This is a genomic window from Providencia sp. PROV073 (assembly GCF_033688125.1).
Lineage (GTDB): Bacteria > Pseudomonadota > Gammaproteobacteria > Enterobacterales > Enterobacteriaceae > Providencia > Providencia hangzhouensis.
In genome coordinates, this window is the sequence record NZ_CP096353.1 from 4152343 (window position 1) to 4210013 (window position 57671).

The following is a 57671-nucleotide window of genomic DNA, read 5'->3' on the forward strand; positions in this document are numbered from 1 at the left end:
TTCTAACTCGTCCCGATTATTATGATGGCTTAAAACCGATTGCCGCTAACATTGACCAAATTGTTGTGGTTTCAGCTATTTTACCTGAGCTTTCGCTGAATATTATTGACCGCTATTTAGTTGCCTGCGAAACCACCGGGATTAAGCCTGTTATCGTTCTCAATAAAGTCGACCTACTCGACGACGAAAACCGTGAGTGGGTAAGCGATTTAATGACAATTTATCGTGATATTGGCTATCAAGTTCTCGAAGTTTCAAGCCATACCAATGAAGGCATGGAAGCGCTTACTAACGCGCTAGCAGGTAAAGTATCTGTATTTGTTGGTCAGTCTGGTGTGGGCAAATCCAGTTTATTAAATGCATTACTCCCACATAACGAAGAAGCGATTTTAGTTAATGAGGTTTCAGACAACTCAGGGCTAGGACAACATACAACAACAACAGCTCGTTTATATCACTTCCCATTGGGCGGCGATGTGATTGACTCCCCTGGTGTCCGTGAGTTTGGTTTATGGCATCTAACAACGGAACAAGTGACCAAAGGATTTGTCGAATTTAAAGATTACCTTGGCGGCTGTAAATTCCGTGACTGTAAACATTTAGATGACCCTGGTTGCCTGTTACGTGAAGCCGTAGAAGCAAATAAAATTGCTGAATCACGCTTTGAAAACTACCATCGCATTTTAGAAAGCATGGAACAAATCAAACCTCGTGGTAATTTTACGGCGAAAGATAAATAATGTTAGTGAGTGCTTACAAATAACTCACTAACGCTAAACCCGCTCTAAATAATTTAATGATGGTTAGCCAATGATGCGGCCGTTTGAAATATGACGAGTAAACTGTGTACAATAGCCGCCCTTTTGCTAACATACCTTTAAAAATCAGAGGTTAACGTGCTAGATAAAATTAAAATTCGCTTGCAATATATGCTTCCAAAACAATGTCTTACTGAATTTGCAGGCTGGTTCGCAAGTCGCAATGCGGGTTTCATGACGCAATGGGCAATTAAACTGTTCGCAAAAGTCTATAAAGTGAACATGAATGAAGCGCAAAAAAGTGAGCTTACTGCTTATGCCACTTTTAATGATTTCTTTATCCGTCAGCTAAAAGAAGGCGCTCGCCCAATTGTGGAGAAAGAACACCAACTTGCTCAACCTGCTGACGGTACAGTTAGTCAATTAGGCCCAATAAATGATGACCTTATCTTCCAAGCTAAAGGCCATAATTACACAGTTGAAGCGTTACTTGCTGGCCAATACCAATTAGCAGAGCATTTTCGTGGTGGTGACTTTATTACCACTTACCTCTCCCCAAGTGACTATCACCGTGTACACATGCCATGTGATGGTTTACTCAAAGAGATGATTTATGTGCCAGGCGATTTATTCTCTGTAAATCCATTAACGGCACAAAATGTTCCCAACCTGTTTGCACGAAATGAACGCTTGATTTGTGTTTTTGACACCCCTGTTGGCTTAATGGTACAAATCCTTGTAGGTGCAACCATCGTTGGTAGTATTGAGACGGTTTGGAGCGGTTGCGTCAATTCCAGTCGTGAAGGCGTCATTAAGCGCTGGGTTTACCCTGAGTTGGACTCTGAAGGTGCCGTTTTCTTGAAAAAAGGTGAGGAAATGGGGCTGTTTAAACTGGGCTCAACGGTGATTAATTTATTTGAACCTAACAAAGTGATATTTAATTCATCACTGATCCCCGGTTATGCAACTCGTATGGGCGAATTACTCGCTGAAACTGTTGCAAATACAGTAACAGAAGAACCTGCTGACGCTTAATTAAATTATTATCCCTTGAAGGAGCTCCTCACTGTGCGTGTGATTATCAGTTTTTTTCTTAGCCTGTTAATCGTTTTTTCTTCCGTTGCAGCACCGACTGCAGCGCAGGATGAAGCACAGATTAAGCAGGAGCTCAAACAACTTGAGTCAAGTACCAACCCCAAAGATGCAGAGATAGCACAAGCATTACAGGGTGCTTTGAATTGGATGAGTGAAACACGTGATTCCGATGCAAAGGCCAAGTCTTATCAAGAAGCCATTGATAACTTTCCTAGAATTATCAAAGAAATAAGACAAAAAATCCTCAATGAAAGTGATGAACCAGCACCTATACCTGTGGGTATCAGCTTAGGTGAACTTGAACAACGTATTATTCAGCTTAGCAGCCAATTACTCGATCAAAGCCGCTTAACTCAGCAAGAGCAAGATAAAGGCCGCGAAATCAGTGAATCACTAAGTATTCTGCCACAACAACTTTCTGAAGCTAGACGCTTACTCACTGAAGCCTCTTCGCGCTTTCAGTCTCTGAGTACACCCTCAACGCCATTAGCCGATGCCCAGTACACGTTAGCTCAAGCCGAAGTAAGTGCTCGCAAATCAACAGTTAATGAACTGGAAATGGCGCAGCTTTCTGCCAATAACCGCCAAGAAATCTCACGCCTTACGTTGGAGTTATACAAAAAACGCTATCAACGTATGGAACTTGAGTTACAAAACCTGCGTGATTTCCAAAATACCCAACGCCAACAAAAAGCAATTTTAGCGTTAGAACATACCGAGATGTTGGCTGCGCAAGGTGAACTGACCCCATTTTTAACTGAGCAGCTTGATATTAACCGTAAAATGTCTCAGGAATTAACCGCTCAGGCACAGCGCATGAGCGCAATCACCAATAGCCAAGCTGAAATTTCAACGAGTATCCGCGATGCTCGACAAGCGCTCACAACTATTCGCGAGCAAGCTCAGTGGATCAGCAGCTCAAGTACATTAGGGGAAGCGCTCAGAACACAACTCTCCCGTTTGCCTGATATTCCAAAGAGCCAACAGCTTGATCGGGAAATGGCTGATTTACGCGTTCAACGCTTAAATTATGAAGATAGCCTCGATAGGCTAAGTAAAATAGATACAACCGAGCAAGAAAGCGAGCATGAGCTCAATACAGCTCAAGTACAAGTTTATCAGTCATTGATTAAAACCCGCCGTGAGCTACTAACCTCTTTAATTTCAGGTCTCGATGCTGAAATGTTAGAGCTAACAAAGCTCAATGTCGCCACTGGGCAATTGACCGATGCATTAAAAGAAGTCAAAGATGCTTCAAACCGTTATCTTTTCTGGGTCGCAGATGTTCCGCCAATAAGCATCAGCTATCCTGTCATGTTAGTAACGGATATTACTCAATTACTTTCTCTGGATACCTTGTCCCAACTGGCTGGTGCTCTACGTGTTATGCTGACAACACAAGATACATTTTTGTATCTTTTAGGTTCGATAGCATTAGTCATTTTCAGTATTAGCACTCGCAAGCACTACCAAGCATTTCTTGACCGCTCCAGTTTACGGATTGGTAAGGTGACACAAGACCGGTTTTACTTAACCATTCGAACTATTTTTTGGTCAATAATTGTTGCTCTTCCTCTCCCTATGATGTGGTCAGCCATCGGTTATGGCTTACAAAGTGCATGGCAATATCCCATGGCCGCGGCGATAGGTTATGGTGTCAGTGCGACGACACCTTTACTATGGCTGTTTATGATCAGCGAAACCTTTTCTCGCCCTACTGGGTTATTTATTTCTCACTTCGGTTGGGACAAAGATTCTGTTAAACGTGCGATGCGTTATTACCGAATGGCGATTTTTGTCATCGTTCCACTCGTGATGGCAATTATTACCTTTGAACATTATAGCGATAGGGAATTTGCAGCTAGTATTGGCCGCTTATGCTTTATCTTTTTATGTGTCGCACTTAGCTTAATTACCAACAACTTACGCCGCTCACAAATCCCTCTCTACTTAGATAGACATGGCTCCGGTGAGAATATTGTTAATAAAGCATTGTGGTGGATGATATTACTCGCACCTATCGTTGCTGGGTTCTTCTCCATTTTAGGTTATTTTTCAACTTCACAGGCCTTGCTTGCTCGTTTAGAAACCTCTGTCGCCATTTGGTTTGTTATCCTTATCGTTTATCATACGATCCGTCGTTGGATGTCAATGCAGCGCCGTAAATTAGCCTTCGAGCGTGCGAAACAACGCCGTGCTGAGATATTAGCTCAACGTGCTAAAGGTGAAGATGATAGCCAGCAAGCAAACGCCAGTAGCGAAGGAAATATTGATATCGAAGAACAGGTTATCGACTTAGATACCATCAGTACCCAATCCGTTGGGTTAGTTCGTTCGATTTTAACCATGATTGCCTTGGTCTCATTGATTTGGCTGTGGTCCGAGCTACATACCGCATTCTCTTTTCTTGAAAATATTCGCTTATGGGATGTGACATCAACGGTTAATGGCGTTGATACCGTACAACCTATCACCATGGGGTCTATTTTCATTGCCATTTTGACTATTATCGTTACCGCACAATTGGTTCGTAACTTACCGGCTTTGCTTGAGCTGGCCGTACTCCAACATTTGGATTTAACACCAGGTACTGGTTACGCCATTAGCACATTAACAAAGTATACGATAACTATTATAGGGACCATTGTTGGTTTCTCTATGTTAGGAATTGAGTGGTCAAAACTGCAATGGCTTGTTGCGGCAATGGGGGTCGGGCTTGGTTTTGGTTTACAAGAAATTTTCGCCAATATTATCTCAGGGTTAATGATCTTATTTGAGAAACCGATCCGGATTGGAGACACAGTAACTATCCGTAACTTGACGGGGAGTATTACCAAGATCAACACCCGTGCTACTACGCTGACAGACTGGGATAGAAAAGAAATTATTGTGCCAAATAAGGCATTTATTACTGAACAATTTATTAACTGGTCACTGTCTGACACGATCACACGTATTGTCATGACTATTCCTGCACCTTCTGATGCCAATAGTGAATTAGTAACAGATACCATTTTACGTGCAGCCAAACGCTCTACGATGATTTTAGATAACCCAGCACCTGAAGTATATCTTGTTGATTTACAACAAGGTATTCAGATTTTTGAATTACGTGTCTATGCCGCTGAAATGGGCCATCGGTTACCTGCGCGTCATGAAATTCACCAAAACATCTTAGTTTCCTTTGCTGAACAAGGAATTACCTTGCCATTCCCACCATTCCAAGCAAGGGTGGATGTCCGTGATAATTCTCTGCAAAGTGCGACAAACAATCTTTCAGGGCGTAATCCTAGTCGTAAGTCAGGGGAATTGTAAGCCGTATTATGCCATTACAATTAAATGAAAAAGACGAATTAGTGATGTTGAGGATCGCCCAACTTGAACGTGTTGGGTCGATTTTATTCTTTTTAATTCCATTAATTATCTTATTAATTGTTGGGAAAGCTTTTGCATTTAATACACTGTACCTTTGGCAAGTGTATTGTGCGGTTTATATCGTTGGGTTTCGTGTACTTTGTAGCAAGCTATCATCACAACAGCAACAGCTAGCTATTCGTCGAGGCTGGGGAAACAATCGTTTTTATCGGCTTTCTTGGTGCTATCTTGTATTATCTGTTGTCATACTGGTGGGATACAAAATCGTATCCCACACATCTGCTTAATCATTAGCTGGCTTTAAAACCATACGATTTAATATAACCTTCCGCTAATTTTTGTGCTTGCTGTAATTCTTCAGGGCTTAACTGAGCCGCAATCTTATTTTGTAGACGATGACTTTCTGCGTTGCCGCTGTACACCGCAGTTGCAAGCCATGCGTAGGCTTGCTGCAAGTTTTTCTTCACACCACGTCCTTCAGAATACATGACACCTAAGCGGTCTTGAGACTTGGCATCTTTTTGTTTCGCGGCTTTTCTAAACCAAAACACTGCTTTCTCGTCATCTAAATCAACGCCACTCCCAATCGAGTACATTTGGCCTATTTGGAATTGAGCAAGTATATTTCCGCCTTGCGCTGCTTTTCTAAACCAAAATGCCGCTTTTTCTAGGTTTTGACTGACACCTAAGCCTTGTGCATACATCATAGCCATGTTGGTTTCAGCTCGGGTATCACCTTGAGCCGCTGCTTGTTCATACCATAGCATCGCTTTGTCATAATCACGACGCACACCAAAACCATTTACAAACATCGTACCTAAGCGAAACTGTGCATCTGAATTCCCTTGGTTCCCCGCCTTAATAAACCACTCAGCCGCTGCTTTAGAATCTTGAGAAACACCTAACCCTTTAAAATAACGCTCTCCTAGCTGAAATTGAGCTTTAGGGTCACCTTTTTGTGCTAACTGCGTAATTTGTTCAATCGAGGGTTCTTGTGCTGCTGTCGCCGGTGCCGGCGCAGTGGTAGGTTTAGCGGTTAAAACAGAACTATAACAAATCGAGCCTAACAACAGTGCTAACGCAATTTTTTTCATCCTAAGGAACCCTCAACAGTGCAATATGCAACCTGTGAAAACAGTGCTATCCATTAATATCGACCGAAACACTCATCCCCCTAGTTTAAATTTACTTTTTGTCAGAAAAAATAGGAAAAGTGGCCTAAATTTCACAAAAAGCACGTTTCGCTGTATTTTCGCTATGGGAACTTACGTTTTTCATCTAATTGAGATAATAAAAAACCAGATAAACATATTGCCTATCTGGTTCCTCTATTTCAAATAACAAAATACATTATGCGTTATTAAGGTATTTATTTCTCAGATAACGAGCAACAGCATCATCACTATTCGAACCAATGACTTCCATGTGTGGTAACGCATCTTTTAGCAATTGATGAGCATTTTGCATGATGCAGCCTTTTCCAGCCATAGTCAGCATTTCTTTGTCATTCATGCCATCGCCAAAAGCAATACTATCACTCGGTGTATAGCCATGTAGTGCCGCAACTTGCTTCAGAGCCTCACCTTTAGAAACATCACCAGCCATAACTTCTAAACAGCTACGCAATGAAAACGTTACATTCACTTTATCTTGCCAGCGTGCTTGAATGCGCTGCTGTAAATCCACCAGCAGGTCATGATCTTCACTGGTGTAGTAAACTTTACAGACTTCAGAAGTGACAAAATTATGGCGGTCAAACAGCTGGTAGTTAAATACCGATTCTTTAAAAAATTCTTTTTGTTCAGGGCTTTCCCTGTTGATAAACCAATCATCACCATGGTAGTAATTAGTGATAAGTTCAGGGTTATCAAATTCCATCAAACACAGTTCATGAGCTATTTGAGGGTCAACATTGTGCTCAAAAATTAAGTCACCGCGGGTATTATGGATCCGTGCACCGTTAGATGTGATCATATACGCGTCGATGCCTAAACCATCACGGATTTGAGCAACATCCACATGGTGACGGCCTGTTGCAAACACAAAATGCACATCTTGGGAAGTCACTAGCTGTTTCAAGGTGTCTTTTGTATAAGACGTTAAATCATGATTGGGAGATAACAGTGTCCCATCCAAATCGGAAGCAACTACAGGATATTTCATATTCAAACCCTAACTAATACTGATCAAAAAAATCACAGATAGCATTAAGCGCCATCGCTCTTAATGCATCCACTTCAAATAGGATTTCATGGTGTGCCCCTTCAATGATGAGAGGTAATTTTTCTTCTCGTCCTATTTGCGCTTTTTGTCGGCTTTGACAAAAAGCTTGTAGCTCTTTATTGCTGACCACTTTTTCTTCGCTGGCTTCCAACACCATCAGTGGTACATCAATTTCTCCCGCTTTCGCAATTAGCTCATCGCCAATCACAAAACTTTCACGTAACCAATGGTAAGTCGGCCCACCTAAGCGCAATTCAGGATAATCGGCATAATAACGTAAGTAGCGCCGATAACGCTCTGGGCTGTGTGTTAATACATTGATTAAATAAGGTAATGGCTGCCATTTCCCAGTAGAAGCCGCATAATCATTGCGGACACTTTCGCGAGATTCGGCTCTATCAACAATAAAGCTCGCCATCCAACGAGGCATTGGTAAATTAATACCAATCATCGGCGCACATAAGGTTGCAGCATCAAAAGTGACGTTATCTCGCAACAAATACCCGGCTAAGATAGCACTCCCCATTGAGTGAGCTAATGCATAACATTTTGGATAATGCCGATATTTAACCTCAAGCTCAATGAACTTTTCAAAATCGTCAATGTAATCAGTGAATTTTTCAACATGGCCTTTTTGAGGATCGGCTAACATGCGCCCTGATCGCCCTTGCCCACGGTGATCAATAATAAACACATCATAGCCTAAATGATAAAAATCATAAGCCACTTCAGGGTACTTCACATAACTTTCACTGCGCCCCGGTGAAATGACAATCGCTTTATGATGCTTTGGATGAATAAAACGGACATAGTGAATGGGGATATCATCAACCCCCACGAATTGAGATTCTTCACGGTGTTGCCAGAAATCTAAAAGCGGGCCATTTGTAAAAGCAGAAAATTGAGTTTCTCGATTCAGCCAACTCTCTTTTAGGTTTTCAGGCGTCATCCTGCAGTTTCCTTATCTATTCATTCATAACCTTCAAGATGGTCTTGGATAAGCGCCATAAATGCTACTCCAAAACGTTCGAGCTTGCGTTCGCCAACACCATTGATTAACAGTAATTCGGCAGGTGAAGTCGGGGTGTGCTCAGCCATTTCTATTAATGTTGCATCATTAAACACCACAAATGGCGGAATATTTTCTTCATCTGCAATGGATTTACGCAATTTACGCAGTTTAGCAAAGAGCTTTTTATCATAATTGCCATGATAAATTTTGTTTTGTTGATTACGGCTTTTTACCACTAAAACACGAGGAACTGCGAGTTTTAGTACAGCTTCACCACGTAATACTGGCCGTGCTGCCTCCGTTAATTGAAGCGCTGAAAAATGCGTAATATTCTGTGTGATCATACCTAAATGGATCAGTTGGCGAATCACACTGACCCAATGTTCATTACTTTGTTCTTTACCAATGCCATAGACGGGCAGTTTATCATGGCCTAAGTCACGAATACGCTGATTATTAGCGCCACGCAGAACCTCAACAATATAGCCGATACCAAAGCGCTGACCAACACGATAAATACAGGACAGCGCTTTTTGCGCATCCACTAACCCATCGTACTGTTTTGGTGGGTCTAAGCAAATATCACAATTGCCACAAGGCTGCTGGCGATTTTCACCAAAATAATTGAGTAGCACCAAACGGCGGCAAGTTTGTGCTTCAGCAAAAGCCGCGATGGCATTCAGCTTATGCCGTTCTATATCTTGCTGCATACCCGCAGGCTTTTCTTCAAGACAGCGACGTAACCATGCCATATCTGCAGGGTCATAAAATAAAATGGCTTCGGCTTCAACACCGTCACGACCTGCCCGCCCTGTTTCTTGATAATATGCTTCGATATTACGCGGAATATCAAAATGAGCGACAAACCGAACGTTTGATTTGTTAATTCCCATCCCAAAAGCCACTGTCGCCACGACAACTTGTAGGTTATCTTTTAGAAATGCATCTTGTACCCACTCCCGTTGGGCAGCGTCTAACCCTGCATGGTATGCCGCAACACTTAAGCCTCGCTTTTGCAAGCGCTCTGTCGTTTCTTCAACCTTACTGCGACTATTACAATAAACAATACCCGCTTTTCCTTTTTGCCCTTTAATAAAAAACCAAAGTTGATCTAAAGGCTTATATTTTTCGACTAAGGTATAACGAATATTTGGCCTATCAAAGCTACTCACATGGACTAATGGCTCATGTAGCTCTAATAAACGAATAATGTCTGCACGTGTGGTTTCATCCGCAGTTGCGGTTAACGCCATCACGGGTACATTAGGTAATGATTGCCGTAATTGGCCTAGTGCGCGGTATTCAGGGCGAAAATCATGTCCCCATTGGGAAATACAGTGGGCTTCATCCACTGCTAGCAAGGTGATGTTCCATCCTGCTAATTGGCTTAAGAAATAATCAGTTAACAACCGTTCAGGAGCAACATACAGTAATTTTATTTCCCCCTGACTGCACAATTCCATGATTTGACGTTGTTCTTGTGACGTTTGTGATGAATTTAAACACGCAGCATTAACCCCATGTAACCTTAATTGGTCAACTTGGTCTTTCATTAATGATATTAATGGCGAAACGACCAGTGTGACACCTTCTTTAACTAAAGCAGGAACTTGGTAGCAAAGGGATTTACCACCCCCTGTTGGCATTAACACTAAGCAATCACGGTTATCCAAAATAGCCCCAATGACAGCATCTTGCCCAGGGCGAAATGACTGATAGCCGAATGTACTATTGAGCACATGTTCAGCCAATGAAAGTTGGTTAATGACGCAAGCAGTGGACACAAACTTCCTCAATCGATAAAACAAGCCGCTGCCCAATTGAGCAGCGAAGTTGTTGATTCATGACTTGGTATTCAACTCAGAACAAAATAGAGAGCTGAGTTTTTCTTCCATTACAGCATATCGTTTAGCATAACACCGATACCAAAACGTGTTTGGCGATAATTGTAGTCTATCATCGACTCACCATATCCGCTAAACAACTGGGTATAAAAACGCACATGTTTACTAATTGGATAGCTCCACCCCAATTCTGCACCACCATACCCTGTATTCCAGTTATAGCGCCCAGTCGTAGTAAACACGCTGTCTCCCAACGCATACCCTACTTTTAAGCGATAGTAACCCATATATTTGGTAATATCAGAATTATCATCACGCCCTTCACTTTCATGAATGCGGTACCAAGGTTTGAGATCAACTTGCCAGTTACCATTTTGCGCCATTGCCCTTGCATATACTCGGTTCCAGCTGCGAGAAGTAGGCTCTGAACGACCATTTGACTCGTGGTTAAAACCTGTTTCAATCTCACGCAACGTCCAACCCGCAAATTGGTAGTCGGTTAACCAGCCAACAAACACTTGAGGCTCATAGTTAGTTTCTCTAAATGGTGAAGACTCTTTTTTATTACTTAGTTGCCACCAAGAACGCTGAGTATAAGAAACAGCTAAAATTGAGTCATCACCCGCAATACCCGCCCATAATGGAAACGCTAAACTTAATTGAAATTTAACTTCGTCCTTTAACGCATCATCACCCCAATTGTAGCTAGAAATGGCTTCTTTATTCATCGAGGATGTATAGGTATAAAGGATGTAATTCGATTCATACGGATACAGCACAAATGGGTTATCATGGTGTTGCAGTAATCCTGAAATGATGCTTCCACGTATTGGCAAGGTATTTTTGACATCTTCTACAGGCTGAACACCTGTATTTTCAGTCGCAAACAATGAAGCAGACCAAAAGCAGAGCACTGCACTTAACAAAATCGGTAAAGCGCGCATTAGTCATTCCTATTTTCAACATCGTCCAAAAAAAGTTTGTCCTATTTTACACACAAAACTGAATAACTGTTGAAAGATTATTCATTCGTTTGTTAGAGACATAATTTACACATAATGTTAACTTATCATTCACATATTTTTAAAGGATGAAAACGATGAATGACCGTACTTATACTTTAGAAGAAGCCAGTGACTTAATGAGCCATGCATTTATTTATAAAATGCCATTTAACCAGCTACTTGGTATTAAATTAATGAGTTTAAATGATGATTTTGTTCAGCTTACTGTTGAAAATCGTCAACAATTAATTGGTAATTTTACTCAGAACATTTTACATGGCGGTGTGATCGCTTCGGTTTTAGATGTTGCAGGGGGGATGGTATGCATCAATCGTATTTTGCAGCGTATTAATCCATTAACCCACACCGAGATTGTCGATAAAATGTCCCGAATGGGGACAATCGACTTACGAGTTGATTATTTACGCCCCGGTCGAGGGCAAATTTTTACTGCTAGTGCTAGCTTATTAAGAGACGGCAATAAAATAGCCGTGACCCGCTGCGAGCTTCATAATGAAAACAACCAGCATATTGCAACAGCAACGGCAACTTATCTGGTTGGATAGAAATAAAATATAAATAATTAGTCACCTACTAAACTAATAACTTGTAAAAAAACCTGAGCAATGTCACATTAGTGGTATCAAAAATCGAGCCGCTTAAATCGGCTCGGTCTCTCTGTATAAGTATCTTTTTAGTCTTTAATTCAATTTCAGAGCCAACAATGAGCCAGCAAAATACTACCAAAGGCGTGTTATGTGCCTTAGGCGCCTATTTTATTTGGGGTGTCGCACCTATTTATTTTAAAAGCATCCAAGAAGTGCCCGCAGAAGAAATCCTGACTCATCGTATTATTTGGTCATTTTTCTTTATGATTTTATTATTAACAGTTTCACGGCATTGGAGTTATGTTCGCCAAGTACTAAAGCAACCAAAGAAAATATTAGTTCTTGGTGTAACGGCAACGACAATTGCTTGTAACTGGTTAATTTATATTTGGGCAGTTAATAATGGTTATATGCTACAAGCTAGCTTAGGTTACTTTATTAACCCACTAGTTAACGTACTGTTTGGAATGCTATTCTTACAAGAACGTTTTCGCCGCATGCAGTGGATTGCTGTTGGTCTTGCACTAACGGGTGTATTGATCCAGCTTTGGCAATTTGGCTCAGTGCCTGTGATTGGGCTAAGTTTAGCTGTTACATTTGCCACCTATGGATTATTACGTAAAAAATTAGGGGTCGACGCACAAACAGGAATGACATTCGAAACACTTTGGCTGCTTCCTGTCGGGATTATCTTCTTATTATTTTTTGCAGATAGTCCAACGAGTGATATGGCAATGAATGATTGGCATTTGAATGCACTTCTGATTGCTGCCGGGGTAATTACTACAGTGCCACTGTTACTATTTACAGAAGCAGCTAACCATTTAAGGCTTTCAACGCTAGGCTTTTTCCAATATATGGGGCCAAGTATTATGTTCTTACTCGCCGTCTTTGTGTACGGTGAAGTTATGACACCTGAATTGTTAGTCACTTTTGGGTTTATCTGGGTTGCATTAATTTTATTTACATTAGATGCATTATATACCCAGCAGAAACTGAGAAAAAAATAATGGGTAACTGTTTACAGAAAGTCAGATAGCCGGTAAATAGCGTTAATATTAAATACCGACTCTCGTTTTATATTCCAAACGAAGTCGGTGTTTCATTATATGGAACTCAAATAGTTAATTTAATTAATGCAAATAGGCTATTTAATTAAGTAGTAAATTCTTTATCTACCACATGATAAATCAAAATTAATTTAAATCTTTTTGTTCTTATCTATATATACGCAATTGTAACAAAATAAATTTAACCACATAAAATCAATAAGTTAAACACAAAAAATTCATCTTGATTTTCTATACATAATAGCTATCATTTAACTTATCTTAAATCCACTTCAATTAATAAACACATCCATCAAACAACTCTTTGAAATAAAAGTAGTTGTTTATTTTTTTCAATTAATGATTGCTTAATAGGAACTTGGTAATTATATTGTACGCCGCTTGTATTCACCCCAGCGGATGGTGATGGTCCGATTCATCACTGACGTTTCATTAAAGTGCGCACGATGACATTTCATTTTAAAAATGTCCTGGTGCGAGGTTTTCTGAAATTGAATGCAGACGGTTCTAAGATTTAATTTAATACAACCATGTAGCGTTAAGACTCTAAATAATTCGAAAACATAACTAGGCGGCGAGCGAAGCCAACAACGTTGTGATTCGAAGTATGACGAGTACGACTCTAAATAATTCGAAAACACAACTAGGCGGCAAGCAAGAGAGTCGCTAGGAGCATACAAAAGTATGTGACTAGTGCGAACGAGTGAAGCCAACAACGTTGTGATTCGAAGTATGACGAGTACGGCTGCATTTTAGGTTCACTCGGCCTGTGCATTCAGACAGAGTTAACGTTGTTAAGGGCTTTTGGGAAGGGCTTAAAAATGCAACAGAATACCGTTCAAATGAAACGCGTACTGACCACTCCTGCGTTAGTTTTTTTCGGGCTGGCTTATATGGTGCCACTCGGAATTTTCACCACCTATGGACAAGTAACTGTATTGAGTGAGGGCCATCTGCCTATCGCTTATTTAATTACATTAGCTGCCGTCTTTTTTACCGCCATGAGCTATTGCCGCATGACAAGCGCACTTCCTCTTTCAGGATCTGCTTATTCATACGTGCAAAAAACCTTTGGCGGCACACTCGGGTTTTTAGTGGGTTGGGCACAATTGCTCGACTATCTCTTTCTGCCAATTATTAACTACATTGCAATTGGGATCTTTGTTCATGAAGCGTTCCCCGATATCCCAATGTATGTGATTATTTGCAGTACCATCACAATTGTTAGCATTATGAATATTTTGGGAATTAAATTAGTTTCCTCAATGAATATGCTAATCATTTTAATGCAATTTGTATTTATCACAGTGTTCCTATACTTGAGTTTTAAAACTTCATTTGTATTGGATACTGATGCTTTATTGGCACCTATTACGGTAATGTCAGAACAAGTATCAGGGTTATTTGCTGGTGCTGCGGTACTCTGCTTAGCCTTCCTTGGCTTTGATGCGATCTCCACCATGGCAGAAGAAACCAAAGATGCACGTAGTGCGTTACCAAAAGCGATTCTATACACCGTGTTTATCGCAGGTACGCTATTTGTCATCATTTCCTATGGTGCGCACTTGGTTTACCCGATGTGGCAAGATTTCATTCCTAACACAGATATTGCTAGCCTTGCGGTAATGAAACAAGTTGGTGGTGCGATGATGGCTTCTAGCTTTATCACCGCTTATGTTATTGGTGTATTTGCCTCGGCAATGACCTCACAAGCCAGTATTGTGCGTATTTTCTATGCGATGGGCCGTGAAGGCGTGTTACCACGTTCGCTGTTTGCTTATCTGCATCCAAGACTCAATACACCGGTTTACTCAATTATCTTTGTTGCGTTAGCATCACTGCTTTCATTAGTGCTTTCACTCAGCATGGTCGCCTCAATGATCAGTTTTGGTGCCTTAATTGCATTCACTTTTGTGAATTTATCGGTCATTAAACATTTTTACATTGACCGTAAAGCACCGCTGGATAATACAAAAATTATCACTTGCCTGATTATGCCTTCTATTGGTGTTATCCTAACATTATGGTTATGGACAAGCCTTGATAGCGAAGCCTTTAAAGTGGGTTTATGGTGGCTAGCCGCAGGGGCAATTTACTTAGCACTGCTGACCCATGGTTTTACTCGTCGTCCACCTGCAATCTCTGATGATGAAACTGAAATGATTATTAACTAAGCATTTCAAGTCTTATAAATGATTACGGGGGAGCACTTGCCTTCCCCGTTGTTTTTTTAGCTCTGGTGCCACCAAAGCACCACTGATACAGACGGTTTACAATGAATAATCAATTAGCTGACGTTATTTATTTTAACGGTTATATATATACTGCGGATGATAAAAATCGCGTTGTCGATGCGGTTGCTGTTCGTGATGGTTACATTCTTGCCACAGGCACTTCTGATGAACTTCATCAGTATGTTGGCCCTGAAACAGAGAGTATCGATCTCGAAGGCAAAATGATGATGCCTGGTATCATTGATGGTCATATGCACCCTTTTTGGGGCGGTATTCAACTCTTCGGTTGTCATTTAAATTATGAATCGTTAACTATCGAGCAAATTTTAGAGCGTGTACAAGATCACCTCGATAAAGACCCTCGTACCGGGGAAAATGATTGGCTCAAAGTCACTGCATGGCTACGTCAAGGAATGATCCCGGCGGGTGTTGATATGTATCGTGAAGATATGGACAAGCTCAATACAAAACGCCCTGTCGTATTATTTTCAAATGACTGCCATACATTGCTAGCCAATAGCCGTGCTCTCGAACTATTTGGTATCACTAAAGACACGCCTGAGCCACCTGATGGTAAAATTGGCAAATACGAGAACGGTGAGTTGAATGGCATCCTTGAAGATGCACCCGCTATGCGTGCTGCCGATAGCATTCCTTCAATTCGTGACGACCAAGCAATTGAAGTTGCTGAATTAGTACAGAAAGTACTTAACCAGCAAGGTGTGACTATGGTGATGGACGCCCGCGTTTCAGAACAACAGCTTGAAGCCTTTTCTCAATTACAGCAACGTGGTGACCTTACGATCCGTTTCCAAGCTGCTCGTGAAATCACCCCCGATGAAACACCAGATGTTGCTTCAGTAGCGGCAGCCGTGGATAAAGCCGTTGCATTTGCCAAAAAATGGCACCAAGCTGATTGGACACCAACCCCAGGTATTGGCTTGAATAATATTAAAATGTTTGTTGATGGTGTCATGCAATTTCCAACAATGACAGCGTCGTTATTGCAGCCATACCGCATTAATCAAGGCACAGATGACACGCCTAATTGGGTAGAAACGGATAACTATGGTGATCTGTATTTCACAGCTGAAATTCTTGATGAATTAATGGAAAAAATTGCCGCAGCAGGCTATGACCCTCACTTGCATACTGTTGGTGAAGGTGCCGTTTCCATCGTATTAGATGCGATTGAAAAAATGCGAGCAGCGCACCCAGAAAAAGATATTCGCCCAGGACTCGCTCACAATGAACTAGTCCATGCGGATGATTACGCCCGTTTTGCGCGCTTAAAAACCATCGCTTGTTTATCTTTCCAGTGGGCAGCCCCAACTCCAGAGCTAGCGGCTTTTGAGAAAAAAATGCTCGGTGATGAACGTTTTGAGCAACTTGAACCCATCGCTAAATTTGTCGATGCTGGCGCGGTTGTTGCATTTGGTAGTGACTGGCCAATCGATGATTTCGATGAATGGTATGATTTAAAAGTCGCAGCGACACGCCGTGGCCGCGATATTAATGGCCAAAAAGCACCGAGACTCGATAATGACCGAGATTTGACGGTAATTGAAGTTTTGCGCTCTGCAACCATTGACTCTGCTTATGCACAGCACCGTGAAGATGTACTCGGCTCATTAGAGGCTGGAAAATTTGCTGATATGATCGTGCTAGATCGCAATGTATTTGAGATCCCCGCTGATGATATTGAAAATGTAAAAGTATTACGTACAATTATTGGTGGAAAAACTGTACATATTGCTTAATTATTTATTTAGATAACTAATTAAATAAACACCCCAAAGATTCAATAATATTTTGGGGTGTTTTTAATTGGGCACTTAATTCCAAACCTGAATACTAACAATTAAATCGGGAAATTACGAGGGAATAAACTCCCTCGTAAAGCAACATTATTCTTCGTAAGAAAACGTTGTTTGAACAACTGTATTTCCATGACTAATGACAATTAGGCAAAGCCTATCCCGCATTAATAGTGAAATACCGAACACGGTAATACACGCCGAAACAAACGCAATCACTGCGCACTTGCTCATTTCCCTTGATCTCTTAATAGTTAAGAGGCACAATCCTAATTGTTCGGTTAGGTTTGGGCCTCGTTGGTTAATAATAACTAACGGGGCTTTTCCATTTCTAATCCAAACATTTTATCCAACATAATAAGCTTGAACCAGAAAGGCTCAAGCACCCGCCCAAATGATAGCAAATTTTTATATTTCACTCACGCTCAATTCCATTGGAATAAATAAAAATATAAATTTAATTATCTAATTATTAGTTTGTATAATATTAATTAATTTATATATTGATTTTATATATTGGTTTCAGAAAAAGGCTAAAAATCGGCTATCTTTAAAATAGCCCTTGCAAAAGAAAAAAGTTACCGTTAGTATCCGCAGCGTTTTATATTCATCTACTAACTGCAAGGAGGTTTACCATGACAACAATTAATCAAACTCTTTGCGGGCACACTCAGAAATAGCCACTCTCGTTAGTTAATCTATTTTCTTAATTTTGCCTGCTAATTCACCTTATTTTTCAATTAAAAATGAGTTAATAGCTTATGGGCAATACCTTACATACTGTGGATCAGCAAGTCAGCTATATCGCCACAGAATCAACATGGATTGAAAGTAAAGCAATCCAACAGTTACAAACAACCGCAAACTTACCTAATATGGTCTCTGTTGTTGGCATGCCTGACCTACATCCAGGCCGTGGATACCCAATTGGTGCGGCATTTTTCTCAACCAAGCGCTTTTATCCTGCGCTAGTTGGTAATGACATCGGTTGTGGAATGGCGCTGTTCCAAACTGATATTAAAAAATCGAAAGTTAACCTCGATAAACTCGAAAAACAACTTTCTGAAATGTCAGATCATGCGCCTTTGTCATGGCTTGAAGAGCATGTTCCAAATAACATGCAATCACATGACTTTATGTCATCATTAAGTTCTATTGGTGGCGGAAATCATTTTGCTGAATTTCAGGGCGTTGATGAAATATTAAATCCAGAATTGTTCAGCATATGTGGATTAAATAAACAACAATTACTGTTATTAGTGCATAGTGGCTCTCGTGGCTTAGGCCAATCAATCCTTCGCCAACATGTAGAAAAATATAGCCATGATGGACTTATAGACAATACTCAAGATGCAAAAGATTATCTGGAAGCTCATCAGAATGCATTAGATTTTGCCCAACTAAATCGGCAAATGATCGGTTTACGTATGCTGCAACAAGTAAAATCAAAGGGAAAACTCGTACTCGACCTTAATCATAACCTAGTTGAATACTGTAAAATCAATGGTATTGAAGGGTGGATACATCGAAAAGGAGCGACACCATCAGATCGCGGGCTAGTCGTTATCCCTGGTTCTCGAGGTGATTACAGTTATCTCGTTTCTCCACAACCAAGTCAAGTTTGTCTGAATTCTCTTGCTCATGGAGCTGGACGGAAGTGGATGCGGGCTGAGTGTAAAGGGCGTTTATCACATAAATATACACCGACTCAATTATCAAGGACGGTATTAGGTAGCCGTGTTATCTGCGCAAACAAACAATTGATTTACGAAGAAGCCCCTCAATCTTATAAATCTATTGATACTGTAATTGAAAGCATGGTGAATATTGGCATCGTCCAAGTTGTTGCACGCCTTAAACCTGTTATAACCTATAAAACCAGTGGAGATTGCTAATGATATTATTACAGTTTTCCTCTGCGCAGGGGCCTGAAGAATGTTGCATAGCGGTGGAAAAAGCACTTGCTTGTTTTTTCCAAGAGGCTAAAAAGCTTTCAGTCATTGCCGATACACTTGAGTTTTTTCCATCACGCTATGGACTAAAATCTGCCTTAATTTCATTGGAAGGCGAGAATGCAGAAATACTATCCCAAAAATGGACTGGCACTATTCAATGGCAGTGCCAAAGCCAAATTAGGCCACGACATAAACGTAAAAATTGGTTTTTGAGTGTCACCCGTTTCTCTCCCATTAAACCAATTGAAGAGAGTGAAATTGAGTTTGAATTTACTAAAGCACAGGGGGCTGGAGGGCAGCACGTTAATAAAACCTCGTCTGCGGTTAGAGCAAAACATGTCGCTACGGATATCACTGTCAAAGTGCAATCTGAACGCAGCCAGCACGCTAACAAAAAGCTTGCGAAACAGTTAATTCAATGGAAATTGAATGAACATCAATCGCAGCAACTTAATGAACTGGATAAACAACGTCATCATTCCCATTATCAAATTGAAAGAGGAAACGCTGTAATTACTTTTTCAGGAAATGAATTTAAACGTTTAAAATAAAACAATGCCACCTCAGATAAGAGGTGGTATATAATTTAAGATATCTACCTTACTGTTTTGTGCTTTACTACCCAGACAATGCTTAATTCACTAAATAACACATTGAATTATTAAATTGACATTCAGCAATATAATGATTTGGCTCAATGATAAAACTATATTCTTTTTGTGAAGAAAAACAATTTGTTGTTTGTATTAGTGACGAATGATCAATATCATAATTAATAGGTACAATATCGCCTTTATTTTTATTCATTAAGCTATTAAATGCTGTTTCTAATTGTTTTTCATATTCCATGATACTCATTCCTTGTTGAATCTGCTTATCACCATAACCAAATTTATCAACGCTGTTCATCTATAAACTCCTTTTATGTGTACATTGAAAAATAAAAAATTAAAATGACTGATATAACCGATTAAAACAAGATAAATTGAATAAAGTTAATCTTAAATTTTAAAGAAAATAATATAGTATTAATTAGATATTATAAATATGGAAGAATATCTATCAGCCACCTCAATAAGAGGTGGTAATAGCCTGAACGGATTAGAGTATTTTTTCTGTTAAAAACCAGCCAGCAATACTTTCTCTTTTTTGTTGAGTCGGTAATACTTCATGTGGAAATTCTTCAGACATAAAAAAAATCATTCGACCTGCAAGCGGTTCTAATTCAAACAATTGATTGTTTTCTTTATCATAGACAACAAGTTCACCTCCATCTCCAGCTTGCCATGCTTCATTCATATATAAAACAGTGGTTACCTTGCGACGCCCTTGTCCTCTTGGGTTATCAAGATGCTTTTTATAAAACCCACCATTAGGATAACGGCAGAAATGCGTTTCAAAATCACGCAGACCAAGATAAAGCTGGCAGTTAAGCTCTTGCCTAACCAGCTCCATTTTACCGAGATAATGAATGATAGGCTCCCCCATTTCAGGTTCTAGCCAAACAGTTTGATCAGCACGAATACTTTTATTTCCTTGTAAGGTATCACCGCGCCCAATACGTGCATCCTGTAGGGTATCTGGAATACTATTTTTGATGGCTTGTATATGTTGCAGGCTCATGAAATCGTCCCACACATACCAACCTTGTGAGGAAAGTGAATCAATAAGTTTATCCATTGACATGATGAGTCTTAGAAAAGTTAATTAGGTAATATTTTATACTTCATTGAGATGAAACTTTAAAATTAAAAACTCAAATCCTGAGGATTAATACGGCATATCAAAGTCAATCACTAAAAAGATAGTGATAGTTATCATAGAGTAAACTAGAAAAGAGATTCAAAATTACATAAATAACATACTCATTCCATAGTAAAAAAGCACTCCATCCATATTGAGTGCTTACTATAAAATCAAATTAAACGATTGATTGACTTAGCAGAATGCAGTTCTTCCAATACCACCACAAGAACAACGTGCCACTGGGTTAAGAAGACTTACCTGCCCTAGGTTTTTATTTACTTCACTATTCCCCTCCTCCGCCGATTGGAAAGCCGTAATTCGTTCTGAAATTAATTCGCTTTGAATTACGGGTTGAACTAATGTATTACCATCTTGATTTTCAATCATTTTTTGAGAACGAATTGACCAGTGAAGTTCAACATCTTTGATAGTTTCTTTAATGCTATGCATTTCTTCATTATATCTTTTAATATTTAAAGATAGATGATTTTTAAAAGGCCCTGAATTCACTTCTAATTCGCCTTGTTTTTCCATTTCAATATTTAGCTTATCAATATATTGATTTAATTCGTCTAATACTTTTAGTAAATTTGATTCCTGTAGTTCACTTATCCTACTTAACTCATTTAATACATGCTTATCTTTTGCTATGCTAGGGCTTTCTACTCTATACAATGAAATATTTCTACGTAATGACCTTATTTCTTCTATTTCTGAATTAGTTTTATGTTCGTTCAACTCACTTAGGCCTTTAAACACATTTAATTGTTCATCAAATACTTTTACATTTTTATGAACTTTTTCCTCTAACATTCTCATCGAATCATCTATCTGTTTTTGGCTATATTTATCAGTAACAACCGAACTGGAGCCCCAAGCTCTTCCTTTATTTAATAGCTGTACTGAACGAGATTTCAAATCATTTATAGACGAAACAAATTTTTCAATTTCATCATCTATCTCTTTTTTATTTTTTATTGTCTCAATTTCTATGTTATCTAACTGTAAATCAATTTTTCGTTCATCTTCTAATAACTTAGATGCTCTGTTTTTCAATGATTTTAGCTTAGCGTTATGATAATTTATTGAGATAGATACAATACCTGTTTTAACTTTATTAAACGAAGTATTTAGATGGGTTATTTCATTATTTATCTTTACTAAAGTAGATTTTTCATTATTTAACATACCCTCTTTTGTCTCATGAGGGATTTTTTTGATTACAAAAATACTTTCTAGTAGTTTATGGTCACCACCAATATTTTTATTTTGCTTATTTATTTCCAACTCTATTTTATACTTAGAAAACTTACTAGCCTCAAAATATAAAATCTCATTACCGATATTTTCCTTGTTATATTTACTAGCAAGATTTTTCATTGCTAGTAAATTACCTTCAAAAAATCTAATAGCTTTATTTACCTCATCTATTTTAGCGGTCACTTCACTATTTATATTTGTTTTTTCAGATAAATATTCATAGCCATATTCATCTTGAATTTTCATTACTAATGAAGACTTCAGTTTCTTAATTTTATTTAAACGATTTTCAGCAGAAAAAATTAACGAGTCTATTTTTTTAAAATCATAACTATTTAAATTAAAATCAATTTCCATATTAATCCCTTTGATTTTCATATAATTAAAAACATAATTTGATATCTATATTGCGTTTTTATATTATATTAAAGACAAAGGAGTGACTAATTTATTATTTGTATAATAAAAACAAATTATAATTATTTTAAACCTATATTTCATTTAAATAAATAAAGTAGAAATATTATTCAGATTTCTACTTTATTTATACTTGTCTATTACAGTTTCTCAAGCTTCGCATATGAAGCCACCAGCCACTTAATTCCTTGGCCTTGGAAAGCGATTTGTAAACGACAGTGTTCACCACTACCTTCAAGGTTAATAATCGTGCCTTCTCCAAATTTAGGATGAACTACACGCTGCCCTAATGCATAACCCGAATCATTTTGGCTAATTGGGGTACCAAGGCGTTGATGGCTAACTGGTCTTGAAACCTGCGCTCGCAAACGAACTTCTTCAACACACTCGGTTGGTAGCTCACCGATAAAACGAGAAGGCCTGTGATAAACTTCTTTGCCATATAAACGACGACTTTCAGCGTAGGTGATAGTCAGTTTTTCCATTGCTCGGGTAATACCGACATAAGCAAGGCGACGTTCTTCTTCAAGACGACCACTTTCATCCATCGACATTTGGCTTGGGAACATACCTTCTTCCATTCCCACAATGAATACAACTGGAAACTCCAGGCCTTTAGCCGAATGCAAAGTCATCAATTGAACGGCATCTTGACTAACATCCGCTTGTCCATCTCCTGCTTCCAATGCTGCATGAGAAAGAAAAGCCTGCAATGGCATTAAGTCTTGGTCTTCGTCTTGATAGCTGAAATCACGGGTTGCATTGACTAACTCTTCCAAGTTTTCAATTCGAGCCTGTGCTTTTTCGCCTTTTTCTTGCTCATACATCGCTCGTAGGCCTGAGTCGTTAATGACTCGATCAGCTTGGACGTGTAATGGCATGTCTTGGGTTTCTTTAGCTAATGCATCGACTAATTCTAAGAAACGCTCGATTGCAGCGGCTGCCCTACCTCCCAACACCTGCTCGCGAAGTAAGTACTCACAACTTTCCCATAATGTTAGTTGTTGATCCCGTGCAGTTTGGCGAACAGTATCTAATGTTCTATCTCCGATGCCACGTGTTGGTGTATTGACCACCCGCTCGAAGGAAGCATCATCATTACGATTTGCTATTAATCTTAAATAAGAAAGTGCATCTTTAATCTCTTGACGTTCAAAGAAACGTTGCCCACCATAAATACGATATGGCATAGCACCTTGGATGAGCGCCTCTTCTAATACACGAGACTGTGCATTACTCCGGTACAGCATGGCACAATCTTGTAGGGCTCCACCATTTTCATGCCATTGTTTAATGCGCCCAACCACATAACGTGCTTCATCTAACTCATTAAAAGCGCAGTAGAGGGAAATGGGTTCACCATCTCCGCCTTCTGTCCATAAATTTTTCCCTAAGCGGTCACTGTTATTCGCGATCAATGCGTTCGCCGCTTTTAATATATTATTCGTTGAACGGTAGTTTTGCTCAAGGCGGATAGTTTCTGCACCAGGAAAATCATTGAGAAAGCGCTGGATATTTTCTACTTGAGCCCCACGCCAGCCATAGATTGATTGGTCATCATCACCAACAATCATGACTTTGCCAGTTTCCCCTGCGAGTACACGGATCCATGCATATTGGATATTATTGGTATCTTGGAATTCATCGACGAGAATATTCGTAAAGCGCTCACGATAATGCTGTAGTACATGGGGCTTGTTTAACCACAGTTCATGGGCACGTAATAATAGCTCAGCAAAATCCACCAGTCCGGCTCTATCACAGGCTTCTTGGTAAGCTTGGTATACTTTTAGCCATGTCGCTTCGACTGGGTTTCCGTAAGCTTCAATGTGCTGAGGACGCAAACCCTCATCTTTTTTACCGTTTATGTACCACATACCCTGACGTGGTGGCCATTGTTTTTCATCTAAATTCATCGCCTTAAGTAAGCGACGAATTAAACGGTATTGGTCATCACTATCGAGAATTTGAAAATCCTGCGGTAAATTGGCATCCATATAATGTTGGCGTAATAAACGATGCGCTAAGCCATGGAATGTTCCTATCCACATACCGCCTTCACTAGTACCAATCAATTGATTGATTCTATGGCGCATTTCTGCTGCCGCTTTGTTCGTGAACGTCACTGCCATAATTGAAAATGGGGAAGCATTTTCCACAGACATCAGCCATGCAATTCGATGCACTAGCACCCGAGTTTTACCACTACCTGCCCCCGCAAGGACAAGTAAATTGGTACGCGGGGCGGCAACCGCTTCGCGCTGTTTGTCATTAAGGCCTTCAAGCAGATAAGAGACGTCCATAGTTACCATCAAAGCAAAACAGTGGTTAATACCACTGTGAGGTTATTAACAATGGCCATTGCCACTGTATTTTTATACAGGAAATAATTATACCAATGATAAGAGAGAATCCAACCGCGAAATTTCTACATGCGGTAATAAACGACCCTCTTTCTCTTCCATCAGTGTTTTTTGTTCTGTGTTTATCCAGCAAGCTTGCATACCGCTGTTAATTGCACCTTCAACATCCGTTAACAGGTTGTCCCCGACATGAAGAATAAATTGTGGCTCAATTTCAAGTCGCTTTGCTGCTAAACGATACATATCACAAAATGGCTTTGAGCGCCCATCAGGCCCCGCTTTCAATACAAATTGAAAATATTGGCCTAACCCACATGCTTCCGGCTCTGCGTTACCATTAGTAATAGCCACCAACGGAACTTTTTCTGCAAGTTGGCACAATGTTTCATGGGTGGATTTCGGGACATCGATTCTATTTCGCCAATATGTGAAATGCGCCATGATGTCATCCGCCCCTTTTTGTGCCGCTTCTTTCGAATAACCATAATGGCAAAGCATCATTTTGGAAGAGAGCCAACGCCAACGTGATATATCATGATAAATATCAGGCTCTTGTTCTTCAACAAGACGGCGAAAAGCATAAAGATCTTCATTACTAAAATGATTAAAGCGCGGATCATATTCACGAACAAAACGTAAAACTTCTTCTTCCGTTTTATCAATAACTGGGTGGTTATCGTAAAGCGTGTCATCCAAATCAAACGTGATCGCCAGAATGGGTGATAACGGACGGTAAAAATGCATTAAGGTTTCTCCCTCTTTGCTCTCGGATGAGCCACATCATACACGTTTGCTAAGTGCTGAAAATCAAGGTGCGTATAGATTTGTGTTGTTGATAAATTTGCATGCCCAAGAAGTTCTTGCACTCCACGTAAATTCCCACTTGATTCAAGGATATGCGTCGCAAAAGAGTGGCGTAATTTATGGGGATTAATGTGGCTATTAACCCCTTGTTTTATTCCCCATTGCTCAAAACGTTTCTGTACGTTCCGATTCGAAATACGTTTACCGCTTTGGGTTGAAATAAAAACGGCGTCATCTTCAGGGTCATAGAGCTCTCGCATCTCAAGCCAACGTTGTAGCCAACTCACCGCAGTTTTACCCATTGGCACTCTGCGCTCTTTACTCCCTTTCCCCATTACCCACACTTCGCCCGTATTTAAATCAAGATGGCGAACATCTAGCCCGACTAGTTCAGATAAGCGTAACCCCGCGCCATACATCACTTCAAGCATCGTTCGGTCACGCACAACAAGAGGGTCGCCGCTATCCATATTCAAAAGTTGGGAGACTTCATCCACATCCATATTCTTAGGAAGTCGCTTTTTGGATTTAGGGGCATGGATTGCTTTTGCGGGGTTTGCGGGTAATTCCCCCTGGTGTACCATCCAATCAAAAAAACTACGCAGCGATGATAACCGCAACGCCATACTTGCTGCTTGTAAACCCGATTTACGACTTTTAGCAGCAATATTGCGCACAATCGTCGCATCCACTTTTTGCCATTCGTGGATATTTAATGAGACTAACATTTCCACAATAACGCTCAGTTGGCGACGATAGTTAGTAATAGTAACCGGGCTTAGCCGGCGTTCAACACGCAGATAATACAGAAAGGCCTCAATTTGGCTCATCAGCCCTTCCGGCTGGTTTTTTACAGGCGTTCTATCCATTGGCATAATAACCTCGGTAGAATTTGAGCGACTTTCTCCAACATGACCGTTCCCATACCATGTTGATAATGTTCACGATCACGGCTAGTAAAGATGACCATACCTGATTCACCATGATGACCAAACAATGAAATGGCGACTGAGCCGACATTTAACGCATCAGGTAAAAGTAGTTGGATTTCAGGGCCATTTAACCGGCCGAGGTAGTTACGCTTATCACCAAAGCGTTGAATCCTCACGGGTTCAAAAACACGACGCGAGATAACTAATTGATGTGCATCCAAAGGTGCAGACAAATGCCAACTGTCACTAAACAAGCGTACCTGAGCACCGGATAAACCCAGTTTTTTTGCCCAACGGTTTAGCGCTAACAGCATTTGCTGTAAACTTTCTGCTGATGACATTTCAATCACCAACACTAACAACTCATCAAAAAGCTCTACATTTTCATGAGCTTGCTCAACCATAAACCGAATATCTTGTTCGAGCTCTTTGATTTTCAACCGTTGACGGCTCATGACTAACTCAGGCAATGAAATCGCTTCCCGCACAACATGTGGGACTTTTAGTTGCTCCAACAGCTGTACATTACGAAGAAAAAAATAAGGGTTTTCCGTTAAATAGCGCACGACATCAAGCTCATCAATTTGATGAACCATTTCCTGTGCTTTTTTGGTTTTATCCATTTTTTCCTCTTCGGCTATTCAAAATTAGAGTTGAATGACTCCATCATAAACATGCGTTGCAGGACCTGTCATATAAAGAGGCGACCCAGGACCTTCCCAAGAAATATCTAATGAGCCCCCCGGCAAATCGACTTTAACCCGCTTCGCTAGTAGCCCTTGAGTAATCCCAACCGCGACAGCTGCGCATGCTCCGCTACCACAAGCTTGAGTTTCCCCTGCTCCACGTTCATAAACGCGCAAGCGAATATGGTCAGCACTGATAATTTCCATAAAGCCAATATTGGCACGTTCTGGAAAACGCTCATGATTTTCTAAAGCGGGGCCTAAAACTTCGACTTCTGCCGTATGAATACTTTCAACTTGAATGACACAATGCGGGTTACCCATTGAGACAACCCCACACAGCACTGTACGTTCTTGTGCTCGAATAATATAGGTCTTTTCTTCTTTAACTGCGCGAAATGGCACTCTCTGTGGTTCAAAATCAGGTTCGCCCATATTAACGCAGACATCATCATTCTCATTTATGGTTAATGTCATACGACCCGACTGAGTGCTGACTTTTATTTTTTGCTTATTCGTTAAGCCTTTGAGCCTAACAAAACGAGCAAAACAGCGGGCTCCATTACCACATTGAGCGACCTCACTGCCATCTGCATTAAAAATACGGTAATGAAAATCAAGGTCAGGGTCATAAGGGGCTTCAACTAATAGTAGTTGATCGAACCCAACGCCTGTATGCCTATCTGCTAACCGACAAATCAATTCAGGCGAAAAATATACATTTTGTGTAACGCCATCGACAACCATGAAGTCATTGCCTAAGCCATGCATTTTAGAAAATTGCATTTCACGCTCCATAGAGGTGGCTTACTGATTATTTGGTGTTTGAGCTGGCTCTTTGGCAGTACTGTCTTGTGCGGTAGGTTGCACATCAGATGCCTTAGCCGGAGCTGCAGTTTCTTCCGGCGGAAAATACAACGGGCCTTTTAAGCCACAGCCAGAAAGGGTAAATAAAACAACTAGTGCACTAAGCCCAATTAAACTTTTTTTCATTCTTTTTCGCCCGTAATACTCACTTTTGACATCTGATATTTTACACAATAACAGGAGTGGCCTCGCAAATCACGCCTGTTTATCCAGCATGTTGATATTATATACTTTAGGCTAAATTTAGTCTGAAATTTTTAGTGGGTATGCTGAGATTGACCCCAATGCAGGTTCCCTCCTATAATTTCAATTAACAATAATAATTTCAATTAAACCATTGTGAGCAAACAGGAAATTAATCGTGAATGACAGCGAATTTCATCAGCTAGCAGAAACGCTACTGAGCACCATCGAGGAGCATTTAGATAATTATGAGGGTGATGCCGATATTGATTGTGAAATCAATGGTGGTGTGATGACTCTTAGCTTTGAAGATGGCAGTAAAATTATTATTAATAAACAAGAGGCATTCCACCAAATATGGTTAGCAACTAAACAGGGTGGGTACCATTATGATTATAAACAAGGTAATTGGGTTTGTGACCGTTCAGGGCATGAATTCAAAACTAAACTAGCCGAGGCAATTGCTTTTCAAAGCCAAGAGCCCTTTTCGTTCTAAGCTTTACGAATTTATACGGTGGGCAGCGCAAAACTGCCTACCATCAATAATAATGTGCTTGTGGGTGCTGTGGTTGGCTAGATTGCCTTTCATACCCAACGTCATCATCTTCTGCCGTAAATGGCCATGTCGCACCAGAAAATGCAACAACTTGGTTTTTACCATCTTGATTAATGATTTGGTAAAACTGCGGTAAATTGAAATTGATAAAGTTTGCACCATAGGTAAACCGGTCGTGGGAAGAAGAATAGAATTTACTCACGTCACGGACGAGGTCTTCTTTTGAGCCTTCGCAGTGGGAATAAATTTCAACCCGATTTGCTTCATCTAAAACGTAAATATTAAAACCCGTGTTATCTGCGGTATTTTCAAAGAAAAACTGTACAATCCCTTCACTTGCATAACCATCGACAACAGCAGGCAAATGGTTATCACCCTTCGCCTGAAGTTTAACTGGCCAGCCATGTAGTTTGTTATGGGAGATAGCCCCATAGAACTCAACGGCATTTTCAAGTTTTTGCACAGATACATTTAGGCGCTCAAAGAATAAACCCCACGTCTGCCCCGCAATACGTAATGCTTTAAAACGCCCAGGGTCATTTCGGTTGCTTGATAAACGCAGTTCTACACATTCAGATACCAGCTGTTGTACACGGGTACGAATCAGCCCGCGTAAGTGCTCACTATAACAAAACACCTCAACCGCTTCAGGAGGTGATGCATCTTGATGCATTTTTCCTAAAATGGTCTTAAGTGCTTCTAACATGCATTGTTCTCCGCTGAAATGTAACGTTCTTACCTCATTCCACGAATTACGATACAACAAATCAATACTACCAATCAGACACCGTTGTGATTCCCCAAAACTGAAAATATCCAGTTTTCTAAAATCAACATGAACGACTTGCTCAGAATATACCTGTGTTGGGTCTTTTTCTAAGTTAACAATGATTGCAAGATGGCGGATTTCACAAGGGCTATAAAGCGCTTTTGGCGTTGGAGCGGGTAACCTGATAGGGAAATGGCTTGATACATCATGCATCAACTCAAGCAGCTTTCGTTCATCACACTGAGACTTCCCGTTATGCATATAAACCTGAGTATTCTCAGTCAACAGGCCGTTAAAATATGCCCATGCCACTAATTTATTTAAATAGCGATTATATTCAAGAGGTTGATGACCAATAATGGCCTCAATATTTGGCGCTTGGTTATACAAATACCAACCACTACGGTTAGCTCTCCCCTCGGGTACATAAATAAAGGTGAGATGCGCTTCGCTCAAATCAGGTGAAATTTGTGGATTAACTAATGTCACCTTACCAGGGAGCGCCTCGAAAGCCGCATATAATTTACGGGTTAGTACCCCAATATCTTGTGGGCTTGCACTAACACTTAAATTATTTCTACGCGCAAAGCGAATGAGATTACGATAACTTTGCATCATCGTATCAAGTAACTCGTTGTGTGCCTCACGGACACGCTCAATTTTCCATTGATTACGTGTGTCGAGAATAGACAAACGTTCTGCTCCCCACCCCCATGATTCAACCAATTGAGACAACACATCACGGCGCCAGCCTGAGCATGTGTTATCCTCTTTTTCAGATAGTTTTTCACACACTTTTAGGTAGAAACAACGGCGGATAAGGTCAAGACGAGTTAGATCATTAATTTCAGTCAGGTAACGTGTCACACGCTCTAACATCAAACAGTATGAGTCCAAGCCATAACACACAATTTCGCCTGCATGTAAATGACGCTTAAACTCCATCGCTAATAATTTACCGTTAGGGTAATCCCATGAATAGGATTCCAGTAAAATACTCTTCAATACGGCTTTATAGGGGGAATCAACACTTTTGTATAGCTGCCATAGACTTGCACCGAAGTATTCCGCCGCAGAAAGCTCACTTAAACCACCTAAATCAAGCCATTCATTCGGTGTTAGCACGCCTTGTGCATATAACCCCATAACATATTCATCGTAATGCTGCTCTTCTTCAACTGGCACCATAGTCCACAGCAAACGTTTACCCGCCATACGTACAGCTGTTCGATAAAATTCATCTAACAATAAGATATGTTGCGTTGAACCACAGTTTTCCCCACCAATATGCCCACTAGCATGATGGCGAAAACGATTTTCATCGATTAAAAAAACAGTGACATCAATCCCCAAAGACGCAGCCCACTGCTCAATTAAGGTACACTTCTTTTGCAAAAAACGTTTTTCTTCGTGGTCCAACCAAGAAGGATGGCAAACCCAAACGTCAATATCTGAACACTGACTTTGCCCAACAGATGAAGTGCTTCCCATCGAATAAATACCCGTAATAGGTAATTCGCCATTCGCTTCGGTTTCAATCGTGGGTAAAAAACGTTCGAAAGGTGCCAACCATTTTTTTTGCTCTGTATCAGGAGAGAAAAAACAGACACCATGGGGGACATTACCTTCAATAAAACCAGGTATCATTGGATGATGATAATGAAACAAGACAGGCAGCAAGCTATAAACCTTCGAGAAGGTTTCACTCATAGAAGCTGTTGCACGTTCTAACCGTAATTGGTTTATCGCATCCAGTCTTTGTTTTAAGGTTTCAATATAGAGATACAAAGGTTACGCCTGATTGAATGAAAGTAATACAAACCTGAGAATTTCCCAGCACCCAACAGATAGAGATAGATTTAAAATAATTTTCAAATGGATTGTCGGAAACGTGATCAATTTAACACCTTGCATCAAAAGGGTAAAGTAGATCACATAATTTTATACGCTTATTTTTGATACAAAATGCTTTTCAACATATTGTATAAAAAGGCTTTTTATTTTTTAATCTATAAAATATCCCTTGTTTTTCAATGGAATAATTTCTTTTTACTCAATTGTTTAGTAAAACAGCAAAATCAAACGATATTAAGTACAATACGCACAGTGTCTGCGCTTACTCGCTTCAACACGAATTAATACAAACCGCAGAGTGTTTCACACGAAAGATAGCACGATAAGCTAAAGAAATTGCTTAATAGCTATTCTAGGTCATCTCATTTTGAATCGCGTTCTTGCATCATGGAAGAAAAAGTAAATCAGTTATCAACAATTCAGAGAGTGGTTTTGCGCCTAACTGGAAAAAATATCCTTAACATGTTAAAACTAAGGCCAATTGTATGGTTAATCTGCGGCATTTTTCGCCAGAGAAAACAGTAAAATGACATCAACAAATATCGTGCGTATTGCAACGCGCAAAAGCCCTTTAGCCCTATGGCAAGCGCACTTTGTCAAAGACAAATTAGAGCAACTTCACCCAGGTTTGCTGGTTGAACTCGTGCCTATGGTGACAAAAGGCGACATCATCCTTGATACACCTCTCGCGAAAGTTGGCGGGAAAGGGTTATTCGTCAAAGAATTAGAACTTGCCTTATTAGAAGGGCGCGCAGACATTGCCGTTCATTCGATGAAAGATGTCCCTGTTGAATTTCCTGAAGGCTTAGGATTAGTCACGATTTGTGAACGTGAAGACCCTCGAGATGCCTTTGTCTCAAACCACTATGATAATCTTGAGGCACTACCGGAAGGCAGTATTGTCGGAACATCGAGTTTGCGTCGTCAATGCCAATTAAGGGAGCTCCGCCCTGATTTAGTCATTCGTGACTTACGCGGCAATGTCGGAACACGCTTATCAAAACTAGATAACGGTGAATATGATGCCATTATTTTGGCCGTTGCAGGGTTAAAACGTTTGGGGCTAGAAACTCGAATTAAAACCGCCCTTGCCCCTGAACAATGCTTGCCTGCCGTTGGCCAAGGTGCTGTCGGCATCGAATGCCGTTTAAATGATAGTAAAACCCGTGAGTTACTCGCGAAACTAAATAATGACGCAACATCGACCTGTGTTCTGGCTGAACGAGCAATGAATATGCGCCTTGAAGGTGGTTGCCAAGTTCCCATTGGCAGTTATGCTATTTGGCAAGATGACAAAATATGGCTACGCGCCTTGGTTGGAGCGCCAGACGGTAGTGTGATTATTCGTGGAGAACGACGAGTTTCACCAAGTGAAGCTAACCAAGCAGGGGTATCATTGGCTGAAGAATTACTTGAACGCGGTGCAAGGGATATTTTGGCGGATGTCTACCAAGGAAACCCGCCTGCATGAAAGTGCTTGTCACTCGCCCTGAGCCCGCATGTTCAGAGCTGATCACGGCAATCACCACCAAAGGGGGGGAAGCCTTCGCCTCTCCTTTAATTCGCATAGGGCCCGGTGCTGAATTAAATACCCTTATTCCTCAACTTGATAGCCTTACTGCAAATGATTTAGTCTTTCTTTTATCTAAAAATGCAGTCGAATATGCAAATTTAACACTTGAACAAATGGGGCGTAGCTGGTCAGATAAGTTATCTTACTACGGAATTGGCCGCTCTACAGGGCAATATTTTCAGCAAGTAACCGGAAAAGACATACGTTGGGCGGAGCAAGGCGAAACCAGTGAAATACTACTGACACACCCTGAGCTTCAATTTCTCGAAGGGAAAAACGCCCTGTTATTACGTGGAAATGGCGGGCGAGAGCTTCTCGCGTCAACATTACGGGCTCGAGGTGCGCAAGTCAGTTATTGTGAATGTTATACAAGGTACCCGGTTGATTATGATAAAGCTCTGTTCAATCAGCAGTGGTTTCAAACCAGTATTACAGATGTTGTGATCACGAGTGGTCAAATGTTAGCCTTGTTAGAAGAATTAATCACTGAAGAATACCAAACTTGGTGGTTTTCCCGCCGCCTACTTGTCGTCAGTGAACGGATTGCAGACCAAGCCCGCAGAGGCGGATGGCAAAAGGTCTGTGTAGCTAATAGCGCAGATAATAATGCTTTATTAGAAGCATTAATTTCAATCGATATGGGATGCTAATTTATGACGGAACACGATAAAACAACCGAGACGGTTACCCCAGAAGCTGGTGCAGAACAACAGCGCCCAAAAACTAAACCTTCTTCGGAACAAAAACGTTCTGGTCTGATAGGCGGTGTAATTGCTATCGCTATTATCATCGCTATTGGCGGTGGGCTGTACTATTTCACTCAACAAAGTAATGCCACCTTAGTCAATGAAAACAATGAATTAAAACAAAAATTAAGTGATTTAATCGAACAACAAAACTCAGACAGGCAGCGGTTAGATGCATTAATTGCGGCTAATGCAGAAATAAAAAGCCATTCTCGTGAATATGAAGAGAATCTCAACCGCCGCATGCAAGAGCTGCAAGCGCACGTTACTGCGTTATCTAGCGCTGATGTTAAAAGTTGGCTACTTGCACAAGCTGACTTTATGGTCAAAATGGCGGGAAGAAAGCTGTGGAATGATCGCGACCCAGTAACCGCGGCCGTTCTGCTAAAAAGCGCTGACTCAAGCTTGGCAGAAATGAATGACCCAAGCCTACTCGACATTCGTAAATCAATTAACAGTGATATGGCTAAATTAGCCGCAATCAACCAAGTTGACTATGACGGCATTATTTTACGTTTAAACCAGCTAAGCAATGAAGTCGATAACTTACGTTTAGCGGATTTAAACAGTGGAGATGCGAAAGCTGAAGATAACGCTGACGTTAGCGATGATATTTCGGATTGGAAACAAAATTTGGCGCGTAGCTGGAAAAGTTTTGCAAATGACTTTGTCACAGTACGAGCTCGTGATGGCTCAGAAGCCCCTCTCCTTGCACCAAATCAAGATATTTACCTACGTGAAAACATTCGCTCTCAGCTATTAATTGCAGCGCAAGCCGTACCACGTTATCAAGAAGCTACCTACAAACAGTCATTAGAGCAGGCATCGACTTGGGTAAGAGCCTATTTTGATACTGAGGCGCCGGAAACCAAAGCATTCCTATCAACCATTGACGACCTAATCAATCAGCCGATTGATATTGACATGCCTGATACCTTGGAAAGCCAAGAAAAGCTAGAAAAAATCATGCAAACACGGGTTCGTAGCTTACTTTCTCAGTCATCCGACAATACAAAAGTTAGCGATGGTGCCGTTGATGCCGCAGCGGATGCGACTGAAGCACCAACAGAAGCCGCAGCAGATGCCGCTGTTCCTGCCACGGATACGCAAAAAGCAGAGTCAGCTGACAATTCACACCCTTCAGAATCAGCAGAGCCTGCTGGCAATAGGGGGTAATTATGATAAAAGTCCTGATCCTATTTATAGTACTTATTGCAGGGATAATCTTAGGCCCATTATTAGCGGGTCACCAAGGTTATGTTTTTATCCGTACAGATAATTATGACATTACGACCAGTGTAACCAGCCTCGTTTTGGGCTTTATCTTGCTCCAGTTTGTGCTGTTATTCCTTGGTTGGTGCTACCGCCGCTTTATCAGCACGACATCACGTACCCGAGGTTGGGTAAGTGGTCGTAAATACCACAAAGCGCATACCCAAACACAAAAAGCGCTACTGAAATTAGCAGAAGGTGATTTCGAGCAAGTTGAAAAATTAATGAGCAAACATGCTGATTTTTCTCAACAACCGGTCATTAACTACCTCATGGCAGCCGAAGCTGCTCAACAGCGTGGTGATGAATATCGCACTCACCAATACTTGGATAGAGCCGCCGAAGCCGCAGGAAGTGACCAGCTTCCTGTTGATATCAGCCGTGTCCGTATCCAATTAGCGGAAGGAGAAGTCCATGCTGCTCGCAATGGTATTGATAAACTTCTCGACAAAGCCCCAAGACACCCTGAAGTATTGCGTCTTGCGGAACAAGCTTATTTACGTTCGGGCGCCTATCAGTCACTGATTGAATTACTTCCTGTTATGGCTAAAGTACAGTTACACAATGAAGATGAGCTCGATGCATTGAAATTAAAGGCTTACAAAGGGTTGATGAACCAATATATGGCTGAAGGAGGTAGTGATGGGCTAAAAGCTTGGTGGAAAGCACAACCTCGCCGAGTTCGTCATGAAACCACATTGCAAGCTTTCTTAGCAGAACATTTAATTGAATGTGGCGATACTGCAAGTGCAGAAAAAATGATTATTGATGGTTTAAAACAGCAATATGATGAACGCTTACTCCTGCTAGTGCCAAAACTGAATAGTGAACGCCCTGAAGTTATCGAAAAAACCCTTTTACATCTGCAAAAGCAAAACGGTGCCACCCCGTTACTCAACAGTACATTAGGTGTTTTATCGCTACAGCATGCCCAATGGGACAAAGCAGAAACCTACTTTAAGGCCGCTTTAGCACAACGTTTTGATGTTCAGGATGCATCATGGTTAGCCGATGCGTTTGACAGGCAACATAAATCTAGTGATGCGGCAAAAATTCGCCAAGATGCATTAAACCATTCATTAAAACAAGAACGAAACTAATATTCTTGCTTATCCTTTTCTAAAAACTCCACACCTTTTAGTGGAGTTTTTTTATTCATAAACTTAACTGCCACTAAGCCTAGCTTCCCCAATCAAAACGCAGAAAAGAATTTAAATACATTGCGTTAGTCGTATTAAATCATCGGAAAAGGAGAATATGAGGTTTATGATTAGTAACATTACAGATCAATAACTCAATGTTTAACCAATAATCGTTATTTAAGGATCAGCAAAACACACTTGGCTATGTTATAAAATAAACACATAGTGTATAAAGCTTTATATACATCTTTGCTTTGAATGAATTAGGGATATCGATATGAATGTAATTAAAACTATTTGGCGCTGGATTATTGCAACCCCAAACCGTTTACAAATATTCTTTGATCTTCTGCTGTTAGTATTATCACCTTTTGTTTTTATTATGATTATTGGTTTTAATACCGAAGATCTTAGTAAAGACATTTTCATTATTACATTCATTATCCTCTGCTATACCTATATTACTCGCTGGTTCAGTAAATGGTTTAGTAAAGGTAGAAGCTAATACCTATCTTATTTTCAGCCTCTTAGTCATTTTCTAAGGGGCTTGGCTTTTTACATAAACAAAAAAAAACACCTGCACAAGGCAGGTGTAAAATACAATCAGGTCTACAGACGGATGGTGCCTCACTCAACGTTTCGCCCGTTCGTTGATGGTAAGAGGATGAGCTCTTGATCATCTAAGTTGGACAATAGGCACCGATAATCGGCTTTGCGTCATCTCTGGGTTTATGAAGCTTCGCTGTCATAAGAAGTGAGATGAGCATCTACATATAAAATAATGCACAATGCATGCCAACTTTTTAAAACGAAGTTTTTTTAAGCTTACTCTTTTGGCTTCGCTCTCATCTCTCGGTTTTACACATAATTTTCCTTCTTGGAAAGAAATCCCCCTAACATTAAAGAATTCACTAATGTGGTGCCTGTATCTTATCTTGCTATTTTGTCGCAGTTTAGAGACAGCATAAAACAGTTATTTATATTTCTTTATAAATCAACAAGTAAAATGTCTCCTTTTGGCGACACAGATATAATGAATTGTATCTATTTTACGACACAAGCTAGTTAACCTGCTAAATTACAAATAAAAACAAGCAATTAACCATAGCCAATCATTATTGAAGAAACAGCACTAAGTAGACTTTAAACAATTCAGGTTATAACTAGGCGACAAGTGAAGATATACCGATGAGTATACACAAATATGTGATTCTAGGAGACTAACGCAGACAACAATGCGATGGGTTGAAGTGTGATTATTATAAAGCATAAAAAGCAAAAAACCCGTCGGTTAAGACGGGTTTCTTTAAATTGGTCGGCGAGAGAGGATTCGAACCTCCGACCCACTGGTCCCAAACCAGTTGCGCTACCAAGCTGCGCTACTCGCCGAAATTTTGTAGTACTGATTAATACCTATTACATTTCTTCGTGGTGCGAAAGGGGGGACTTGAACCCCCACGTCCATAGGACACTAACACCTGAAGCTAGCGCGTCTACCAATTCCGCCACCCTCGCAATGTCACAAAAAAATGGGGTGGCTAATGGGACTCGAACCCACGACAACTGGAATCACAATCCAGGGCTCTACCAACTGAGCTATAGCCACCATAACTTCACTTTTTTCAAAGCGTTGCTATATTACTACATACAACGTCATTTTGCCAACCGTAGCGAAGCGCTAAAACTGGTGCGCCCGACAGGATTCGAACCTGAGACCTCTGCCTCCGGAGGGCAGCGCTCTATCCAGCTGAGCTACGGGCGCTTAACGCCGTTGCGGGAGAGGATAGTACGGATTTATCCTCCCGCTGTCTAGTCCTTTTTGAAATAAAAATATCGATTGCTTGCCTTTTATCCATTTCGCTGAGAAAGAGAGCATATTTACCCTCTTTTTCACTGTACGACTAATAAAAATCCGTCGAAGCACCACCACTAAACTTTTGCATTGCGGTTATTGAACAGGCGAATAATGAAATAAAGCAGTGAAACGCCCCCTAAAAAGATGGCGCCAACAATTAAAGATAAACGGGTATCTGGGTTAATCGCCATCCCAACTAATACGCAGGCTAAAAATAATAAGGTCGCATAGTTAACCCATGGAAAAAGGATCGATTTGAAAGGATGCCCAATAAGCTTTTCTTTGTTTTGTTGGCGAAAACGGATTTGGCTGGTCAATAGCACTAACCAAGGCACCATACCTGGTAACACACTCGCACTATAGACATACACAAAGACTTTTTCTGGATTCGGTATGATGTAATTCAAGCTAGAACCCGCCACTAAACAGAGAATAGTAAAGCCAACGCAACGTGCTGGTACGCCATTTTTCGTTAATTTCAATAATGACTTAGGTAATTGCTTATTTTGCGCTAAGGCATATAGCATTCGCCCACCACTATACATGCCACTATTGCAACCAGATAACGCCGCAGTTAACACCACAAAGTTAATTACAGCGGCTGCGGACACAATCCCCACTTTCGCAAACGTAAGAACAAATGGGCTACCTTGTGAACCCACTTCCGTCCACGGAAAGAGTGTCACAACAATAAAAATAGCACCCACATAAAAAATTAATATACGCCATAAAATATTATTGATCGCTTTTCTTAATGTAACTTGAGGATTTTTCGCTTCACCTGCCGTGATCCCAACTAATTCAACCCCTTGATAAGAGGCCACAACGATACACAACGCAAATAAGAAACCTTTCCAACCCCCTGCAAAGAAACCACCATGCTCAGTGAGGTTTGCTAGCCCAATCGGTTCAAAATTATTACCAAGACCAAAAAAAATCAGCCCTAAGCCAATTAAAATCATCACCACAATCGTGGTCACTTTGATCATGGCAAACCAGAACTCAAGCTCTCCATACAGCCGAACAGCAGCTAGGTTAGCTAATGCGACTAATACCACGGCAATAATGGCAAAAATCCATTGAGGCACGTCAGGGAACCAATATTCAGCATATACGCCAATGGCAGTGATCTCTGAGATACCAACGGCCACCCACATAAACCAGTAGCCCCACGCAGTGAGACATCCCCAAAACGGACTTAAGTATTTATAACCAAACGAAGCAAAAGAACCGGTTACAGGCTCAAGAAATAGCATTTCCCCCATTGAACGCATAATGAAGAAAACAAAAATTCCTGCGATGATATAAGCCAGTAAGACAGAAGGCCCAGCCCATTTTAGTGTACTGGCCGACCCCATAAATAACCCAACGCCAATAGTCCCACCGAGCGCAATCAGCTCGATATGCCGTGCTTCTAACCCACGTTGAAGCCCTTGCTGTGGATTTCCCATACATACCCCTGTCAAAATTAGATATTTAAAATGCAGTTTTAATTGAAACTCAGTTAGTAATAATCACTGCAATTATTTGAAAAGCATCAATTAGGCGATTAAAAAAATGCCATAGCCGCAAGATTAAGCACAAACTGGTGCGAATATGATTATTTTTGAGGGATTATAGAAATATTTGAAGAAAGAGACCAGTCATTCGGAGAATTCAGACCGCAAGCAAGGGATTAGGCCTACTTGCGGCCAGTAAAATACATCGATAATAACGATAAAAATCAAATCACTATAAAAATTACAGCTTACCGCCGTAATAGTAACCTAAAAATTTCAGTAATTTAAACTGACGAGTAATACGGGAAGGCTGAGATAGTAAGCGATACAACCATTCCAACCCTAAGTTTTGCCAAACTTTCGGTGCACGTTTTACATGCCCTGTAAACACATCATAAGTCCCCCCAACGCCCATATATAAGGCATCTGGGTACACACTTCGGCAATCTCGCATAAAAATTTCTTGTTTCGGAGAACCCATCGCAACAGTGACAATTTTTGCACCACTTGCACGAATGCGTTCGAACAATGCACTTCGCTCTTCAGCAGTAAAATAGCCGTTTTGCGAACCTACAATGTTCACATTCCACTGCGAGCGTAGCTTGCTTTCAGTTTGCTCTAGAATTTCTGGTTTGCCACCCACTAGGAAAACTGGCGTACCTTCTTTACCGGCCCGTTCCATTAACCCTTCCCACAAGTCAGCACCAGCCACGCGGGAAACTTCAGCTTGGGGGTATTTACGACGAATAGCACGGACAATACTAATTCCGTCAGCATATAAATATTCGGCTTGGCCTAGTAACGTATTTAAAGCCGTATCTTGTTCAGCGATCATCACTTTTTCTGCATTAATCGCAACGAGCGTTCCCGTTTTCGTTTCCCCACCAGCAAATAAGTAGTCTAAAAAATGGGCCATATTTTTAAAGCCCCAAATATTATGACCACGAATACTATATTGTGGAATAGATGGCTGTGTAACGGATGAAGACTGAGTTGATGACGATTCCATGATACTCCTTTAGCGGCTTTCACGCTGTTGGCTTCTTAAAAAAGAAGCTGTTTTTGTGCGAATAAGCCCTGCACTTTCAAATAACCAATACAGTAATTTTGCTAACACCAGACACAGTCCGAATATTAAGCAGAAGAAAACCACCCGTGAGACGAAAGAATCCACGCCTTCACGCGCTAAAACAATGATGTTAAAAATGGCACCAAAACAAAATGCCTGCATAATGGCAGCCTTATAGCGATTCGGTTCTTTCAGGCTCATGCCATAGATCCAATCAAACCATTTGATGATAAGCCCCACAACTATGGCTCCGAGTGGTATAAAAATCACCCCACCCATCACCACCAATGAACCAATCAGTGTTGGGGAAATTGCCAGTCCAGAATGGTTGTTTAGTACTTCCCACGTAAAATAGTTGGCAGAATTCAATACCGTATCTGGGCGTTCTGGCCAAACCCAAGAAGGAATAAAAACATAAAAGTCACGGATAATCGGCGCTAGGCCTTGAAAGTCCATCTCATCATAGTGGCTTAGCAGTAATGCTAAGTTTTCCCACGGGGAGAATGTGTCCCGTGTTAAGTACAAGAAAGTGTAATACGCTTCGGCACCACTGACATCTAGCCCATAGCGCTTTAAGGCTAACCAGAACATACCTACAATACTTGCGACCCCGGCTGCAGCTAGCATCCACAGCGTAATCCAACCCCTGACAATCCCAATAAATAAGAATAGTGCGAAAGCAATAATAATGTTCGCTCTGGTTCCTCCAACGATAACATAGGTCAAGAAACCAAATGCAACGGTACTAACGAGGAAGAAAATCCAACGTTTCTGTGTCGGTCGCAAGAAATAAACAATCAACATTGCCGGTATGAAGAAATAGAAAAAGCGTTTTAATGCCACGCCAGAAACTTGGCTGGAGAATATTTGGCTATAGGATTTTAGCTTAAACAGCAAAAAACCGTTCTGCATGAAAAATATACCTACTGTCACGACTGCAATCAGTATCAATAACAGACAGGTTAGATTCGTTTCCACTTTGTTCATGCTAAACAACGCACGCCGTGGTGCGTCTGGTTGCCTAGAAAGCCGTGTTTTATAAGCAACATAATAAATCGCATAAAAACTGGTAGCCGCTAGTTGGGCGTAAAGTAAGTAATCCGCTTTCACAACCGCAACATCAAATTGGAACACTAACGCACAAGTTAATGGAAAACCAAAGTAAAACGTCAATAAATACAACATTGAAAAGAAAATATTGAAGTTAAACCGAGCACGTAAAAACTCTTTGTACAACAAAGTACCAATAAAAATAATTGATATCAGGTAGACCAGTGCTAAGCCACCTAACTCCGTCAGTGTCATGCTCGCTCCTCCACGGCACTGAGAACGGCTTTCCAGCCTTCAGTAAAGTTAGGAGCAAAAAATTCGATATGCTGTTTATCTAATAAGCTCATTTGGCGCTGAGCTTCATCCACCAGCGGTATCGTCAGGTTGTCACCATAGAAAAATACAGGGACATTTTGAGCAGTTAAATCCTGCCAAAATGTATTTTGACGACTGATCACAAATGGAATACCAAATTGGATTAACAAACAAACCGTACCAACACCTTGCTGGCGATTAAAAATAAAATAGCCAAGATCACAGGATTTGAGCAAATTAAGGTACTCGCTAAACTCCATGCGCTCTTTCAGAATTTCTACTTGCCCTGAAGTAAACTCACTATTTGCAGCCTGTTCGACTTGTTCAATATAGCCTTGGTTATTTGCAGGATAACCCATTGGGACAATAACCTTAACCTCATCACCAAATTGCTGTTTAATCGCACTCAGCGCCTCTACATGACGATTAGAACGGTCACCTGAGTTACCCAACAAAATAGTCAGTTGAGAGCCTTCACGTGCCTTAGGCTCGCTAATTGTCAATGCGGGGTCCATTCGTGTTGGAAAATACAACACAGTGGCAGGCACTTTAGGGTTCGACTGGTGGAAATAGCACAAATCCCCACGTGTTGCACACACATGCCCTACTTTTTTCTGCGCTAAACGACGCAAAATATAGAATAACTTAAATTTTAGAGAGCTAGATTCTTCATAGAGGTCAGCTCCCCATATATGCCACCAAAACTGATGGGATTTGATTTGACCAAATAATAGCGCTAACCAAATAGGGGCGTTGAATTGCCCATGAAAGAAAAAGCGAGTACGGCGGTCTGCCTTGGCACGCTGTATAACACTATTAGCAATGGCCTGTTTATTCGCAAAAACATCTATTTTTAGCTGAGGATAAACGTCAGCAAGCTGCGCATCATCACTTACCACCATAAAATGCGGCGTTGATGACGAAGCCATTTCTTGGCAAATGACGTCATTAAAAAACGTCAGTACCGTCTGGTTGTGGTGTGGGAGATTCGATCCCAGTACATGTATTAAGGTTGTCATGCTCGCCTACGGTAAATCAAAAATACGCAACAACATAAGGTAAAATAGACAATATAAGTGGCCATATAAGCCTGAGTTGCACCTACTGCACCATGTTCAGGGATAAGCCAATGGGCAAAGCCCGTTAATAATAAAAATTGACTCACTTCAGTGAGGACATAAAAACGCAATGCGGCTTTGGCAATGACCAAATAGCCAAATACGTAAGCCCCCACTTTCAATACATCACCAACCAACTGCCATGCAAACAGGTCTCTCATCCCTGTAAATTCTTTTGAGAACAGCAACCAAATCGCGAAATCACGTAGTAACCAAACTGTAAAACTCACAACGGCAACAGCAGGTAAAACAAACTTCAATGCTTTAACAATTTCTGCTGTGATTTCATTTTTATGCTGCAAACGTGATAACGTCGGCAATAAATACACTGAAAATGTCGCGGTAATAAACTGCAAATAGGCATCTGAAATGGTGGTCACACCGGTCCATAACCCCACTTCATCCCAGCTATAGGTTTGGGCAAGTAAGTTTCGCATCATGATATAAGCGACTGGCAGCGTGACTGCCGTTAGCATCGCCATGACCGTAAATTTGCCTAAATTAGTCGCAATCGCTTTGTCCCATGCTGGCTTCAATGACGATAACGCAAACTGCTTGCGTTTAATTATCATCCCAGCCGCAGGCAATACCACAAGTGCAGGAACTAATGCTAACCCCGCTAGTGCACCTTCATACCCGCCCACTAGATAGCATAAATAATAAGCAATTACACCAATTACGCTACCTAAAATAATGGCTAATGCGTTTGCTGATGCGTCTCGGTAGCCCTTCAAAATAGCCAGAAAATAGTTCGCATACGCGATACCCATTTGAATTAAGGCGACTATTTGAATAACTGAGCTGTATTTTTCACTATCAAATAACGCCACGCTAATTGGCGCACTGCAAAGTAAAAAGATAAGCGCAAGTAGCGCTGAAAATCCTAAAATAATCGTCGATGAAGTTCCCAGAACCGCACGTAATTTTTGTGGGTCTTGGTGGTGCTCTGCAACATATTTTGTGACACCATTGAAAATCCCTGCACCAGATAACACCCCTAGTACAGTAATCAATTGGCGGAAGTTACCCGCCAGCCCCACACCGCTGGGCCCAAATGAGACTGCAAACAACTTAACGATTAACAGGCCTACCCCGATTTTAATCAGGGTAGAGCCAGCAGTCCAAACCGATGCTTTAGCAAGAGACATTAGGCAAAGAACGCTTTGATTCGCTCAATGACCGTCTGCTGTTCGTCATCAGTCATGTTGTAGAACATCGGTAAACGCACTAAGCGATCACTTTCTGATGTTGTATATTTATCTTCACCATGGAAATGGCCAAACTCAATACCTGCCGGGCTAGTGTGTAATGCAACGTAGTGGAATACCGTCAAAATGCCATGAGATTTCATGTAATCATTGAATTCGGTACGCTCTTCGATATCTTTAAGTTTGATGTAGAACATATGGGCATTATGTTTTAAGCCTTCTGGCACAGTTGCTAGGACTAAACGTCCCGCATCAACCAATGGCTGCAACGCTTCATCATACCGTTTCCATAGTAGTAAACGGCGCTCATTAATTTTGTCGGCTTCTTCTAACTGTGCCCATAAGTAAGCCGCTTGCAAATCAGACAACAAGTAGCTTGAGCCGATATCACGCCATGTGTATTTATCGACTTGACCACGGAAAAATTGGCTACGGTTCGTTCCTTTTTCACGGATCACTTCAGCACGGCTAATCAAGTCTTTATCATTGATAAGCGTTGCCCCACCTTCACCGCCTGAAGAATAGTTTTTAGTTTCATGGAAGCTATAACAGCCAATGTGGCCGATAGTCCCCAGTGCTTTGCCTTTATACGTCGACATCACACCTTGTGCCGCATCTTCAATCACGAATAAATTGTGTTTTTTCGCAATAGCCATAATGGTGTCCATCTCGCAAGCAACACCTGCATAGTGGACAGGAACGATGGCACGCGTACGTTCAGTGATTGCGGCTTCAATTTTAGTTTCATCAATATTCATGGTATCAGGACGGATATCAACGAATACAATTTTAGCGCCACGTAATACGAATGCGTTAGAGGTTGATACAAAAGTAAAGCTTGGCATGATGATTTCATCACCCGGCTTAGTATCAATCAGGATCGCCGCCATTTCTAATGAGGCCGTACAAGATGGCGTTAACTGCACTTTCGGGCAATTAAACCGTTTTTCCATCCATTCTTCACAACGTTTCGTGAAGCCACCGTCACCACACAGTTTGCCACTTTCCATGGCTTGTCTCATATACTCTAATTCAGTACCTACAACTGGTGGTTTATTAAATGGAATCATGTTGTCCCCTGTATAACCAATAAGCGGTACTGGCAATTGCTGCACCGCTACGTGAATAAAGATTTAATGCCGCAACATTACTGATTTGCGTGGCCACATTTAACTGTGCTTTTTGGTGTTCCACACACCAATTAAATGCTGCAGACATCAACTTACGCCCTACACCTTGCCCCTTCGCTTCTGGTATTTTCGCTAGTAGGCCAACCCGTGCTGTTTCTGCATCAAGATGCCGTAAACTCACAAAGCCCAATATCGCACCAGACGCGTCTTTAACTAGTAAACAAGTGTGATCAAACGTACCAAGTACTGATTTTTCTATCCACAACGCATAAAACTGACCGCTATCACCATCACGATACCAAGGTGCTCTAAAGCGGCTTTTGCTAAAGACAGACTCAGCGGCTTGCCGTAAAGTAGGAATATCATCCACTTGTGCAACAACAATGTGCTCTTCCGCTGTTAAACCTGCCTTTAAATAAGCATTTTCTGTGCCAATAGTAAGAACGAAATCGATTTCACCTTCAACAAATGAAAAACCCATACCAGCCAAATCATCAATCAGCTGCGTTTCAGACGCGGCGACTTTTGCTTGCACGATATCGTATTCATTTATTTGATAAGCAAGGAGGGTCTCGAGATTATCCCCCGTAAAATTCAACTTTGCCGTTGAGCGATGAAAAAATTCGCTCTCCCATGGCAGGCTCTCAATACTGGCGCGGACGGACACGTAATAAATCCTCTAAGTATTGCCCATAACCTGTTTTTTTCAGCTGTTGCGCTGAAAAAGCGACTTGCTCGTCTGTCAGCCAGCCGTTACGCCATGCTATTTCCTCTAAACAAGCAACTTTGAAACCTTGACGTTTTTCAACGGTTTGCACAAAGGTACCTGCCTCAATGAGGCTATCGTGGGTGCCTGTATCTAACCAAGCAAAACCACGACCGAGCAATTCAACGTTTAATTCGCCACGTTCTAAGTACATTTGGTTAATTGACGTGATTTCTAACTCACCTCGTTCAGAAGGCTTAACTTGTTTTGCAAATTCAACTACTTGTGAGTCATAGAAATACAGCCCTGTCACCGCCCAATTCGATTTAGGTTTAACCGGCTTTTCTTCAATCGACAGTGCTTTAAAATTATCGTCAAATTCCACGACACCAAAACGCTCAGGATCCATCACTTGGTAACCAAAAACCGTTGCGCCATTTACTCGTTTAGCAACAGATTTTAATTTTGGGCTAAATGAATGGCCGAAAAAGATATTGTCGCCCAATACTAAACAGCACGAATCACCGTTAATGAACTCTTCACCAATGATAAACGCTTGCGCAAGGCCGTCTGGTGATGGCTGTTCTGCATAGCTCAACTCAATCCCAAACTCATGACCATCCCCTAATAAACGCTTAAACATCGGCAAGTCGTCAGGGGTAGAGATAATTAAAATCTCACGGACTCCCGCCAACATCAGGACTGAAAGCGGGTAGTAAATCATCGGCTTATCGTAGATAGGCAATAACTGTTTAGAAATACCGCGAGTGATAGGATGCAAACGCGTCCCCGACCCTCCAGCTAATATAATACCTTTCATACTGTCACCTAATTTCCTAGACCTAGACGTTCGCCCGCATAGGAACCGTCTTGTACGCGGCGCCACCACGTTTCATTGTTCAAATACCACTGCACCGTTTTGCGGATACCTGATTCGAAGGTTTCTTGTGGCGTCCACCCCAATTCGCGCTCAATTTTCGCGGCATCAATGGCATAACGCATATCGTGACCCGGTCTGTCTTTCACAAACGTGATTAAGTCACGGTAGTGCGCCACACCTTGTGGCTTCTGCGGATGCAGCTCTTCAAGCAGCTCACAAATCGTTTCTACAACGTCAATATTACGGCGCTCATTATGACCACCAATATTATAGGTGGTGCCAGGTTGTGCGGTTGTCGCAACTAAATGCAGTGCTCGTGCATGGTCTTCAACAAACAGCCAGTCACGAATTTGCTCACCTTTCCCATAAACAGGCAGAGGCTTACCCGCTAAAGCATTCAAAATAATTAAGGGGATCAATTTCTCTGGGAAATGATACGGCCCGTAGTTATTTGAACAATTGGTGATCATCGTCGGCAGACCATAGGTTCTTTGCCATGCACGAACCAAGTGATCGCTCGATGCTTTCGATGCGGAATAAGGGCTACTTGGCGCATAAGGCGTGGTTTCTGTGAAGAAACCATCAGGCCCCTCGAGGTCGCCATAAACTTCATCTGTCGAAATATGATGAAAACGAAAAGCCGCTTTTTTCTCATCATTCAGTGCAGACCAGTAATGGCGCGCCGCCTCTAACAATGTGTAAGTTCCCACAATGTTGGTTTCGATAAATGCCGCAGGGCCATCAATTGAACGGTCAACATGGCTTTCTGCCGCTAAATGCATCACGGCATCGGGTTGGTATTTTTCAAAAACGGCATCTAATGCAGCTCTATCACAAATATTCACCTGCTCAAAAGCATAGCGCGGGTTATTCGCAACCGTTGCAAGGGACTCTAAGTTACCTGCATAGGTTAAGCAATCCAGAACCACTGCGCTGTCGTCAGTGTTTTCAATAATATGACGAACAACAGCAGAGCCGATAAACCCGGCGCCTCCAGTGATTAAAATGCGTTTCAACGCCATACTCCTTTTGTATCCACAACCCATTTTTGTGGGATCGCAGAGCCTTGGATGCCTTTGAACATATTGTGGTCAACTAACATTAAGATCACATCCGCTTCATTAACGGCTTTTTCAATCGAAACTAGCTCAGAAATGCCTTTTAAAGAGGTCGGTAATTCATCAATGTGTGGCTCAACCGCATACGTTTTACCTGGGTTCCAGTTCGCCACCATTTTGGTGATGTGCATTGCTGGGCTTTCACGTAAATCATCAATATTAGGTTTAAATGACAGGCCGAAACAGGCAATGGTCACTTCACTGGCTTTTTTACCGGTTTCCACTAAGCAATCAGCCACTGCCGCTTTCACTTGGTCAACAACCCAAATTGGTTTGCCATCATTGACTAAACGAGCGGTATGAATGAGGCGTGATTGTTTTGGATTTTGCGCAACGATAAACCATGGGTCAACCGCGATGCAGTGCCCACCAACACCTGGGCCTGGTTGCAAAATATTAACGCGTGGATGACGATTCGCGAGGCTGATTAACTCCCACACATTGATGTCTTGTTCCGCACAAATTAATGATAATTCATTCGCAAAAGCAATATTCACATCACGGAAGCTATTTTCCGTTAACTTACACATTTCCGCGGTTCTTGAGTTAGTAATTACACACTCACCTTCAAGGAAAATATTGTATAGCTCACTTGCACGCAGAGAGGATTTTGGCGTCATACCACCAACAACACGGTCATTTTTAATTAATTCGACCATCACTTGGCCTGGTAACACACGCTCAGGGCAGTACGCTACATCGATATCAGCTTCTTCCCCTGCTTGATGAGGGAAGGTTAAATCAGGGCGAGCAGCTGCCATCCACTCTGCCATTTGCTCTGTTGTTCCTACTGGCGATGTAGACTCAAGGATGACTAAATCCCCTTTCTTCAGCACCGGAGCCACAGACTCAGCTGCAGCACGTACATACGCGAGGTCAGGTTCGTGCTCGCCTTTAAATGGCGTAGGCACAGCAATCAGATAAGCATCTGCAGGTTGCGGCTTAGTAAAAGCTTTCAGATGGCCTTCTTCAACCGCCTTTTTGACCACGATATCCAGTTCTGGCTCCACGATGTGGATTTTACCCTGGTTAATAGTATCAACGGCATGTTGGTTAACATCGACACCAACCACTTGTTTTTTACGTGATGCAAAGGCTGCTGCTGTTGGTAAACCAATATAACCAAGGCCAATAACAGAAATAGTTTCAAAACTCATAATTTCACCTGATTACTTTTCAATGCTGCAAGAATACGCTGACATGCATGACCATCCCCATAAGGGTTATGTGCGCGGCTCATTTCGTGATACTCCGCGTCATCTGTCAGTAACCGATTAACTTCTTTCACAATTTTTTGTGTATCTGTTCCCACAAGACGAACAGTACCTGCATCAACAGCTTCTGGTCGTTCTGTGGTATCTCTCATCACCAAAACAGGCTTACCGAGAGAAGGCGCTTCCTCTTGAATACCACCTGAGTCTGTTAGAATTAAATAAGCATGGTTCATCAAATAAACAAACGGTAGGTAGTCTTGAGGGCTAATTAAAATAATATTATCAATATCATGCAGTATACGTTTAACAGGCTCACTCACATTTGGATTTAAGTGAACTGGATATACGACTTGCACATCGGGATGCGCTTGTGCAATTTCTGCTAAAGCGTGACAAATACGTTCAAAGCCACCACCAAAACTTTCTCGACGATGGCCCGTGACTAAAATCATTTTTTTATTTGGGTCGATAAATGGGTAATTTGCAGCCAATTTCTCCATCATATGCTGGTCGCTCATGACTTTATCACGTACCCACAATAACGCATCAATCACACTATTACCGGTGACAAAAATATGACTGTCAGGAATAGATTCTTTTAACAAATTTTGGCGTGAATTTTCAGTTGGCGCGAAGTGATACATCGCTAAATGACCAGCAATCTTACGGTTTGCCTCTTCAGGCCATGGCGAATACAGGTTTCCTGTACGTAATCCCGCTTCAACATGCCCTACTGGTATACGATGGTAAAATGCCGCAAGGCTAGTTGCCATCGTTGTAGCTGTGTCGCCATGAACAAGAACAACATCCGGTTGAAAATCAGCAAAAACGCTTTTCAACCCTTCAAGAATACGACAAGTGATATCAGTTAAATCTTGCCCTGGCTTCATAATATTGAGATCGTAATCTGGAATGATCTCAAACAGTTTCAGTACTTGATCTAGCATTTCACGATGCTGTGCCGTAACACAAACTTTAGCTTCAAAGTCTGTATCTTCAGCCAATGCATGAACCAGTGGTGCCATTTTAATAGCTTCAGGTCGTGTGCCGAATACAGTCAATACTTTCACAGTGACTCTCTTATATTTATCTTTCGCAGTGAGCTGCTTTGTATAATCTTAATAACTTTATATGCCACTGGAAAATTCGCCAGTGGCTTATCCCAAAATCAAGATGGGCGGCGGCGAGCAAGTACCACTCCGGCACCTACTAACATCCCTATGACTCCCCATAGAACCATCATAAAGGCTCGACGAGGACTATCGCGTTTAACGGGCTCTTCAGGAGTACGTAAATAGCGATATGCTTGAAAATTATCTTGGAGGGTATGTAACTATCCCGTAAAATAATACAGCTCACTCGTAGAATTTCTTGTAAACTAAAACAAAGGAGTTTTACGATGAGCAAACGCATGACTGAAAGCCAGATTGTGGCGATTTTAAAAGAAGCCGAAGCGGGTATGCCGGTGAAAGATATTTGTCGTAAGTACGGCATCAGTAATTCAACGTTTTATAAATGGCGCGAAAAATACGGCGGTATGGAAGCGTCTGATGTGCGCCGCTTGAAAGAGCTTGAAGAAGAGAACCGTCGACTTAAGCAGATGTATGCTGAGTTGAGTCTCAAGTCACAGATGCAAGAAGACATCATAAAAAAGCTCTAGCGCCTGTGGCAGAACGGAAAGTCTGGGCACACGAGTTACAGGTGCAGTATAACGCAAGCGTAGTGAAGTGCTGTCATGTGGTTGGTATCAGTCGTACCGCTTACTATTACGAGCCAAAGCTGACCGATGATGACGAAATCATTGATGCCTTGAATGCTTTAATCGACAAGCATTATCGGTGGGGGTTCCCGAAGTGCTTTAAACGCCTTCGAAAGCTAGGCCACAGTTGGAACCACAAACGTGTTTATCGCGTTTATAAGGAGCTAAAACTGAACCTGCGACGCAAAGGCAAAAAGCGACTGCCCAACCGTAACCCAGAGCCGTTAGCTGCACCGAATGCATTGGGAAAATCTTGGTCAATGGACTTTATGAGTGACAGCTTACACAACAAAGTCAGGTTCCGCACATTTAACGTTATTGATGACTTTAATCGCGAAGTTTTAGGTATTGATATTGCGACCAGCATGCCGTCATTGCGTGTCATACGCTATCTTGACCAACTTGCTGAGTGGCACGGTTACCCTGAGAAAATTCGGGTTGATAATGGCAGCGAATTCACCTCGGAAGTGTTTGTAAATTGGGCAAAAGCACATGACATTATGATTGATTACATTAAACCCGGTTGCCCATATCAAAACGCATACATTGAACGATTTAACCGAACTTATCGCGATGATGTACTCAATTGCTACATTTTCAACAACCTGAACGAAGTGAAGCAAATAACCGAAGACTGGATTGAGCTATACAACAACGAACGGCCGCACGATTCACTCAATGACATGACGCCATTTGAGTACCGAAGTGCGGCATAAATATTCTACGAGATGACTGTGTTATAAATGGGGTATTTACAGGTAGGCCCGACGCTCAATGTTGATAACATGGCAATATTTTGGTCGTAATCACTGTCGTGATCGGGGCCGGTTGCTTTCAATGTTTCAATTTGTGCTTGTAATAAAGGGGCACCTAACATAAACATTTTTGAATCTGGGATTTCATCCACAGGTGTTGCGCTTTGGTTACGTACAATACCTTGTTTTTCTGCAACTTTTAATGCTTGTTCCAGTGCATTCAAACGTCGCTCATAAGCGGCCTTGGCCACCATATCTTCACGTTTAACTAATGCCTTCATGGATTGCATTTTCGTTGCCCAAGTGCCTTTAATTTCATCATTTAGATTCGTTGTGGCACGTTGGTTAGCAAACTGAGTGTATTGACGCAGCAACTGGTTCGCATCTGCGGAAGTTTCCGCCACTAACTTAATGCTATCGGTTAAATTTTTGACTTCATCTGCTGGTGTAAACTCAATATCGTTGATGAGCTCATCCAATAATGCGGCATCTGCTTTAGGATCATTCTCTAAGCGCTGCTTATAGTAATCCGTATTTAGCCAAAATTGACGACGTGTATCATAAGAGCCAAGCTGCTTTGTGAATTCTTGATAAGCTTCTTTTGCAATTGTCGGTAATTGCCCTTCTTGCCCCGTAGTATTAATACGGGAATCGAGGTTGCGCAGAAATTGCTGCTGAGAATAGTAACTTCCCAGATTATTGACGGTTGGTAAATCCGTAATTGCTGTCGCACTCCACTTCGGCTGCATAAAATAGGACGCTCCCAAGGCAATTGCTGCAAAAATAACGGCAAATGCAACGATCCAAATTTTACCTTGCCACAGTGAGCGACATAAACCACGGATATCCAATTCCGGCTCTATTGGCGATTGATGCTGACTCGGTTGTGTTTCTGAGTTATTCACTGCACAGAACCTCTATTTTCGTTTTGTCGTTACCGTACTGCTCCTCTACGTGCTCTACGTCTCACTCGCTTAATAAAACGGGCGACTTTCCAAGCTCGTTTGATGCAGTAACCATACATCATAAATACAAGCAAAAATAATGCCAACATTACCCATTCAGGTACAAATGTTAAGTGTTCACCAATAATACCGACACATGCTAAAGCGGCCGCTGATAGTGTAATCAGTACAAATGCCCCTTTTGGTGTAAAACCAGAACGCATAATTAAATGATGAATGTGCTGGCGATCGGGTGAAAATGGGCTCATCCCTTTACGAATTCGACGATACATAATGGCAACCATGTCCATTAGCGGGATCGCAATAATCCATAAAGCGGTAACTGGGTTAATCGGATGTACTTCTTCTTGGGTCGAAGCCACAAGGATCCAAATAATAGTGAACCCAATCAGCGTACTTCCCGCATCTCCCATGAAAACTTTAAAACGACGGCCTAGCACACCTAAATTAAGAAGAATATAAGGAAGGATAGCTGCAATAAAGGCAAAACACCAAAATGCTAACGCATAGTTACCGTTTTGATATAGCAAAAAGCCGAGAGCGCCAAAAGAAACAGAAGATAAGCCACCGAGTAACCCATCAATGCCATCAACCATGTTAAAAGCATTAATTGCTGCCCATACTGCAAATAGGGTAACGATATAACCGAATGGACCCAGTACCAGTTCCCATGGGCCAAAGGCATGACCGAGTGAATCAAGTTTCAACCCTGCCGCTGTCATCATAACAACCGCAACGATCGCTTGAATACCAGCCCTTAGTTTCACACTGATGTCAAACCTATCATCTAATGCGCCAATAAAGACTAATAACCCTGCACAAGCGATATATAGCCACTTATGAGGGATATATTCTCCGGTAATATAAAACGCAAAACAGATCCCAAAGAAAACGGAAATTCCCCCAACAAGAGGAACTAATCCTACGTGTTTCTTTCTGAAATTAGGTTTATCAACTAACCCGATTTTTATTGCAACAACTCGAGCCAGAAAAATAAAAACTAATGAAAACAAGAAAACGTAGAAGAGATTGGTTACAAAGTGTATGGTGTCCACTGTTTGACTCTCTTAATCTTTATATTTAACTTTCAAAACTAATTTTTTAGCGAATGCAGATAAACCAGCATACGCCAATGCATTATCATCTTGGTACTAAAATTCGCTATAAGACGAATCTTTATTCATAAAGAGATTCCTGTAACATTATTAGTTTTTACACTTTATTAGTGTGTTTGATTTAATAACGAAACATCCGGTAATTTTATACTGAATAGCTGCAATATGCATGCCATAAAAGCAATACTCTAAAGTTGAGTTAATCGATTGATGTTTAAATAGGCGCTTGATGATTAAATAATAAAGTGGCGAAAATAAATTTAACGCTAATCACAAAATAAATATCTCCATGAATTTGTCTTTTAATTCAATCAATTAAAGAATGTTCGTTAGTATTTCCTATCGTTTATTATTAATTTTTTAATAAAAACTCCATCTGCTACCCAATGCTATTTATAAATGAACCAAATAAAACATGTTCTTAATTTATTGAAAATAAATCAGTAAAATATTAAACCTGCTTAATATGGTAGGCTTTAATTTTTATACACCACTATCGAGTATGAAAACAAAAAAAAGGTGCCATAACAGGCACCTTTTTTATAATACGTAGAGAACCTTAACGGTTACGCTCTTTTCATAAAATCAAAGAACTCTTCGTTGGTTTTTGTCATCGCTAACTTACTGATGAGGAACTCCATCGCATCGATTTCGCCCATTGGGTGAATAATCTTACGTAGGATCCACATTTTTTGTAACTCATCTTGCGATGTAAGTAACTCTTCTTTACGCGTACCTGAACGGTTGTAGTCTATTGCAGGGAAAACACGTTTTTCTGCAATCTTACGAGATAGGTGCAGTTCCATGTTACCTGTACCTTTAAACTCTTCGTAAATAACTTCATCCATCTTAGAACCGGTATCAACCAGTGCAGTTGCAATGATTGTCAGGCTTCCACCTTCTTCAACATTACGAGCAGCACCGAAGAAACGTTTTGGACGGTGTAATGCGTTAGCATCCACACCACCGGTTAATACTTTCCCAGAGGAAGGTACAACCGTGTTATATGCACGAGCTAGACGCGTAATAGAGTCGAGTAAAATGATAACGTCTTTTTTATGTTCAACTAGACGTTTCGCTTTTTCAATCACCATTTCAGCGACTTGGACGTGACGTGCTGCAGGCTCATCGAAAGTTGAAGCAATAACTTCACCTTTAACCAAACGCTGCATTTCTGTCACTTCCTCAGGACGTTCATCGATCAACAGAACCATCAGAACGCAATCAGGGTAATTGTGTGCAATATTCGCTGCAATATTTTGCAGTAACATTGTTTTACCGGCTTTCGGTGGAGCCACAATCAGACCACGTTGACCACGACCGATTGGAGCCGCTAAGTCTAGTACACGAGCAGTTAAATCTTCAGTTGAACCATTACCACGTTCCATGCGCAGACGACGGTTTGCATGTAATGGAGTGAGGTTTTCGAAAAGAATTTTACTGCGGGCATTTTCAGGTTTGTCGTAATTAACTTCGTTGACTTTCAGGAGGGCAAAATAACGTTCACCTTCTTTAGGAGGACGAATTTTTCCTGAAATTGTGTCACCTGTACGTAGGTTAAAACGGCGGATTTGGCTAGGAGAAACGTAGATATCATCAGGACCTGCGAGGTAAGAACTGTCTGCTGAACGGAGGAAACCAAATCCATCCTGCAATATTTCCAGTACGCCATCGCCGAAAATATCTTCGCCACTTTTCGCATGCTGCTTCAAAATAGAGAAAATAATATCCTGCTTTCTCATACGGGCTAAGTTCTCTAGCCCCATGTTTTCGCCTAACGTAATCAATTCTGATACTGGCGTATTTTTTAATTCGGTAAGATTCATAATGGTGGGTTCTTTAACTCGGGGTAATTCTCGAACTATGAACGTAAATTGACGGCAGCTTACTATTAAGTGCCAGTTTAACTTTATACTGCCCTGTTGCTCACTAATTTTTACCAAAAGCAAACAACAATGCAAAAAAATCTTGTGCTAGCCATTACTAAGATTGCTCTAACATTTGACTGCAACTCATCTTGATGATGTGTGACATATTATTAGAAACACACACAATATTAGCAATAGTTTTTTGTACATTTAGGACAACATCCATCCCAATATCGCAAATTTAATGTCAGATTAGCATTAAAAAACACATAATTGCTAAAGACAAACCTGTCCCACTTCGTTTTTATATCCCTATGATATAAAAATATTGAATTTCATTGCGTTCGCTTATGCGCTATCTTTAATTCATATGAGAGATGCATTGAAACCGAAGATATTGAATACTGCTATAACTCAATGTCTAAACTTTCAATTTTCATATTTAAAATCATTACGCCATCAGTTTTTTGATCAATAACAATCATCACAATACTGAACTAACAAGCTAGATATGTAAGATAAGAGCAATGGAATACAAGGTAATTCATATGGGTGCTATACGAGGAATGACGATAACTTATCATGCTTAAGTGAAGACGTCTAGCGGCTCTCTAGATAAAATAGATATACCGCTAAACGTTTTAGCTTACATATAACGATAACTTACAGATTTTCGTCTAAAAATTCTTTCAGTTGCGTTTTTGATAATGCCCCAACTTTCGTTGCTGCGACTTCACCATTTTTGAATAAAAGCAAGGTCGGGATACCACGAATTCCATATTTTGGAGCGGTAGCAGGGTTTTCATCAATATTCAGTTTTGCGATGGTCAGTTTGCCTGTATATTCTTCAGCAACTTCATCAAGAATAGGCGCGATCATTTTACAAGGACCACACCATGCTGCCCAAAAATCGACGAGAACAGGTGAACTTGCATTCAGAACTTCAGTTGCAAAACTTGCATCAGTTATATGTATAATTTTATCGCTCATGTTGTACTCCAAAGGATCATCTTTTGCAGACTTAGTGTAACATTATTGGCAGCAGTATGCTTTATTTCAAAAGATACACTTTCGTAAACCAACCGTTAACTGATATTCTAACATACTATGAGTAAAGCACACTTGACAGAAAAGAAGTTTTCCGACTTCGCATTGCACCCTAAAGTCATTGAAGCTCTGAATAAAAAAGGCTTCAATTTTTGCACGCCTATACAGGCGTCCACCTTGCCTTTTACTGTCGAAGGCAAAGACGTGGCGGGTCAAGCGCAAACTGGTACAGGTAAAACGTTAGCTTTTTTAACGTCTACATTCCATTATTTATTAACTCACCCCGCTATTGAGGGTAAAAAAGCGAATCAGCCTCGTGCGCTGATTATGGCACCGACACGCGAACTCGCGGTACAAATTTATTCGGATGCGAAAGAGCTAGCTGAGTACACTGGCCTGAAAATGGGGCTAGCCTACGGTGGTGACGGCTATGATGAGCAGCTTAAGGTTTTACAAAACGGTGTTGATATCCTTATTGGTACAACAGGCCGTTTAATCGACTACGCGAAACAAGGCCATGTCGACTTAAGTGCGGTTCAAGTTGTGGTACTTGATGAAGCCGACCGCATGTATGATCTTGGTTTTATTAAAGATATTCGCTGGATTTTCCGTCGTATGCCAGGTGCTGCAGAAAGGCTTAATTTGCTGTTTTCTGCAACTTTATCTTACCGAGTAAGAGAATTAGCTTTCGAGCAAATGAATAACCCTGAATATGTTGAGGTCGAACCTTTACAAAAAACAGGTCATCGTATCAAAGAAGAGTTATTTTACCCTTCTAATGAAGAAAAAATGCGCTTACTCCAAACGCTTCTTGAAGAAGAGTGGCCAGAGCGTT

The 57671-nt window shown here is 41.1% G+C and carries 47 protein-coding genes, 4 tRNA genes and 2 pseudogenes (2 of these 53 only partly in view); 18 read left to right on the plus strand and 35 right to left on the minus strand.

The features are described from left to right. The 4 genes from rsgA to M1F17_RS19070 form a co-directional block, all read left to right on the plus strand. Positions 1 to 740, plus strand: partial view of a small ribosomal subunit biogenesis GTPase RsgA gene (rsgA, locus tag M1F17_RS19055; RefSeq protein ID WP_004906021.1) — the 3' portion only. Its footprint begins 313 nt before the window's first position; 740 of the gene's 1053 nt are visible here — the last part of the coding sequence; the start codon falls outside the window, past its left edge; it ends in the stop codon at positions 738 to 740. A 156-nt stretch (positions 741 to 896) separates the two neighbouring features. Next, positions 897 to 1793, plus strand: a complete 897-nt coding sequence (asd, locus tag M1F17_RS19060; RefSeq protein WP_272674599.1) for an archaetidylserine decarboxylase — start codon at positions 897 to 899, stop codon at positions 1791 to 1793. 33 nt (positions 1794 to 1826) lie between these two features. Beyond that, positions 1827 to 5168 carry a miniconductance mechanosensitive channel MscM gene (gene mscM, locus M1F17_RS19065; RefSeq protein WP_094962478.1) on the plus strand — a complete coding sequence of 1114 codons (3342 nt, stop codon included), beginning with the start codon at positions 1827 to 1829 and terminating at the stop codon, positions 5166 to 5168. An 8-nt stretch (positions 5169 to 5176) separates the two neighbouring features. Next, positions 5177 to 5515 carry a hypothetical protein gene (locus M1F17_RS19070; RefSeq protein ID WP_094962477.1) on the plus strand — a complete coding sequence of 113 codons (339 nt, stop codon included), beginning with the start codon at positions 5177 to 5179 and terminating at the stop codon, positions 5513 to 5515. Between the two features lie 3 nt (positions 5516 to 5518). Here the strand turns inward: M1F17_RS19070 and M1F17_RS19075 are convergent, their stop codons facing one another. From M1F17_RS19075 to pldA, 5 genes are all read right to left on the minus strand, one after another. After that, positions 5519 to 6322 carry a tetratricopeptide repeat protein gene (locus tag M1F17_RS19075; protein WP_004906030.1) on the minus strand — a complete coding sequence of 268 codons (804 nt, stop codon included), beginning with the start codon at positions 6320 to 6322 and terminating at the stop codon, positions 5519 to 5521. 256 nt (positions 6323 to 6578) lie between these two features. Then, positions 6579 to 7391 carry a sugar/pyridoxal phosphate phosphatase YigL gene (yigL, locus tag M1F17_RS19080; protein ID WP_094962476.1) on the minus strand — a complete coding sequence of 271 codons (813 nt, stop codon included), beginning with the start codon at positions 7389 to 7391 and terminating at the stop codon, positions 6579 to 6581. Positions 7392 to 7404: 13 nt separating this feature from the next. Then, positions 7405 to 8400 carry a lysophospholipase L2 gene (pldB, locus tag M1F17_RS19085; protein WP_272674601.1) on the minus strand — a complete coding sequence of 332 codons (996 nt, stop codon included), beginning with the start codon at positions 8398 to 8400 and terminating at the stop codon, positions 7405 to 7407. A gap of 20 nt (positions 8401 to 8420) precedes the next feature. Then, positions 8421 to 10247, minus strand: a complete 1827-nt coding sequence (recQ, locus tag M1F17_RS19090) for an ATP-dependent DNA helicase RecQ (protein WP_180312197.1) — start codon at positions 10245 to 10247, stop codon at positions 8421 to 8423. Between the two features lie 110 nt (positions 10248 to 10357). Continuing rightward, positions 10358 to 11251 (minus strand): phospholipase A, encoded by an 894-nt coding sequence (pldA, locus tag M1F17_RS19095; protein ID WP_094962474.1) that lies wholly within the window; start codon positions 11249 to 11251, stop codon positions 10358 to 10360. 155 nt (positions 11252 to 11406) lie between these two features. Between pldA and M1F17_RS19100 the strand changes: the two genes are divergently transcribed. The 6 genes from M1F17_RS19100 to prfH all read left to right on the plus strand — a co-directional run bounded on the left by M1F17_RS19100 (position 11407) and on the right by prfH (position 19546). Next, positions 11407 to 11877, plus strand: coding sequence for a thioesterase family protein (locus M1F17_RS19100; protein WP_096864355.1), 471 nt, complete (start codon positions 11407 to 11409; stop codon positions 11875 to 11877). A gap of 158 nt (positions 11878 to 12035) precedes the next feature. Next, positions 12036 to 12929 (plus strand): EamA family transporter RarD, encoded by an 894-nt coding sequence (gene rarD, locus M1F17_RS19105; protein WP_004906041.1) that lies wholly within the window; start codon positions 12036 to 12038, stop codon positions 12927 to 12929. Between the two features lie 881 nt (positions 12930 to 13810). After that, complete coding sequence (locus tag M1F17_RS19110) at positions 13811 to 15163, plus strand: APC family permease (protein ID WP_318837112.1); 1353 nt, start codon at positions 13811 to 13813, stop codon at positions 15161 to 15163. 101 nt (positions 15164 to 15264) lie between these two features. Next, positions 15265 to 16983, plus strand: coding sequence for an amidohydrolase (locus tag M1F17_RS19115; RefSeq protein ID WP_094962470.1), 1719 nt, complete (start codon positions 15265 to 15267; stop codon positions 16981 to 16983). A gap of 818 nt (positions 16984 to 17801) precedes the next feature. After that, positions 17802 to 18935: an RNA ligase RtcB family protein gene (locus M1F17_RS19120; RefSeq protein ID WP_318837113.1), complete on the plus strand. Its 1134-nt coding sequence runs from the start codon at positions 17802 to 17804 to the stop codon at positions 18933 to 18935. Continuing rightward, entirely contained in the window at positions 18935 to 19546 is a 612-nt protein-coding gene (prfH, locus tag M1F17_RS19125; protein ID WP_144140432.1) for a peptide chain release factor H, read from the plus strand. Before M1F17_RS19120 ends, prfH begins: the two co-directional genes overlap by 1 nt. An 82-nt stretch (positions 19547 to 19628) precedes the next feature. Here prfH and M1F17_RS19130 read toward each other — a convergent pair whose 3' ends face one another. From M1F17_RS19130 to lptM, 9 genes are all read right to left on the minus strand, one after another. After that, positions 19629 to 19904: a hypothetical protein gene (locus tag M1F17_RS19130; protein ID WP_094962467.1), complete on the minus strand. Its 276-nt coding sequence runs from the start codon at positions 19902 to 19904 to the stop codon at positions 19629 to 19631. A gap of 192 nt (positions 19905 to 20096) precedes the next feature. Then, positions 20097 to 20681, minus strand: a complete 585-nt coding sequence (locus tag M1F17_RS19135) for a 2OG-Fe(II) oxygenase (RefSeq protein WP_144140430.1) — start codon at positions 20679 to 20681, stop codon at positions 20097 to 20099. A gap of 252 nt (positions 20682 to 20933) precedes the next feature. Next, positions 20934 to 22358 carry a hypothetical protein gene (locus M1F17_RS19140; protein WP_164456163.1) on the minus strand — a complete coding sequence of 475 codons (1425 nt, stop codon included), beginning with the start codon at positions 22356 to 22358 and terminating at the stop codon, positions 20934 to 20936. Positions 22359 to 22558: 200 nt separating this feature from the next. Continuing rightward, a complete protein-coding gene (gene uvrD / locus M1F17_RS19145) occupies positions 22559 to 24721 on the minus strand; it encodes a DNA helicase II (RefSeq protein ID WP_036958803.1) in 2163 nt (720 codons plus the stop codon). Between the two features lie 87 nt (positions 24722 to 24808). After that, positions 24809 to 25525, minus strand: coding sequence for a 5-amino-6-(5-phospho-D-ribitylamino)uracil phosphatase YigB (gene yigB, locus M1F17_RS19150; RefSeq protein ID WP_004906059.1), 717 nt, complete (start codon positions 25523 to 25525; stop codon positions 24809 to 24811). After that, positions 25525 to 26454 carry a tyrosine recombinase XerC gene (gene xerC / locus M1F17_RS19155; protein WP_094962481.1) on the minus strand — a complete coding sequence of 310 codons (930 nt, stop codon included), beginning with the start codon at positions 26452 to 26454 and terminating at the stop codon, positions 25525 to 25527. The genes yigB and xerC overlap by 1 nt, the downstream gene beginning before the upstream one ends. After that, the gene (locus M1F17_RS19160; RefSeq protein ID WP_112308135.1) at positions 26436 to 27140 is read right to left on the minus strand and encodes a DUF484 family protein; all 705 of its coding nucleotides are present in this window, start codon (positions 27138 to 27140) and stop codon (positions 26436 to 26438) included. Before M1F17_RS19160 ends, xerC begins: the two co-directional genes overlap by 19 nt. 24 nt (positions 27141 to 27164) lie before the next feature. Beyond that, entirely contained in the window at positions 27165 to 27989 is an 825-nt protein-coding gene (gene dapF / locus M1F17_RS19165) for a diaminopimelate epimerase (protein ID WP_094962463.1), read from the minus strand. Between the two features lie 21 nt (positions 27990 to 28010). Continuing rightward, a complete protein-coding gene (gene lptM / locus M1F17_RS19170; RefSeq protein ID WP_094962462.1) occupies positions 28011 to 28196 on the minus strand; it encodes an LPS translocon maturation chaperone LptM in 186 nt (61 codons plus the stop codon). Positions 28197 to 28431: 235 nt separating this feature from the next. Between lptM and cyaY the strand changes: the two genes are divergently transcribed. After that, on the plus strand, positions 28432 to 28749 hold the full coding sequence (cyaY, locus tag M1F17_RS19175; RefSeq protein ID WP_004906066.1) for an iron donor protein CyaY: 318 nt from the start codon (positions 28432 to 28434) through the stop codon (positions 28747 to 28749). A 43-nt stretch (positions 28750 to 28792) separates the two neighbouring features. On the opposite strand, the gene M1F17_RS19180 is transcribed toward cyaY, so the two are convergent. Beyond that, on the minus strand, positions 28793 to 31366 hold the full coding sequence (locus M1F17_RS19180; protein WP_094962461.1) for a class I adenylate cyclase: 2574 nt from the start codon (positions 31364 to 31366) through the stop codon (positions 28793 to 28795). Positions 31367 to 31958: 592 nt separating this feature from the next. Between M1F17_RS19180 and hemC the strand changes: the two genes are divergently transcribed. The 5 genes from hemC to M1F17_RS19205 all read left to right on the plus strand — a co-directional run bounded on the left by hemC (position 31959) and on the right by M1F17_RS19205 (position 36670). Next, positions 31959 to 32903, plus strand: coding sequence for a hydroxymethylbilane synthase (hemC, locus tag M1F17_RS19185; protein WP_094962460.1), 945 nt, complete (start codon positions 31959 to 31961; stop codon positions 32901 to 32903). After that, positions 32900 to 33655, plus strand: coding sequence for a uroporphyrinogen-III synthase (locus M1F17_RS19190; protein WP_164456167.1), 756 nt, complete (start codon positions 32900 to 32902; stop codon positions 33653 to 33655). The genes hemC and M1F17_RS19190 overlap by 4 nt, the downstream gene beginning before the upstream one ends. Positions 33656 to 33658: 3 nt before the next feature. Continuing rightward, positions 33659 to 34927, plus strand: coding sequence for a uroporphyrinogen-III C-methyltransferase (gene hemX, locus M1F17_RS19195; RefSeq protein ID WP_004906078.1), 1269 nt, complete (start codon positions 33659 to 33661; stop codon positions 34925 to 34927). 2 nt (positions 34928 to 34929) lie between these two features. After that, positions 34930 to 36123, plus strand: coding sequence for a protoheme IX biogenesis protein HemY (hemY, locus tag M1F17_RS19200; protein ID WP_164456171.1), 1194 nt, complete (start codon positions 34930 to 34932; stop codon positions 36121 to 36123). A gap of 319 nt (positions 36124 to 36442) precedes the next feature. Further along, positions 36443 to 36670, plus strand: coding sequence for a hypothetical protein (locus M1F17_RS19205; RefSeq protein ID WP_004906084.1), 228 nt, complete (start codon positions 36443 to 36445; stop codon positions 36668 to 36670). A gap of 807 nt (positions 36671 to 37477) precedes the next feature. Here M1F17_RS19205 and M1F17_RS19210 read toward each other — a convergent pair. The 16 genes and pseudogenes from M1F17_RS19210 to M1F17_RS19285 all read right to left on the minus strand — a co-directional run. After that, a tRNA-Pro gene (locus M1F17_RS19210) sits at positions 37478 to 37554 on the minus strand. A gap of 40 nt (positions 37555 to 37594) precedes the next feature. After that, positions 37595 to 37680: transfer RNA gene (locus M1F17_RS19215), tRNA-Leu, on the minus strand. Between the two features lie 15 nt (positions 37681 to 37695). Further along, positions 37696 to 37771: transfer RNA gene (locus M1F17_RS19220), tRNA-His, on the minus strand. 79 nt (positions 37772 to 37850) lie between these two features. Then, positions 37851 to 37927, minus strand: a tRNA-Arg gene (locus M1F17_RS19225). A 167-nt stretch (positions 37928 to 38094) separates the two neighbouring features. Next, positions 38095 to 39471, minus strand: a complete 1377-nt coding sequence (gene thrP, locus M1F17_RS19230) for a bifunctional threonine/serine APC transporter ThrP (RefSeq protein ID WP_112308136.1) — start codon at positions 39469 to 39471, stop codon at positions 38095 to 38097. 289 nt (positions 39472 to 39760) lie between these two features. After that, positions 39761 to 40528 carry a lipopolysaccharide N-acetylmannosaminouronosyltransferase gene (wecG, locus tag M1F17_RS19235; RefSeq protein WP_036958810.1) on the minus strand — a complete coding sequence of 256 codons (768 nt, stop codon included), beginning with the start codon at positions 40526 to 40528 and terminating at the stop codon, positions 39761 to 39763. A 9-nt stretch (positions 40529 to 40537) separates the two neighbouring features. Further along, positions 40538 to 41893 (minus strand): ECA oligosaccharide polymerase, encoded by a 1356-nt coding sequence (wzyE, locus tag M1F17_RS19240; RefSeq protein ID WP_094962456.1) that lies wholly within the window; start codon positions 41891 to 41893, stop codon positions 40538 to 40540. Further along, the gene (locus M1F17_RS19245) at positions 41890 to 42972 is read right to left on the minus strand and encodes a TDP-N-acetylfucosamine:lipid II N-acetylfucosaminyltransferase (protein ID WP_094962455.1); all 1083 of its coding nucleotides are present in this window, start codon (positions 42970 to 42972) and stop codon (positions 41890 to 41892) included. Before M1F17_RS19245 ends, wzyE begins: the two co-directional genes overlap by 4 nt. Beyond that, positions 42969 to 44219, minus strand: coding sequence for a lipid III flippase WzxE (wzxE, locus tag M1F17_RS19250; protein WP_165880551.1), 1251 nt, complete (start codon positions 44217 to 44219; stop codon positions 42969 to 42971). Before wzxE ends, M1F17_RS19245 begins: the two co-directional genes overlap by 4 nt. Next, positions 44219 to 45349 (minus strand): dTDP-4-amino-4,6-dideoxygalactose transaminase, encoded by a 1131-nt coding sequence (gene rffA, locus M1F17_RS19255; protein WP_318837114.1) that lies wholly within the window; start codon positions 45347 to 45349, stop codon positions 44219 to 44221. The genes wzxE and rffA overlap by 1 nt, the downstream gene beginning before the upstream one ends. Then, on the minus strand, positions 45336 to 46076 hold the full coding sequence (gene rffC / locus M1F17_RS19260) for a dTDP-4-amino-4,6-dideoxy-D-galactose acyltransferase (protein WP_272674608.1): 741 nt from the start codon (positions 46074 to 46076) through the stop codon (positions 45336 to 45338). The genes rffA and rffC overlap by 14 nt, the downstream gene beginning before the upstream one ends. Beyond that, positions 46054 to 46935 carry a glucose-1-phosphate thymidylyltransferase RfbA gene (gene rfbA / locus M1F17_RS19265; protein ID WP_004906097.1) on the minus strand — a complete coding sequence of 294 codons (882 nt, stop codon included), beginning with the start codon at positions 46933 to 46935 and terminating at the stop codon, positions 46054 to 46056. The genes rffC and rfbA overlap by 23 nt, the downstream gene beginning before the upstream one ends. 8 nt (positions 46936 to 46943) lie before the next feature. Next, positions 46944 to 48017, minus strand: a complete 1074-nt coding sequence (gene rffG, locus M1F17_RS19270) for a dTDP-glucose 4,6-dehydratase (protein WP_172412277.1) — start codon at positions 48015 to 48017, stop codon at positions 46944 to 46946. Beyond that, positions 48008 to 49270: a UDP-N-acetyl-D-mannosamine dehydrogenase gene (wecC, locus tag M1F17_RS19275; RefSeq protein ID WP_094962451.1), complete on the minus strand. Its 1263-nt coding sequence runs from the start codon at positions 49268 to 49270 to the stop codon at positions 48008 to 48010. The genes rffG and wecC overlap by 10 nt, the downstream gene beginning before the upstream one ends. Next, positions 49267 to 50397 (minus strand): non-hydrolyzing UDP-N-acetylglucosamine 2-epimerase, encoded by a 1131-nt coding sequence (gene wecB, locus M1F17_RS19280; protein WP_004906103.1) that lies wholly within the window; start codon positions 50395 to 50397, stop codon positions 49267 to 49269. Before wecB ends, wecC begins: the two co-directional genes overlap by 4 nt. A gap of 98 nt (positions 50398 to 50495) precedes the next feature. Beyond that, positions 50496 to 50654 (minus strand): annotated as a pseudogene (locus M1F17_RS19285) (polysaccharide chain length modulation protein); the annotation flags it as partial. Positions 50655 to 50726: 72 nt separating this feature from the next. On the opposite strand from M1F17_RS19285, the gene M1F17_RS19290 reads away from it, so the two are divergent. Further along, a protein-coding gene (locus M1F17_RS19290; RefSeq protein WP_413242978.1) for an IS3 family transposase occupies positions 50727 to 51802 on the plus strand; the annotation gives its coding sequence in 2 pieces (ribosomal slippage) (positions 50727 to 50976 and positions 50976 to 51802; 1077 coding nt in all). 41 nt (positions 51803 to 51843) lie between these two features. Here M1F17_RS19290 and wzzE read toward each other — a convergent pair. The 4 genes and pseudogenes from wzzE to trxA all read right to left on the minus strand — a co-directional run. Beyond that, positions 51844 to 52746: pseudogene (wzzE, locus tag M1F17_RS19295) on the minus strand (ECA polysaccharide chain length modulation protein); the annotation flags it as partial. A 29-nt stretch (positions 52747 to 52775) separates the two neighbouring features. Further along, positions 52776 to 53861, minus strand: a complete 1086-nt coding sequence (wecA, locus tag M1F17_RS19300) for a UDP-N-acetylglucosamine--undecaprenyl-phosphate N-acetylglucosaminephosphotransferase (protein ID WP_004906107.1) — start codon at positions 53859 to 53861, stop codon at positions 52776 to 52778. Positions 53862 to 54487: 626 nt separating this feature from the next. Further along, a complete protein-coding gene (rho, locus tag M1F17_RS19305; RefSeq protein WP_004906109.1) occupies positions 54488 to 55747 on the minus strand; it encodes a transcription termination factor Rho in 1260 nt (419 codons plus the stop codon). Positions 55748 to 56452: 705 nt separating this feature from the next. Further along, positions 56453 to 56779, minus strand: a complete 327-nt coding sequence (gene trxA / locus M1F17_RS19310; RefSeq protein ID WP_004906112.1) for a thioredoxin TrxA — start codon at positions 56777 to 56779, stop codon at positions 56453 to 56455. Between the two features lie 117 nt (positions 56780 to 56896). On the opposite strand from trxA, the gene rhlB reads away from it, so the two are divergent. After that, positions 56897 to 57671, plus strand: partial view of an ATP-dependent RNA helicase RhlB gene (gene rhlB, locus M1F17_RS19315; RefSeq protein WP_318837116.1) — the 5' portion only. 512 nt of this gene lie beyond the right edge of the window; 775 of the gene's 1287 nt are visible here — the first part of the coding sequence; its start codon is at positions 56897 to 56899; its stop codon lies off the right edge, out of view.

What these genes read in the sequence shown, in the direction of transcription:
- M1F17_RS19135 (WP_144140430.1), bottom strand. Translation starts at nt 20,681, where the DNA reads ATGTCAATGGATAAACTTATTGATTCACTTTCCTCACAAGGTTGGTAT.
- M1F17_RS19120 (WP_318837113.1), top strand. Translation starts at nt 17,802, where the DNA reads ATGGGCAATACCTTACATACTGTGGATCAGCAAGTCAGCTATATCGCC.
- pldB (WP_272674601.1), bottom strand. Translation starts at nt 8,400, where the DNA reads ATGACGCCTGAAAACCTAAAAGAGAGTTGGCTGAATCGAGAAACTCAA.
- rarD (WP_004906041.1), top strand. Translation starts at nt 12,036, where the DNA reads ATGAGCCAGCAAAATACTACCAAAGGCGTGTTATGTGCCTTAGGCGCC.
- M1F17_RS19130 (WP_094962467.1), bottom strand. Translation starts at nt 19,904, where the DNA reads ATGAACAGCGTTGATAAATTTGGTTATGGTGATAAGCAGATTCAACAA.
- dapF (WP_094962463.1), bottom strand. Translation starts at nt 27,989, where the DNA reads ATGCAATTTTCTAAAATGCATGGCTTAGGCAATGACTTCATGGTTGTC.
- prfH (WP_144140432.1), top strand. Translation starts at nt 18,935, where the DNA reads ATGATATTATTACAGTTTTCCTCTGCGCAGGGGCCTGAAGAATGTTGC.
- yigB (WP_004906059.1), bottom strand. Translation starts at nt 25,525, where the DNA reads ATGCATTTTTACCGTCCGTTATCACCCATTCTGGCGATCACGTTTGAT.
- rho (WP_004906109.1), bottom strand. Translation starts at nt 55,747, where the DNA reads ATGAATCTTACCGAATTAAAAAATACGCCAGTATCAGAATTGATTACG.
- rffA (WP_318837114.1), bottom strand. Translation starts at nt 45,349, where the DNA reads ATGATTCCATTTAATAAACCACCAGTTGTAGGTACTGAATTAGAGTAT.
- trxA (WP_004906112.1), bottom strand. Translation starts at nt 56,779, where the DNA reads ATGAGCGATAAAATTATACATATAACTGATGCAAGTTTTGCAACTGAA.
- thrP (WP_112308136.1), bottom strand. Translation starts at nt 39,471, where the DNA reads ATGGGAAATCCACAGCAAGGGCTTCAACGTGGGTTAGAAGCACGGCAT.
- pldA (WP_094962474.1), bottom strand. Translation starts at nt 11,251, where the DNA reads ATGCGCGCTTTACCGATTTTGTTAAGTGCAGTGCTCTGCTTTTGGTCT.
- M1F17_RS19205 (WP_004906084.1), top strand. Translation starts at nt 36,443, where the DNA reads ATGAATGTAATTAAAACTATTTGGCGCTGGATTATTGCAACCCCAAAC.
- M1F17_RS19075 (WP_004906030.1), bottom strand. Translation starts at nt 6,322, where the DNA reads ATGAAAAAAATTGCGTTAGCACTGTTGTTAGGCTCGATTTGTTATAGT.
- M1F17_RS19245 (WP_094962455.1), bottom strand. Translation starts at nt 42,972, where the DNA reads ATGACAACCTTAATACATGTACTGGGATCGAATCTCCCACACCACAAC.
- hemX (WP_004906078.1), top strand. Translation starts at nt 33,659, where the DNA reads ATGACGGAACACGATAAAACAACCGAGACGGTTACCCCAGAAGCTGGT.
- M1F17_RS19190 (WP_164456167.1), top strand. Translation starts at nt 32,900, where the DNA reads ATGAAAGTGCTTGTCACTCGCCCTGAGCCCGCATGTTCAGAGCTGATC.
- M1F17_RS19110 (WP_318837112.1), top strand. Translation starts at nt 13,811, where the DNA reads ATGCAACAGAATACCGTTCAAATGAAACGCGTACTGACCACTCCTGCG.
- wecG (WP_036958810.1), bottom strand. Translation starts at nt 40,528, where the DNA reads ATGGAATCGTCATCAACTCAGTCTTCATCCGTTACACAGCCATCTATT.
- rfbA (WP_004906097.1), bottom strand. Translation starts at nt 46,935, where the DNA reads ATGAAAGGTATTATATTAGCTGGAGGGTCGGGGACGCGTTTGCATCCT.
- hemC (WP_094962460.1), top strand. Translation starts at nt 31,959, where the DNA reads ATGACATCAACAAATATCGTGCGTATTGCAACGCGCAAAAGCCCTTTA.
- wzxE (WP_165880551.1), bottom strand. Translation starts at nt 44,219, where the DNA reads ATGTCTCTTGCTAAAGCATCGGTTTGGACTGCTGGCTCTACCCTGATT.
- M1F17_RS19100 (WP_096864355.1), top strand. Translation starts at nt 11,407, where the DNA reads ATGAATGACCGTACTTATACTTTAGAAGAAGCCAGTGACTTAATGAGC.
- lptM (WP_094962462.1), bottom strand. Translation starts at nt 28,196, where the DNA reads ATGAAAAAAAGTTTAATTGGGCTTAGTGCACTAGTTGTTTTATTTACC.
- wecC (WP_094962451.1), bottom strand. Translation starts at nt 49,270, where the DNA reads ATGAGTTTTGAAACTATTTCTGTTATTGGCCTTGGTTATATTGGTTTA.
- M1F17_RS19160 (WP_112308135.1), bottom strand. Translation starts at nt 27,140, where the DNA reads ATGGATAAAACCAAAAAAGCACAGGAAATGGTTCATCAAATTGATGAG.
- M1F17_RS19115 (WP_094962470.1), top strand. Translation starts at nt 15,265, where the DNA reads ATGAATAATCAATTAGCTGACGTTATTTATTTTAACGGTTATATATAT.
- rffG (WP_172412277.1), bottom strand. Translation starts at nt 48,017, where the DNA reads ATGGCGTTGAAACGCATTTTAATCACTGGAGGCGCCGGGTTTATCGGC.
- hemY (WP_164456171.1), top strand. Translation starts at nt 34,930, where the DNA reads ATGATAAAAGTCCTGATCCTATTTATAGTACTTATTGCAGGGATAATC.
- xerC (WP_094962481.1), bottom strand. Translation starts at nt 26,454, where the DNA reads ATGGATAGAACGCCTGTAAAAAACCAGCCGGAAGGGCTGATGAGCCAA.
- wzyE (WP_094962456.1), bottom strand. Translation starts at nt 41,893, where the DNA reads ATGACACTGACGGAGTTAGGTGGCTTAGCACTGGTCTACCTGATATCA.
- yigL (WP_094962476.1), bottom strand. Translation starts at nt 7,391, where the DNA reads ATGAAATATCCTGTAGTTGCTTCCGATTTGGATGGGACACTGTTATCT.
- uvrD (WP_036958803.1), bottom strand. Translation starts at nt 24,721, where the DNA reads ATGGACGTCTCTTATCTGCTTGAAGGCCTTAATGACAAACAGCGCGAA.
- M1F17_RS19070 (WP_094962477.1), top strand. Translation starts at nt 5,177, where the DNA reads ATGCCATTACAATTAAATGAAAAAGACGAATTAGTGATGTTGAGGATC.
- M1F17_RS19140 (WP_164456163.1), bottom strand. Translation starts at nt 22,358, where the DNA reads ATGGAAATTGATTTTAATTTAAATAGTTATGATTTTAAAAAAATAGAC.